This is a genomic window from Mycobacterium marseillense, assembly GCF_010731675.1.
Taxonomy (GTDB): domain Bacteria; phylum Actinomycetota; class Actinomycetes; order Mycobacteriales; family Mycobacteriaceae; genus Mycobacterium; species Mycobacterium marseillense.
On record NZ_AP022584.1, the window covers coordinates 5417946 to 5475616 of the forward strand.

Here is a 57671-nt window from a genome sequence, read left to right on the forward strand (position 1 = left end):
ACACTGCATGCCGTGGGCGCGGCGATGGCCGCCCAACGGCTGGGCGAGGATTCGGTGACGCTGGCCTTCCTCGGTGACGGCGCCACCAGCACGGGAGACGTGCACGAGGCGCTGAACTTTGCCGCCGTGTTCACCACGCCCTGTGTGTTTTTCGTGCAGAACAACCAGTGGGCGATCTCGACCCCGATCCACAAACAGACCGCCGCGCCATCGCTGGCGCACAAGGCCGTTGGCTATGGCATGCCCGGAATCCGGGTGGACGGCAATGACGTCCTGGCCTGCTACGCCGTGACGACCGAAGCCGCTGCGCGCGCCCGCGCCGGGGGCGGTCCGACGTTGATCGAGGCGATCACCTATCGCATGGGCCCGCACACCACCTCCGACGACCCCAGTCGATACCGGACGCAGGAAGAAGTCGATCACTGGGCGGCGCTGGATCCGATCCCGCGGTACCGCACCTACCTGCGGGCCCAGGGCGTGTGGTCAGAACGCTTGGAGGAACGAGTCATCGCCCGCGCGCAGCGGATGCGCACCGAACTGCGTGACGCGGTGGTCGATGCGCCCGATTTCGACATCGACGAGGTATTCACCGCGGTGTACGCCGACATCACGCCGGAACTACAGACGCAACGACAGCAGCTGCGGACCGAACTCGACCGAAGTGATTGAGAGGCGTCAATGACTCAGCTCGCTGATCGTCCCGCCGGCCACGACGAAACACTGACCGCGGCACTGGAAAACGTTGCGTTCGGTTCGCAGTCGTTGACCATGGTGCAGGCGCTCAACCGCGCCCTGCACGACGCGATGGCCGCCGACGACCGGGTGCTGGTGTTCGGCGAGGACGTCTCGGTGGCGGGCGGGGTGTTCCGTGCGACAGAGGGACTGGCCGGGGCGTTCGGCGAGAGCCGCTGCTTTGACACGCCACTGGCGGAGTCCGCCATCATCGGGATCGCGGTGGGGCTGGCGTTGCGCGGCTTCGTGCCCGTGCCCGAGATCCAGTTCGACGGATTTTCCTACGCGGCCTTCGACCAAGTGGTCAGCCACTTGGCGAAGTACCGCACCCGTACCCGCGGCGAGATCAACATGCCGGTAACCGTCCGCATCCCGTCGTTCGGGGGAATCGGTGCCGCGGAACATCATTCGGATTCGACCGAGTCGTACTGGGGGCACACCGCCGGATTGAAGGTGGTGGTGCCGTCCAACCCCGCCGATGCGTACTGGCTGCTACGCCACGCGATCGCCTGCCCGGATCCGGTCATGTACCTGGAGCCCAAGCGGCGTTACCAGGGCCGCGGCCTCGTCGACGTCACTCGGCCCGAACCGCCGATCGGGCGAGCGATGGTGCGCCGGCCGGGCACCGACGTCACCGTGGTGACCTACGGCAGCCTGGTCGGTACGGCCGTGGGTGCCGCCGAAGAGGCCCAGCGCCAACGCGGTTGGAGCCTGGAGGTCATCGACCTGCGGTCATTGGTGCCCCTGGACTTCGACACCATCGCCACGTCGATCCACCGGACCGGGCGCTGCGTGGTGATACACGAGGGGCCGCGCAGCCTGGGGTTCGGAGCTGAGCTGGCCGCCCGCATTCAAGAGGAGATGTTTTACGAGCTGGAGGCGCCGGTGTTGCGCGCGTGCGGATTTGACACTCCCTACCCGCCGGCCCGGTTGGAGAAGTGGTGGTTGCCCGGCCCCGACCGGCTGCTGGATTGCGTCGAGCGCGCATTGGAACAGCCATGACCGGCCCGGCCGCGGAAGAGCGGGTCAAGCCGTTTCGGGTCCCCGACCTCGGCGAGGGACTGGAAGAAGTGACGGTGACGCACTGGAACGTCGCGGTGGGCGACGACGTCGAACTCAACCAGGTGTTGTGCACGGTGGAGACCGCCAAGGCCGAGGTGGAGATTCCCAGCCCGCACGCCGGTCTGGTCGTCGAAATCAACGGCGCCGAGGGTGACGTGCTCGAGGTGGGAGCGGTACTGGTGCAGATCGATACGGCACCGCGCAGCGGCGCGTTGCCGGCAGCCGAGGTGCAGCCGCCCACACTCGTCGGTTATGGCGCCGATGCTGGCGTCGACAGCAGCCGGCGGGCTGGCCGTCCTCGGGCCGCCCCTCCGGTGCGCAAACTGGCCAAGGAATTGATGGTGGACCTGGCCTCGTTGCCGCACAGCGCCGGCGCCATCATCACCCGCGAGGATGTGCTGTCGGCGGCTGGCGGGACCGGAAACGGGGCCGATGTCCGATCGGTTCATGGTGTGCAGGCCCGGATGGCGGAAAGAATGATCCTGTCGCACAAGGAGATTCCCGCGGCGAAGGTCACCGTCGAGGTGAACTGCGCGGAGTTGGTGCGGCTGTCCGACCGGCTCCGCGCGACGGATCAGAATATTACGCCTTTCGTACTGACGCTGCGACTGCTGGTCATCGCGTTGCGCCACAACGAGATTCTGAACTCGACCTGGGTCGACTCCCCGCAGGGCCCGCAGCTGCGCGTCGACCACCGCGTGCACCTGGGCATCGCTGCGGCCACGGAACGGGGCCTGCTCGTCCCAGTGCTCGCCGACGCTCACACCAAAGCGTTGCGCGAACTAGCTGCTCGCGCAGGCGAATTGATCGCCGGCGCGCGTGCGGGCACCCTGACCCCGGCGGAGCTGAGGGGTTCGACGTTCACCGTGTCGAACTTCGGAGCGCTGGGGGTGGACGACGGCGTGCCGGTGATCAATCATCCCGAGGCGGCCATCCTCGGATTGGGAGCGATCAAGCCGCGGCCGGTGGTTGCCGGCGCCGAGATCGTGGTGCGCCCGACGATGTGGCTGACCTGTGTGTTCGATCACCGCATCGCCGACGGCGCACAGGCGGCCCGATTCACCTGCGAGTTAAGGGATTTGCTCGAGTCACCCGATACCGCGCTGCTGGATTTGTAACCCCGCTACTTGCGTTGCGCCGCGGCCAATCGCTGCGCGAATTCGGGTGATTGGATCGAGTGGGCTTGCGGCCCGAGCTCGGCGCGCATGGCCTGCTGGTGTTGCTCGTGATCGAGCGACCCCGGACTGATCGTGGCGCGCATGGTCGCCTTGGTCGCCAGCACCACCTCGCGCGGCGCCGCCGCGGGCCCGGCGGCCAGTTCCAGCGCCGCGGCCACCGGATCGTCGGCGACACTGAGCGCCAGGCCATGGCGCACCGCGGCGTCAGCATCGAAGCGCATGCCAAAGAGCAGGGCCGCGCGGGCGACCTGTGGGCCCACCCCGCGCTGCAGCATCCAGGTCGCGCCCCCGCCTGGGTGGAGCCCCAGCTTCTGGAACCGCGCATCGAACAGCGCGGCGGGTCCGGCGATGCGCACGTCGGCCGCCAGGGCCAGATTCAGACCAGCGCCGACGGCCGCGCCGTTGACCGCGGCGATGGTGGGGAGCCGGCAACTACCGATGGCCATGAAGCCGTCGTAAAGCTGCTGAAGGCCGGTCTCGGCAGCCCCGCCGCCCGCGGCCCCCAGGGCACTGAGGTCTGCGCCCGCGCAAAACGCCTTGCCGGCTCCCGTGACCACCACGGCGTGCACGCCGGGATCGGCTTCAACCCGCTCGACGGCCTCGCGCAGCAGCCCCGACATCTCGGCGGTCACCGCGTTGCGCCGGTCGGGATCGTTGACGGTGACGAGCGCGACGCGGTTGTCGACGTCGAGCAAGACCAGATCGGACTGGGCCATATTGGGCACCTCCGGCATTGGGTTGGGGTTGCGGGTCCGCCTGAGCCGCCGGTTCGTTCGGCGGCGGCGTGACGGGCGAGGTAAGGGTACTGCGCGGCCTGTTGTGTGGCTCGGCCGGTGTGAACGCCATTAGCGGGGGACGCAGGAAAGGGCTCCACAGACAAACATCGGCGATCGGTCGTATTGGACATCTCCGCGGCCGGCCGCCATTCACCGCCGACCTGAGTTCCCGCGGACTGAAGTGGCGCAACGCGCCAATCCTTGCGGGTGCGCGAGGGAAGTCGGAACCTACAACGAATGCTGTGTTTATCAAAACGTTATGTGCGACTTTTGGGACTCGTCGTCTAATCTGCGGAAAGACCTGCGCAAACGCGTGACCTGCCGACCCCGGCGCGGATCCGGGCAGCGTCCGTCACCGGCTCGCTCGGGACTAGCGCGGATGTGCGAAAGACTTAGGACTCCGGTTTCGCCAACTTCTTAGCCAGCTCATTGAGTTCGGCCTGACGCTCACGCACCGCACACGCCCGCTGATCGAAGCCCGCCCCCTGCAGGACGGGCCTCGGCAGCGCATTGCTACGCAACTTGATGTTCGCGTAATGAATTGCAGCATCGATCATTTCGATGTAGTGCTCCGCATCATGCTCCGAGCACGAGCCCTCGATCCGCTGGACTTCGTCCCAGCACGGATAGGAGGAGTAGCGGGCGTCAAGTTGCTGCTGCGATACCTGAGATCCGAAGTAACATCGCCAGTCTCGGCTCAGCCAGCCTCTCGTCTTCACTTCGACTTTGATTCGACTACCCACGCCGGCTATGAACCTCGGCTCTCCGACACGGACTACCGGCTGCCAGTCATTCGACGCCATATATCGCCAACCCCTCGAAGAGAAGACGCCCTAACTAATGATCTCCCCGAGGGCGTCAACTGCTCGTCACGACACGCTGTTCCCAGAATACTGAATCTGCAAACTTTGGATAGTCACTTTGGGTGATCCCGGGATCCCGACCGTATGCGGGCCAGCCGAATGGTCATTACCGCCGGTTCTAAGGGTGCGCTTTGTGGCCGTTTGATTTCGCCTCGGAATAGCGCCGTGACCTGCATCACTACGCCATTCTGCGCGCGTTGCCGGGCGCGCCGGCCCCTCGGCCGCAGCGTGCGTAGCGGGCCGCCGCGAGACGCGCGACCAAGGATCCATACAGATTCCGCCAAGGCCCACACCGCACGCTCATTTCGGCTCGCGAGAGCACCCATTCGGCATCGACGCCAGGAGCAAAACCATGAGGACTGCGGCAGACAAACGGACAGACGATCGGCGGCTCGGATACCTGCGCCTGATGCTGGTCTCCGCCACGACGGCCGGGCTTATCGGTCTGGGCGTCGGCGTTGCTCACGTCCATCGACCGGCGGGCGGCCGGCCCTGTTCCGTGCCGAGTGCGACGACGCAGGACGCGTCCGGCGTGGTGCTGTCGTGCAATCCGGCGCGGACTGGAGATGGAGAAGCGATGTGGCAGTATGTCGCGGCGCACTGAGGTCACAACGACAACTGGCGCAACAGGTTTTGATGCTCACGGTTGGTTCGACGACCGCCTGGACAACGACGAACGGGCGCCACCAACCGGCGACGCGCCGCGGCCGACCTCGGCGCCGCCGCGGATTTTCTGCTGTTTCCGCGGACACCGTCACGGGAAAAGCCGGCCGGGCTTACGCTCTCCAGCTATGACCAGGGGGAAGAAAATCGTGTTCGCGCTGGTGCTCGCGTTCGCCGTCTCGACGACGTCGGTGAGCTGCATACCTATTGACATACCGACCTGCCCGGCGGGCGGCGGTCCGGTGGGCTGCTGATCACCAGCGCAGTAGGGCGGAAACGATCCGTCCTCGGCTGCCGGCGTCATGGCGGGATTCCCACGCCGCCCGCGGATTTGGCCCTGCCGGCGCCCCCGGCAGGATTCGAACCTGCGACCTAGGGATTAGAAGGCCCTTGCTCTATCCACCTGAGCTACGGAGGCAACGTGCAGGTCAGTCTATCCAACCGCACCCGCCGGCCCGATTACCCGGCGCCACGCGCGCGAAAAGCCTTCCCGCGCCGCGTTTATCGGTTATCGTGATGGACCTCGACACACGTACAACATCGGCCGGCAATCGGCCGTTAACCGCAGCGAGGCGTGTGCCTAACGTCGAGGGGTGACGTTGTCATGAGCGTGGCCAGTGACCTGACTTCGCGCTGTTCGTGGGCCGGCGCCCAGGCATCACGCCTGGCGGCCGACGCCCGGGTCGCCTATCAGGCCGGCAGCCTGCTGCTGCGCGGCGGCCCACTCGCGCTGGGCTTTTTCACCGGCTGGCTTTCCACGGAGTTTCCGCCGCACGTCGTCACCGGTCACGCGCTGTCGCGGGTCGCGCATCCCTCGATCGGCCGGGTCGGCAAGACGTGGGCCGCCCAGCGGGCGGATCAAACCCTCACCACCGCGCTCGAGGAGTCGTTCGGCCCCGACTTCCGTGAGCAGGTATGTCACCCGACCACCGTGGGCACGGTATGCGCCCCGCGCGGTGGCCTGCTGGGCAGGCCGGGCCCGCACCGCCGGTATGCGGCACAGACTTCCGACATCTCCTACGGCCCCCGCGGCCGCGACAACCTGCTCGACATCTGGCGGCGCGACGACCTGGCGCCCGGGTGCCGGGCGCCGGTGCTGATCCAGGTGCCGGGCGGGGCGTGGGCGTTGAACGGCAGGCGCCCGCAGGCCTACACGCTGATGAGCCGCATGGTCCAACTCGGCTGGATCTGCGTGTCGATCGACTACAGCAAGAGCCCGCGCAGCGCCTTTCCCGCCCATCTCATCGACGTCAAGCGGGCGATCGCTTGGGTCCGGGAGAACATCGCCGACTACGGCGGCGACCCCGACTTCATCGCGATCACCGGCGGGTCGGCCGGCGGGCACCTGGCCTCCCTGGCGGCACTCACCCCGAACGATCCCGATTTTCAGCCCGGTTTCGAAGACGCCGACACCACTGTCCAGGCGGTCGCCCCCTACTACGGCGTCTACGACTTCACCGACTTCGAGAACATGCACGAACTGATGCTGCCGTTCCTGGAGCAGTTCGTGGTCAAGGCCTGCTACGCCGACGAGCCCGAGCGGTTCACCGCGGCGTCGCCCATTTCCTATGTGCACCGCGAAGCGCCGCCGTTCTTCGTGCTGCACGGCGAGAAAGACGAACTGGTTCCCAGTGGTCAGGCCCGCGCCTTCTGCGCGGCGCTGCGCGCGGCCGGTGCCGCCACGGTGGCGCACGCCGAACTGGCCAACGCGCATCACGCTTTCGACATCACCCCGACGGTTCGGTCGCGGCTGGCCGCCGACGCCGTCGCCGATTTCCTGGGTGTCGTCTACGGGCGGCGCGTCAGCTCGGTCCTGGATTCGCTGCCGCTGTCGGCCACTTCCGCGAGTTGAGAGCGAGTTGACGGCCGGCTGAGCGCGCGGCCGAAGTCCTCGCCGCTCCTTTCACCAGCGGGGTAACCCGGCTAGCGTTGTGGTGACCATCAGGGTTCGCGGAGCCGAGGCGGGAGGCGTGATCGACGGTGACAAGGTTGGTTCGTCGAGTTGATGACCATGACTGAGTCCGTCGAGGCGATCAGATTGTCCGACGAACTCGGCCCCGTCGACTACCTCATGCATCGGGGTGAAGCGAATCCCCGCACCCGGTCCGGGATCATGGCGCTCGAGCTGTTGGACACCACCCCGGACTGGCAGCAGTTCCGGGCCCGGTTCGAAAACGCCTCCCGGCGGGTGTTGCGTTTGCGGCAAAAGGTGGTCGTGCCGACCTTGCCGACGGCGGCGCCGCGCTGGGTGGTCGATCCCGATTTCAACCTGGATTTCCATGTGCGCCGGGTGCGCGTGTCCGAGCCCGGCACGCTGCGTGACGTCTTCGACCTCGCCGAGGTCATCCTGCAATCACCGATGGACATCTCCCGGCCGCTGTGGACGGCCACCCTGGTCGAAGGCTTGGCCGACGGGAAAGCGGCGACCCTGCTGCATGTCAGCCACGCCGTCACTGACGGCGTGGGCGGGGTCCAGATGTTCGCCGAGATCTATGACCTCGAGCGCGATCCGCCCGCCAAGCCGACGCTGCCGCTGCCCATCCCGCAGGACCTGTCGTCGAATGACCTGATGCGCCAAGGCATTAACCACCTACCGCTTGCTGTGGTCGGTGGTGTGCTGGGTGCGCTGTCCGGGGCGGTGTCGGCGGCGGGGCGAGCGGTGCTGGAACCGGCGGCCGCCGTCTCGGGGATCGTCGGGTACGCCATGTCGGGCATGCGGGTGCTCAACCGGGCTGCCGAACCGTCGCCGCTGCTGCGCCGGCGCAGCTTGACCACCCGCACCGAGGCGATCGACATTCCGCTCTCCGACTTGCACAAGGCCGCCAAAGCCGGTGGCGGATCGATCAACGACGCTTACCTCGCCGGGCTGTGTGGGGTGTTGCGCCGCTACCACGAGGCATTCGGCGTGCCGATCAGCACGCTGCCGATGGCGGTGCCGGTCAACCTTCGGGCCGAAGCGGACAACGCCGGCGGCAACCGGTTCACCGGTGTCAATCTGGCCGCGCCGATCGGTACCGCCGACCCGGTCTCCCGGATGAAGAAGATCCGCGCGCAGATGACCCAGCGTCGCGACGAGCCCGCGATGAACATCATCGGTTCGATGGCGCCGGTGCTCAGCGTCTTGCCCACCGCGGTGCTGGAAGGACTCACCGGCTCGGTGATCGGATCGGACGTGCAGGCCAGCAATCTGCCGGTGTTTCCGGGAGACACCTACCTCGCTGGCGCAAAAGTGTTGCGGCAGTACGGCATCGGCCCGCTGCCTGGGGTGGCGATGATGGTGGTGCTGATCTCGCGGGGCGGGTGGTGCACCATCACGGTGCGCTACGACAGGGCTGCGGTGCGCAACGACGCGCTGTTCGCCCAGTGCCTGCTGGACGGTTTCGACGAAATCCTGGCGCTGGCCGGCGATCCGCCCCCGCGCGCGGTGCCCGCGTCGTTCACCGAGTCGGCCGTGTCGTCTCGATCGGCGTCGGGCTCATGAGCGCCTCCGAAGAGCGGGCCGACCGCACCCCGGACAGCGGGGCGGACATGCGGCTGCCCGGCTCGGTGGCCGAGATCATGGCCAGCCCCGCCGGGGCGAAGATCGGCGCGTTTTTCGACCTGGACGGCACCTTGGTCGCCGGGTTTACCGCCGTCATCCTGACCCAGGAGCGGCTGCTGCGCCGCGACATGGGCGTGGGGGAGTTGCTCGGCATGGTCCAGGCCGGTCTGAGTCACACCCTGGGGCGCATCGAATTCGAGGCCCTCATCGGTAAGGCGGCTGCCGCGCTGACCGGCCGGCTGCTCGACGACTTGGACGAGATCGGCGAGCGGATGTTCGTCCAGCGGATCGAGTCGCGGATCTACCCGGAGATGCGCGAGCTGGTGCGCGCTCACATGGCCCGCGGACACACCGTGGTGCTCAGCTCGTCGGCGCTGACCATCCAGGTCAACCCGGTGGCGCGGTTCCTAGGGATCCCCAACACGCTCACCAACAAGTTCGAGACCAACGAAGACGGCATGCTCACCGGTGGTGTCGAGAAGCCGATCCTGTGGGGGCCGGGCAAAGCCGCTGCGGTGCAACGCTTTGCCGCCGAGCACGACATCGATCTCAAGGACAGTTACTTCTACGCCGACGGCGACGAGGACGTCGCGTTGATGTATCTGGTCGGCAATCCGCGGCCGACGAATCCCGAAGGCAAGATGGCCGCGGTGGCCAAACGTCGCGGCTGGCCGATTCTGCGGTTCAGCAGCCGTGGCCCGGTGGGTCTGAGACGGCAGGTGCGCACGCTGGCCGGACTCGGCTCGATCGTCCCCGTCGGGGCCGGCGCGGTGGCGATGGGTGTGCTGACCGGTAGCCGGCGGCGTGGCGCCAATTTCTTTACCTCCGTGTTCTCCCAAACGGTGCTCGCGACCACCGGCGTACACCTCAACGTTGTCGGGAAAGAGAATCTGACCGCGCAGCGCCCGGCCGTTTTTATCTACAACCACCGCAACCAGGTCGACCCGGTCATCGCGGGTGCGCTGGTGAATGACAACTGGGTTGCCGTGGCCAAGAAGGAACTACAGAAGAATCCGGTCATGGCCCTGCTCGGTAAGGCGCTGGACGGGGTGTTCATCGACCGAGACGACTCCGCCTCGGCACTGGAGACGATGCGCACCGTCGAAGAGAGAGCCAAGAACGGGCTTTCCATTCTGATGGCTCCGGAGGGCACCCGGCTGGACACCACCGAGGTCGGCCCCTTCAAGAAAGGCCCGTTCCGTCTCGCGATGGCCGCGGGCATCCCGATCGTCCCGATCGTGATCCGCAACGCCGAGCTCGTGGCCGCGAGGAACTCGGCGATCATCAACCCGGGCACGGTCGACGTCGCGGTCTTTCCTCCGATCTCGGTGCAGCACTGGACACTTGACACGCTGGACGAGCGCATCGCCGAGGTGCGCCAGCTGTATCTGGACACGCTCGCCAACTGGCCCGTTAAAGAGCTAGGCGAACTGCCGGAGGTCGACCTCTACGCCGAGAAGAAGGCGGCCGCCAAAGCCCGCAGCCGGAGCACCAAAACCACCGCGAAGAAGGCGGCGGCGAAAAAGACCCCGGGCAAATCGGCGGGTAAGCCCCGCGCGAAAAAGGCTGCGCCCAAGTCGAATCCGAACGAATCCGAGGTTGCTCTCAAAGACGGTGAGGTACAACAGCCCACCGCGGACGGCACCCTCGGCGCCGAAGCACCGGAGTCGCCACCCCGAGGGCATTCGTGACCGAACCGGCGGCTGATACCAGCGCCATCCTCGCCGGAACCGACTCGCTGGTCTTGGCGTCGATGGCCTCGCCGGTCGAGATGGAACTGGTCACGACGTGGCTGGATCAGCAGCGTGCCGGCCGCCCGGGCGCGAACTTCGACCTGGTCACGCTGCCCGCGCTCGACTCGCCGCCGGAAACGATGACATCCCTGGCCGAGCAACTCGAGTCCGGAGACGACCGTTCGATCGTGCCGGTGCGGGTGTTCTGGCTGCCCCCGCCCGATCGCGGGCGGCTAGCGAGGCTGGCGGGGCTGCTGCCCGGCCGAGATCCTTACCACCCCAACGAACGCCTGCAAGCGCAGATCCTGCGCGACGCCCCCCAGCGGGCACGGGTGGTGGCCGGTGAAGCGGCCACGGTCTCCGAACTCCGCCGGCAGTGGCGCGACACCACCGTCGGCGACGACAAGAGCGACTTCGCCCAATTCGTGATCCGGCGCGCCATCTTGGCGATGGAACGCGTCGAGTACCGGATCCTCGGGCCGCAGTACAAGTCTCCGCGGCTGGTGAAACCGGAGATATTGGCCTCCAACCGGTTTCGTGCCGGTCTGGCCAGGATTCCGGGCGCAACCGTCGACGAAGCCGGAAAAATGCTCGACGAACTCGCCACGGGGTGGAGCAGGGCATCGGTCGACCTCGTCTCGGTTCTCGGCAGGATGCTCAGCCGGGGGTTCGATCCCGAAATCGACTACGACGGCTATCAGGTCGCGGCGATGCGTGCCGGTCTGGAAGCCCACCCGGCGGTGCTGTTGTTCTCGCACCGGTCTTACATCGACGGTGCGGTGGTGCCGGTGGCGATGCAGGAGAACCGGTTACCGCCGGTGCACGTGTTCGCCGGTATCAACCTGTCGTTCGGGGCGATGGGCCCGCTGCTAAGGCGTTCCGGCGTCATCTTCATCCGCCGCAACATCGGCAACGATCAGCTCTACAAGTACGTGCTGCGTGAATACGTCGGCTACATCGTCGAAAAGCGGTTCAACCTGAGCTGGTCCATCGAGGGAACCCGCTCGCGCACCGGCAAGATGCTGCCCCCCAAGCTCGGCCTGCTGGCCTACGTCGCCGACGCGTACCTGGATGGCCGCAGCGAAGACATTCTGCTGCAACCGGTCTCGATCAGCTTCGATCAGCTGCACGAGACCGCCGAATACGCCGCTTACGCTCGCGGTGGTGAGAAGACTCCCGAAGGCGTCGGCTGGTTGTACAACTTCATCCGGGCGCAGGGCGAACGCAACTACGGCAAGATCTACGTCCGGTTTCCCGAAGCCGTGTCGATGCGCCAGTACCTGGAGGCACCGCACGGCCCGCTGACGCAGGATCCTGACGCCAAAAGGCTGGCGCTGCAGAAGATGTCATTCGAGGTCGCCTGGCGGATCCTGCAGGCGACGCCGGTGACGGCGACGGGTCTGGTGTGCGCATTGCTGCTGACCACGCGCGGGGCGGCGTTGACCCTGGGCCAGCTGCATCACACCCTGCAGGACTCGCTGGACTACCTGGAGCGCAAACTAAACCCCATGTCCACCAGCGCCTTACGACTACGCACGCACGACGGCGTGCGTGCGGCCGTCGACGCGCTGTCCAACGGCCACCCCATCACCCGGGTCGACGGCGGCCGGGAACCGGTGTGGCGGATCGCGCCCGAGGAGCAACACGCCGCCGCCTTCTACCGCAACTCAGTGATCCATGCCTTCCTGGAAACTTCGATCGTCGAGCTCGCTTTGGCGCACGCCCGCCACGCCGAGGGCGACCGGATGGAGGCCTTCTGGACCCAGGCAATGCGACTGCGCGATCTGCTGAAATTCGACTTCTATTTCGCGGACTCGGCAACGTTCCGGGACAACATCGCCGAAGAGATGGCGTGGCACAACAATTGGGAAGCCCACGTCGCCGCCGGCGGTGAGGAGATCGAGGCGCTGCTGTTCGCCAAGCGTCCGCTGATGGCCGACGCGATGTTGCGGGTGTTCTTCGAGGCCTACGAGATCGTCGCCGACGTGCTGCGCGACGCCCCGGCGGACATCGGGCACAAGGAACTGACCGACTTGGCGTTGGGCGTCGGGCGGCAGTATGTGGCGCAGACCCGGGTCCGCAGCAGCGAATCGGTGTCGACGTTGCTGTTCGCCACCGCGCGCCAGGTTGTCGACGATCAGGACCTGATCGCCCCCGCCCCGGACCTGGCCGAACGGCGGGGGGCATTCCTGCACGAACTGCGCGACATCCTGCAGGACTCCAACTACGTCGGACGGATCGCGCGCGACCAGTTCGTGGCCCGCGAGCTCAAGGCTCGTCAGGACCGGCTGGACAGCCAAACGCTTTAGCCGGCGCACCCGCCCATACCCTGGGTGTATGACCGTCGCCCCGCCTGCCGGCAAGGCCCCGGCCGAGACCGCCCCCCAGCGCCGCGCGTTGGTGTGGCCGGTGCTGGCCGGCGTCGCCGTGCTGGCGGGCTGCACGGCGGCCGGTATCGGGACGCTCTCGCTGGCAAGCGCGTTGACCGCGACGGGCCTGCCCGACCCGGGCCCGGTCACGACCCTGGGGTTGCCGTTCGTTCGCGCGGCGGGGGAGATCGCCGCGGTGCTCGCGGTCGGGTCTTTCCTGTTCGCCGCCTTCCTGGTGCCGCCGCAACGCAGCGGTGTCCTCGACGCCGACGGCTACCGGGCGCTGCGGTTGGGGACCGTCGCGTCGGGGGTGTGGGCGGTGTGCGCCGCCCTGCTGGTCCCGCTGACCATCTCCGACGTGTCCGGTCACGCGGTCGTCGACATCAGCCCGGCGCGGATGTGGTCGTTGGCGGGCCTGATCGCTACCGCCTCGGCCTGGCGCTGGACGGCGATCCTGGCCGCCGCGATCACGGTCGCGAGCCTGTCGGTGCTGCGCTGGTCGTGGACGCCGGTGTTGGTCGCCGCGGCGGTGCTGACGCTGATCCCGCTCGGCCTGACCGGGCATTCGTCGGCCGGCGGCTCGCACGACCTGGCCACCAACGGCCTGCTGATCCACCTGGTCGCCGCCAGCCTATGGGCAGGCGGCCTGCTCGCATTGCTCGCCCACGCCCTGCGCGGCGGCGCGCATACCGCGCTGGCGGCGCGGCGTTTCTCGTCCATCGCCCTGTGGTGCTGGGTGGCGATGGCGTTGAGCGGGCTGGTCAACGCCCTGGTGCGCGTCCAGCCGGGCGACCTGCTCACGACCGGCTATGGGCGCCTGGTGGTCGCCAAATTCGTCGCGCTGTGCCTGTTGGGTGGCGTCGGCTGGCGCCAGCGGCGCGTGAGTGTGGTTGCGCTGCAAGCAGATCCGAGCCCGCCGCGGGGCCGTGCCGCGCTGGCGAGGCTGGCGCTGATCGAGGCCGCGCTCTTCGGCCTCACGTTCGGCATCGCCGTCGGGCTGAGCCGCACCGCGCCGCCACCGCCCCCGGCCCGGCTGCCGTCGATCCCCGAAGCCGAGATCGGTTACGACTTCGACGGGCCCCCGACCGTGGCGCGCATTCTCTTCGACTGGCGCTTCGACCTGATCTTCGGCACCGCGGCCATCGTCTTCGCCGCGCTGTACGTGGCCGGCCTGGTGCGGCTGCGCCGGCGCGGCGACAGGTGGCCGCCGGGCCGGACCCTTTCCTGGCTGCTCGGCTGCCTGACCTTGCTGTTCGTGACGTCCTCGGGTGTCGGCCGCTACATGCCGGCGATGTTCAGCATGCACATGGTGGTCCACATGTGCCTGTCGATGCTGGTGCCGATCCTGTTGGCGCTCGGCGCCCCGGTCACCCTGGCGTTGCGGGCGCTGCCCGCGGCCGGGCGTGACGAACCGCCGGGCATGCGCGAGTGGCTGCTGGCCGCGCTGCACAGCCGCTTCTCGCGGTTCCTCACCAACCCGGTGGTGGCCACCGTGCTGTTCGTCGCCGGGTTCTACGGGCTATACCTGTCCAATCTCTTCGACATCACCGCGAGCAGTCACGCCGGGCACTTGGCGATGAACCTGCACTTCCTGTTGAGCGGCTACCTGTTCTATTGGGTGGTGATCGGGGTGGACCCGACGCCGCGGCCGATCCCGCCGCTGGCCAAGGTGGCGGTGGTGTTCGCCTCGTTGCCGCTGCACGCGTTCTTCGGGGTGGTGCTGATGGGCACCAAGAAGGTGCTCGGCGAAGGCTATTACCGGTCGCTGGGTCTGAGCTGGCACACCGACCTGCTGGGAGATCAGCGACTCGGCGGCGGCATCGCCTGGTCGGCGGGGGAATTCCCGCTGGTGATCGTGATGCTGGCGCTGCTCGTGCAATGGGCTCGCAGCGACCGTCGCACCGCCAAACGCCTGGACCGAGCCGCCGACCGCGACGACGACGCCGAGCTGGCGGCCTACAACGCGATGCTCAGCCGGCTGGCGCGTGGCGAGGCGCCGGGACCACGTGCGGGTAAGCGGGATGAGGAATCCGCGACCGGCTAACCGTAGTGGTAGCGGGCCTGAGAATCTGCAGGTCATCGCCGACGACGCGGTAGACGTGTCGGTGTTCCTCGGTAATCCGCCGAGACCCTGCAGGTAGTCGTCCCCGCGCCATGCGGGCGGATCAATCCACAGTCGCGGGTTCTTCCACAGGGCCTATGGGCCGGCGGCCGTTGCGCCGTCGAGCCGTCGGTGCCGCCGCGCTTACTGGCAGCCACAGCCAGAAAGCAATCGGAAGGAATCAGCCCATGTTTGAAACATCACTTACCGTCGTCGGCCACATCGTCAATAACCCCGAACGTCGGCAGGTCGGCGCCCAGGAGGTCATGAAGTTTCGCGTCGCCAGCAATTCCCGGCGGCGCACCGCCGACGGCGGCTGGGAGCCCGGCAATTCGCTGTTCATCAACGTCAACTGTTGGGGCAAGTTGGTCACCGGTGTGGGTGCCGCGTTGGGCAAAGGCGCACCGGTGATCGTGGTGGGCCACGTCTACACCAGCGAATACGAAGACCGCGACGGCAACCGCCGCTCGTCACTGGAGATGCGTGCGACCTCCGTCGGGCCCGATGTGTCCCGCGCGATCGTGCGCATCGAGCGGCCGGGCTACACCGGCCCGACCCCCGGCGACGCCAACCCGAGCCAACCGGATGCGGCCGACGCCGCGGCCGACGGCGCCGGTGCCGAGGGCAGCGTCGAGTCCGACGAGGCAGCGCCGCTGTCGCTGTCGGCTTAGCTGCGGCGCCGGGCCCGCCGGGCGATGCCTAGGATGGTCCGCGAGCACTTCGCAAACCAGAAAGGCACAACCGCGGCATGGCTGAGTTCATCTACACGATGAAAAAGGTCCGCAAGGCGCACGGCGACAAGGTGATCCTGGACGACGTCACATTGAGCTTCTATCCAGGCGCCAAGATCGGTGTCGTTGGGCCCAACGGCGCCGGCAAGTCGAGCGTCTTGCGGATCATGGCTGGCCTGGACAAGCCGAACAACGGTGACGCCTTCCTGGCCAACGACGCGACCGTCGGCATCCTGCTGCAGGAGCCGCCGCTGAACGAGGAGAAGACCGTTCGCGGCAACGTCGAAGAAGGCCTGGGCGAGATCAAGGTCAAGCTCGACCGCTTCAACGAGGTCGCCGAATTGATGGCCACCGACTACTCCGACGAGCTGATGGAAGAGATGGGCCGGCTGCAGGAGGAGCTCGACCACGCCGACGCGTGGGACCTCGACTCGCAGCTGGAGCAGGCCATGGACGCGCTGCGCTGCCCGCCGCCCGACGAGCCGGTGACCAACCTGTCCGGTGGTGAGCGCCGGCGCGTCGCGCTGTGCAAGCTGCTCCTGTACAAGCCCGACCTGCTGCTCCTCGACGAGCCCACCAACCACCTCGACGCCGAGAGCGTGCAGTGGCTCGAGCAGCACCTCGCGTCGTACGCGGGCGCGATCCTGGCGGTCACCCACGACCGGTACTTCCTGGACAACGTCGCCGAATGGATCCTGGAACTCGACCGTGGCCGCGCCTACCCGTACGAGGGCAACTACTCCACGTACCTGGAGAAGAAGGCCGAACGGCTGGCGGTGCAGGGGCGCAAGGACGCCAAGCTGCAGAAGCGGTTGACCGAGGAGTTGGCGTGGGTGCGCTCCGGGGCCAAGGCGCGCCAGGCCAAGAGCAAGGCGCGGCTGCAGCGCTACGAGGAGATGGCCGCCGAGGCCGAAAAGACGCGCAAGCTCGACTTCGAGGAGATCCAGATCCCGGTCGGTCCGCGGCTGGGCAACGTCGTGGTCGAGGTCGAGCACCTCGACAAGGGCTTCGGCGGACGCACCCTCATCAAGGACCTGTCGTTCACCCTGCCGCGCAACGGCATCGTCGGGGTCATCGGCCCCAACGGCGTCGGCAAGACCACACTGTTCAAAACCATCGTCGGTCTCGAGGAACCGGACAGCGGCACGGTCAAGGTCGGCGAGACCGTCAAGCTGAGCTACGTCGACCAGACCCGCGCGGGCATCGATCCGAAAAAGAACGTCTGGGAGGTCGTCTCCGACGGGCTGGACCACATCGTCGTCGGCCAGACCGAGGTGCCGTCGCGGGCCTACGTGTCAGCATTCGGGTTCAAGGGGCCGGACCAGCAGAAGCCAGCCGGCGTGCTCTCGGGTGGCGAGCGCAACCGGCTGAACCTCGCGCTGACGCTCAAGCAGGGCGGAAACCTCATCCTGCTCGACGAGCCCACCAACGACCTCGACGTCGAAACATTGAGCTCGCTGGAGAACGCCCTCGAGCAGTTCCCCGGCTGCGCGGTGGTGATTTCGCACGACCGGTGGTTCCTGGACCGCACCTGCACGCACATCCTCGCGTGGGAGGGTGACGCCGACAACGAGGCCAAGTGGTTCTGGTTCGAGGGCAACTTCGGGGCATACGAGGAAAACAAGATCGAACGGCTCGGCGCCGAGGCGGCGCGGCCGCACAGAGTGACCCACCGCAAGCTGACGCGCGACTAGTGTCGGCTCTGCCCCCCGCCGCGCGGGAACGGGGCGTTTGAGCGCAGTGACAACCGTCGCCAGTTGGGAGCAGTCGGCATGACGATCGATCCCGGAGCCAAACAGGATGTCAAGCCATGGACGACCTTCACGCAGCAGCAGGACATTCCCAAGTGGATCTCGACGGCCTATGTGGAGAGCTATCGCGGTCCGCATAACGACCAGTCGGGGGGCGCCGAGACCCGGCCCGTCAACCTGACGGTCCCGGCGGCGATCGTCACCCCGGCGATGCTGAGCGCGCACTACCGGCTCGGCCAGCACCGCCCGGACGGCGAAAGCCGCGTCGCCGTCTACCCCGCGGAGGACCCCGCCGGGTTCGGACCGGCGCTGCAGGTCGTCACCGACCACGGCGGCATGCTGATGGATTCGGTCACCGTGTTGCTGCACCGGCTCGGCGTTCCCTATACGGCGATCATGACCCCGGTGTTCGACGTGCACCGCGATTCCGCCGGGGACCTGCTCAGCGTCGAAGCGAAACCCGAGGGCGCATCGCAATACGCCGGTGAGGCGTGGATCCACGTGCAACTCCTGCCGTCCGTCGACAGCAAGGGGCTCACCGAGGTCGAACGGCTGCTGCCCAGGGTGCTGGCCGACGTGCAACAGGTCGCCAGCGACGCGTCCTCCTTGATTGCCGCCCTCAACGACCTGGCCGCCCAGGTCGAAACCAACGCCGACGACCGCTTCTCGGCGCCGGACCGCGACGACGTCGCGGCCCTGCTGCGCTGGCTGGGCAACGGCAACTTCCTGCTGCTCGGCTACCAGCGCTGCCACGTGCACGACGGCCGGGTCTCCGGCGACGGGACGCCGGGCCTCGGCGTGCTGCGCACCCGCACCGGCTCGCGCCCGCGCCTGACCGACGACGAGCGGCTGTTGGTCCTGGCGCAATCCGTGGTGGGCAGCTACCTGCGGTACGGTGCCTACCCGTACGCCATCGCGGTGCGCGAATACGCCGACGGCGGCGTGCTCGAACACCGCTTCGTCGGGCTGTTCACAGTCGCCGCCATGAACGCCGACGTCCTGGAGATCCCCACGATCTCGCGCCGGGTCCGCGAGGCGCTGGCGATGGCCGACAGCGACCCGATCCACCCCGGCCAGCTGCTGCTCGACGTCATCCAAACCGTACCCCGCTCGGAACTGTTCACGCTGAGCGCCGAGCGGTTGTTGGCGATGGCCAAAGCCGTGGTGGACCTGGGCCCGCGGCGAAATGCGTTGTTGTTCCTGCGTGCCGACAGCCTGCAGTACTTCGTTTCCTGCCTGGTGTATCTGCCCCGCGACCGCTACACCACGGCGGTGCGGCTGCAGATCGAGGACATCCTGGTCCAGGAATTCGGCGGCACCCGACTGGAATTCACCGCCCGGGTCAGCGAATCACCCTGGGCACTCATGCATTTCATGGTCCGCCTGCCTTCCGATGACCCCGGCGCTACGCCGGTCGACGTCTCCGAGGACAACCGGATCCGCATCCAGGGCCTGCTGAGCGAAGCGGCGCGCACCTGGACCGACCGGCTGATCGCCGCCGCCGCCGACGGGTCCGTCGGGCACGCCGATGCGGAGTACTACGCGGACGCCTTTCCCGAGGTCTACAAGCAGGCCGTCACGCCGGCGGATGCCATTGATCACATCGCGATCATCAAAGCGCTGCAGGACAATTCGGTCAAGCTGGTGTTCCTGGAAGGCGAGGACGGCTCCGCCCAGCTGACCTGGTTCATGGGTGGGCGGACCGCCTCGCTGAGCCAGCTGCTGCCGATGCTGCAGAGCATGGGCGTCGTGGTGCTCGAGGAGCGGCCCTTCACGGTCACCCGCTCCGACGGGCTGCCGGTGTGGATCTATCAGTTCAAGATATCCCCGCACCCGACCATCGAGTCGGCGTCAACGCAGGCCGAGCGCGACGAGATGGCCGAACGATTCGCCGACGCCGTGACCGCCATCTGGCACGGGCGCCTCGAGATCGACCGATTCAACGAGCTGGTGATGCGCGCGGGGCTGCGCTGGCAACAGGTCGTGCTGTTGCGCGCCTACGCAAAGTACTTGCGGCAGGCCAACTTCCCCTACAGTCAGTCCTATATCGAATCGGTGCTCAACGAGCACCCCTCGACCGCGCGGTCGCTGGTCGCGCTGTTCGAGGCGCTGTTCGACCCCGACCCGTCGAGTTCCTCGACAGGCCGCGACGCGCAGGCGGCCGCCGCCGCGGTCGCGGCCGACATTGACGCCCTGGTGGGGCTGGATACCGACCGCATCCTGCGCGCCTTCGCGTCGCTGGTGCAGGCCACGCTGCGGACCAATTACTTTGTGACACGCGAGGGTTCGGCAAGAGCCCGCAACGTGCTCGCCATCAAGCTGGACGCGCAGCTGGTCGACGAGCTGCCGCTGCCGCGCCCCAAGTACGAGATCTTCGTCTACTCACCGCGGGTCGAGGGCGTGCACCTGCGGTTCGGCCCGGTGGCCCGCGGCGGCCTGCGCTGGTCGGACCGTCGCGACGACTTCCGCACCGAAATCCTGGGGCTGGTCAAGGCGCAAGCGGTCAAGAACGCCGTCATCGTGCCGGTCGGGGCCAAGGGAGGGTTCGTCGTCAAGCGGCCACCGCTGCCCACCGGGGACGCCGCGGCCGATAGGGACGCCACCCGCGCCGAGGGCGTCGCCTGCTATCAGCTGTTCATCTCCGGCCTGCTCGACGTCACCGACAACGTCGACCACGCCACCGGAAACGTCAGTCCGCCACCGGAAGTGATACGGCGCGACGGCGACGACGCCTACCTGGTGGTGGCGGCCGACAAGGGCACCGCCACGTTCTCCGACATCGCCAACGACGTCGCCAAGTCCTACGGCTTCTGGCTGGGCGACGCGTTCGCATCCGGCGGGTCGGTCGGCTACGACCACAAGGCCATGGGCATCACCGCCAAGGGCGCGTGGGAGGCCGTCAAACGGCACTTCCGGGAGATGGACGTTGACACCCAGACCGAGGACTTCACCGTGGTCGGCATCGGTGACATGAGCGGCGACGTCTTCGGCAACGGCATGCTGCTGAGCAAGCACATCCGGCTGCTCGCCGCCTTCGACCACCGGCACATCTTCCTCGACCCCGACCCTGACGCCGCGGCGTCGTGGGACGAACGCCAACGGATGTTCGAGCTGCCGCGGTCCAGCTGGGACGACTACGACACGTCGCTGATCAGCGAGGGCGGCGGGGTGTACAGCCGGGAGCACAAGTCCATTCCGGTCAGCCCCCAGGTCCGCGACGTGCTGGGCATCGGGGGTGAGGTCACGGAAATGACCCCGCCCAACCTGATCAAGGCCATCCTGCAGGCGCCGGTGGACCTGCTGTTCAACGGCGGGATCGGCACCTACATCAAGGCCGAGTCCGAATCCGACTCCGACGTCGGCGACCGCGCCAACGATCCGGTACGGGTCAATGGTTCGGCGGTGCGCGCCAAGGTGATTGGTGAGGGCGGCAACCTCGGGGTGACCGCGTTGGGCCGCGTCGAATTCGATCTGGCCGGCGGGCGGATCAACACCGACGCGATGGACAACTCCGCGGGCGTGGACTGCTCCGATCACGAGGTCAACATCAAGATCTTGATCGACTCCCTGGTCACCGCCGGCAAGGTCAAGCCGGACGAACGCAAACCGCTGCTGGAGTCGATGACCGACGAGGTCGCCCAGCTGGTGCTCACCGACAACGAGGACCAGAACGACCTGATCGGCACCAGCCGCGCCAACGCGGCCAGCCTGCTGCCGGTGCACGCCAGGCTGATCCAGTACCTGGTGGACGAGCGCGGCGTCAACCGGGAGCTGGAGGCGCTGCCGTCGGAAAAGGAGATCCAACGGCGGTCCGACGCCGGCATCGGGCTCACCTCACCGGAGATGTGCACCCTGATGGCGCACGTGAAGCTGGGGCTCAAAGAGGAGATGCTCGAAACCGAACTGACCGAGCAGGACGTGTTCGCGTCCCGGCTGCCGCTGTACTTTCCGAAACCGTTGCGGGAACGGTTCACTCCGGAGATTCGCACGCACCAGCTGCGCCGCGAGATCGTCACCACCATGCTGATCAACGACCTGGTGGACGCCGCCGGCATCAGCTACGCCTTCCGGATCGCCGAGGACGTCGGGGTCGGGTCGGTCGACGCGGTGCGCACCTACGTCGCCACCGACGCCATCTTCGGCGTGGGAGGGATCTGGCGCCGCATTCGCGAAGCGAATCTGCCGGTCGCCCTGTCGGATCGGCTCACGCTGGACACGCGGCGGCTGATCGACCGCGCCGGACGCTGGCTGCTCAACTACCGTCCGCAGCCGTTGGCAGTGGGCGCCGAGATCAACCGGTTCGCCGCCAAAGTGAAGGCGCTGACGCCGCGCATGTCGGAATGGCTGCGCGGTGACGACAAGGCCATCGTGGAAAAGGAAGCCGCGGAATTCGCCTCCCAGGGCGCGCCCAAAGACCTGGCCTACACGGTGGCGGCCGGCCTCTACCACTTCAGCCTGCTCGACATCATCGACATCGGCGATATCAACGACATCGACGCCGCCGAGGTCGCGGACACCTATTTCGCCCTGATGGACCGGCTCGGCACCGACGGACTGCTGACGGCGGTGTCCGAGTTGCCCCGGCGGGACCGCTGGCACTCGTTGGCGCGCTTGGCAATCCGTGACGACATCTACGCCTCGCTGCGGTCGCTGTGCTTCGACGTGCTCGCCGTGGGCGAGCCCGACGAAAGCGGTGAAGAAAAGATCGCCGAGTGGGAGCACCTGTCCGCGTCCAGGGTCGAGCGGGCCCGCCGGACACTTATGGAGATCCAGGAAAGCGGGGACAAGGATCTGGCGACGCTGTCCGTCGCCGCGCGACAAATCCGACGCATGACCCGCACGAGCGGAAGAGGTTCATCGAGTTGAGCATCGGCTTCGTTGCGCCCGTGCTGGTGCGCTGGTCGGACATCGACATGTACCAGCACATCAACCACGCCACCATGGTCACGATCCTCGAAGAGGCACGGGTCCAGTTCCTGCGCGAGGCGTTCGAGGTGGACATCTTGACGATCGGGTTGCTCATCGCCGAAGTCAAGGTGACCTACAAGGGTCAGCTTCGACTGGTCGATTCTCCGCTGCAGGTGACGATGTGGACCAAGCGGTTGCGGGCGGTCGACTTCACGCTGGGCTACGAAGTGCGTTCGGTCAGCGCGGATCCGGAGTCCAAGCCCGCCGTCATCGCCGAGTCGCAACTGGCCGCCGTGCATATCGAGGAGGAGCGGCTGGTGCGGCTTTCGCCACAGCATCGGGAGTACCTACAGCGGTGGATCAGGTAGCCGACCGCGGCCTGTGGCTGGGCGCGCAATCCAGGGCTGAGCACCGCAGGGATTTGGCCGCGTTCCTCGATCGCGCGCTCCGACTCGACGAGTCGGCGATCATCCGCTTGCGGGCCCGATCCGAGGGCCTCCTGACCGCCTGGGTCGCAACGGGATTCGATGTGCTGGCCAGCAGGGTGGTGTCGGGCGAGGTGCGGCCCTCGGATCTGTCCGTGGGTGCGGACGCGCTGGCGCGTGGCCTGGCCTCGATGGACGACTCGGGCTACGTCGATCCCGGCTTCGCGATGGACTCGGCATGGCGGGGAGCACTGCCGCCGGAATCCGGCTTCACCCACCTCGATGACATCCCGGCCAAGGTGGTGCTCGGCCTGGCGCAAAGCGGCGCACGACTCGCCAAGGAGCACAGCAGTTCTCACGGTCCGCCGGTTTCGCTGCTCGACCAGGAGGTCATTCAGGTGAGTGCGGGCGACGTCGAGGTGGGCCTGCCTATGCGCTGCGTGTTCGCGCTGACCGCGATGGGTTTCCTGCCGCAGTCACCCGATGCGGTCGACGCCGACGAATTGATCCGGGTCCGCACCACGCCGACATGGCTGCGCCTGGACGCCCGGTTCGGTTCGGTGTATCGCCGCCGCGGCGACCCGGCGCTGCTGCTGGGCTGATTCGGGTGCTCGCCTCGCCCGACGAACGAAATCAGGCTGAGTTTAAAGCGGCGTCGGCGATCCGGCGGTCGCCGAGATCAGGGCCCGTAATGCAGCCATAGCGGCAGAACGCCATCGAGGTAGTCCATGAATTTCTTCAGCCCCACGCGGAATTGGCCGTACCCGTAGGGGTCTTGCGCATACTGAGGAAACGCGATGCCCACCCCGAACAGACCGGGAGCCAGGATTCCGTTGGTGCGGTTGTAGTCCAGCGGGCCCCACTGCGGTGTCTCGGGCAATCGTCTGCGTTCGAACCCGACGGTATAGACCACCCGGTCACACCGGGCCAGCTGCTCGGCGAACTCCGGGCTCGCTACCCAGCATCGCTCCAGTCGTTCCGGAAGCACTCCGTCGATGTTTTCCCGCGCCCACACCGCCGCCTGGCCCTTCAGCCCGGTGTCGTCGAACAGTATCCAATCATCAAAGTACACAGCATATTTCAGTGGGCTTCGGTAGAAATTGATCACCCGCTCGACGGGATGGCGCAGCAGATTCGGCAGCACGATCATCGACGAGTGCGATGAGCCGAACACGCCGATCGTCGCGCCCCGCAGCGGCTCCCGTGCCAGCTTCTCGGGATCGAGGGCGACGTCCACCGGAATCTCGTCGAGCTCGGGGTGGCGAAGTCTCTTGGCGACTGCGCCGACGGCCAGGATGACGTTGGTGGAGATGACGTCGTCGTCTTCGGTCTCGATGCGCCACCGCCGGTTTTCCAGGTACAGCGCGGTCGCGGTCGTCGTGAAGGTGGTGACCTGCTCGCGAAGATGCCCGGTGATCCACACCAGCGGCTCGGCGACCAGGCCCAGCGCGCAGGTTTCCTGGGGGTCGATTTCCCGCAGCGGCATGGGTGGGGCTTCGTCGAAGCGAAATGACTTGGAGCCGTTGAAGTATTCGAGGAACAGGCCCACGTGGGTATTGCTCGACACCGACCGCCACTTTTGGCCGATGTCGCCGCCCGCGAAGGCGGGGTCGATCCAGGCGATCTGTTCGGCCGCGACCCCGTGATCCAGCAGCCTCCCCACCGCGGCGACGCCCGCCGGCCCGGCACCGATCACTGCCCACGCGTAGGAAGTCATGCACAACATATAGAGCAGTCGGCGGCGAAACGCCCACCGGGACCCGGGCCGTAAGACCCGGCTACGCGAGCCAGGCCGCGGAGTCCGGGGGGAGTTTCCCGTCGAGCAGCGGCGCGCTTGCCAGGATGAGTTCCCCCGGCGGCAGCGGCACCGGTTGCGCGCCGGTGTTCAGCGCGCACACCAGGCCACCGGGACGCCGGAAGATCACCACATCGCCGCAGGCTTCCAGCCACTCGACATCGTCGCCGTCGAACTCGACGCGGCGCTTGCGCAATTCGAGCGCGCGCCGGAAAAACGACAGCGTCGAGTCGGGATCGGCGTCCTGCTTCTCGACGGTCAGCGCGGCCCACTCCGTCGGCATCGGCAACCAGGTGTCGGCAGCCGACGAGAACCCGAACGGGGGGTCGTCGCCGGACCAGGGGATCGGCACCCGGCATTTGTCGCGGCCGCGCTCGGTATGTCCCGACCGTTCCCACGTCGGGTCCTGCAGCACCTCGTCGGGCAGCTCGACGTCGGGCAGGCCCAGTTCCTCGCCGTTGTAGATGAACACCGCGCCCGGCAGGGCGAGCATCACCATCGCCATCGCGCGGGCCCGGCGCAGCCCGACGTCGCCGCCGCCGTAGCGGGTGACCTCCCGGCCGACGTCGTGGTTGGACAGCGTCCAGGTCGGGACGGCGTCCTGCAGGGCGGTGGCGGCCAGCGAGTTCTGGATCGCGTCACGAATCTCGGCGCCGTCGAAGTCGATCCTCGTCAGCCGGAAATTGAATCCGAGGTGCAGTTCGTCGGGGCGCAGGTATTCGGCCCAGCGGGCGTTGTCGGTCACCCAGACCTCGCCGACGGTCACCGCCCCGGGGTAGTCGTTGATCACCCTGCGGATGTCGCGGTGGATGTCGTGCACGCTCGGGTTGTTGAAGCGCGGGTCGTCGTCGGTGTGGTGCAACACCTTGGACTCGACGTCGGGCGAATCCGGCAGACCGGCAGGCTTGGCCATGCCGTGGGCCACGTCGATGCGGAAGCCATCCACGCCGCGTTCCAGCCAGAAGCGCAGCGTCTTCTCGAAATCGTCGAAGATGTCCGGGTGCTCCCAGTTCAGGTCGGGCTGCTCGGTGTCGAACAGGTGCAGGTACCACTGGCCGGGGTGGCCGTCGGGCTCGACCACCCGGGTCCACGCCGGGCCGCCGAACACCGAGGTCCAGTTGTTGGGCGGCAGCTCCCCGTCGGCGCCGCGGCCGTCGCGGAAGAAATACCGCTCCCGGGCGTCGGTGCCCGGCCCGGCGGCCAGCGCCGCCTGGAACCACGGATGGGCCGAGCTGGAGTGGTTGGGCACCACGTCCATGGTGATCTTCATGCCCCGCCGGTGCGCCGCGGCGATCAGGCGTTCGATGGCGGCCATCCCGCCGAACAACGGGTCGATGTCGCGCGGATCGGCGACGTCGTAGCCGTGGTCGGCCATCGGGGAGACCGTGACCGGGTTGAGCCAGATCGCGTCCACGCCGAGTCGCTCGAGGTGATCCAGGCGGGCGGCCACGCCGTCCAGGTCGCCGACTCCGTCGCCGTCGCTGTCGGCGAACGAGCGCGGATACACCTGATAGAACACCGCGCTCGACCACCACGCTGCCGGGCTCATGCTGCTCCGTTCGGTTCGCTGGGCATCAAAACGACGAGTTCACCAGGGAGTCGGCGGCCATCTCCAGATAGCTGAGCAACTCGCGGCGGTGCTCGTCGTCGAGGGTCGCCGAATCGATGGAGGCGACGGCCGTGTGCATGCAGCGCAGCCACGCGTCGCGGGCCAGGGGAGTGATCCGGAACGGGACGTGACGCATCCGCAGCCGGGGGTGTCCGCGGCGGTCGGAGTAGGTGCGCGGGCCGCCCCAATACTGCTCGAGGAACATCCGCAACCGCTCTTCGGCGCCCTCGAGGTCGTCGAGCGGATACAGCTCGCGCAGAATCTCGTCCTCGGGGACCTGAGCGTAAAAGCGCGCCACGATCGCGTGGAAAGTCTCGGCACCGCCGACAGCGTCGTAGAAGGACTGTCCTACCTCATCCATCGCCGTCCATTGTGGGGCATCGCCGCGACCGCGAGCCCAGGCGGCCCGCCGCCCCTCCCGCTGTTCACCGGTTGGACACGGCGTTTCACCTGCAATAGGGGTGCGATCGGCGACGAATCATGGTGGACTGTTCGCGGAGGATCTATGGCGCAGGGCAAAAGACGCCGCAGCCACCGCAGTCAGGTAGCCGCGGCAGGGTTAACCGGGCCCACAACCGTGTCGTCGCTGCACAGTGTTGAGATCCATCCGCCCGCCCGCCCGGAGAGCGCGTCCATCTGGAGCCGCCGACGGGTGCTGCTGCTGAATTCCACCTACGAGCCGCTGACCGCGCTGCCGATGCGGCGCGCGATCGTGATGGTGATCTGCGGCAAGGCCGACGTGGTGCACCACGACCCGGCCGGCCCGGTCATCCACTCCGCGACCAGCTCGATCGTGGTGCCCTCGGTGATCCAGCTGCGGTCCTATGTCCGCGTCCCGTACCGGGCGCGCGTTCCGATGACCCGCGCCGCGCTGATGCACCGCGACCGGTTCTGCTGCGCCTATTGCGGGGCGAAGGCGGACACCGTCGACCACGTGGTGCCACGCAGCCGTGGCGGCGACCATTCCTGGGAGAACTGCGTCGCCTGCTGCTCGACCTGCAACCACCGCAAGGGCGACAAGCTACTCAGCGAGCTCGGCTGGGCGCTGCGCCGGGCGCCGATGCCGCCGACCGGGCAGCACTGGCGGCTGTTGTCGACGGTCAAGGAGCTGGACCCGGCCTGGGCCCGATACCTCGGTGAAGGCGCGGCCTGAGCAACGATCTGGTGTCCGGGCGCGCCGGTAGATCCCTTGGTGGGATACGGTTTGCGTCGTGAGTCCTATGCATCTCCACCTGATCATCGTCGGAATACCGCTGTTGCTGGTGGTCGCCCTGTCGGTGCTGATCTGGTCCCGCAAGGGGCCGCATCCGGCGACCTACAAGCTGGGCGAGAAGTGGACGCATCCGCCGATCCTGTGGGCCGCGGTCGGTGAAGAGGTCGGCCACAGCCATGGGCACGGGGGGCACGGCACGTCGGAATTCTCAGTGGGAGGTGGCGCCAGTGGCACGTGGTGAGGTAGCGACGAAGGAACCCGCCGAACTGCCCTACGGCTCGGTGATCACCACCAGCGGACGGATCTCCGGGGTCACCGAGCCCGGCGAACTGTCGGTGCATTACCCGTTTCCGACCAAAGACCTCGTCGCCGTGGACGACGCGCTGAAATTCGGGTCACGGGCCTCCAAGACGCGGTTCGCGATCTACCTGGGCGACCTCGGCAGCGACACCGCCGCGCGGGCCCGCGAAATCCTGGCCGACGTGCCGACACCGGATAACGCGGTGCTGCTGGCGGTCTCGCCCGACCAGAAGGTCATCGAGGTGGTCTACGGTTCCGCGGTCCGCGGGCGCGGCGCCGAGTCGGCCGCACCGCTGGGTGTGGCCGCCGCGTCCTCGGCATTCGAGCGCGGCGATCTGGTGGACGGGCTGGTCAGCGCGATCCGGGTGCTGAGCGCGGGCATTTCGCCGGCCTGATTTCGTGGCGATCGCAAGCGCGGCGTAGCCGGGTGCAGTGGGTCGCCACCATCGACTTCGTGGCGATCGCAAGCGCGGCGTAGCCGGGTGCAGTGGGTCGCCACGTCACCCCCCGCCTCGAGCGTCCGCAGTTGTACGTCAGCTGTGGCGTGTCGGAGCACAAACACGCACGCTCGCCCTACTCGGCGGCGTCGAAACGGCGCGCCCGCAACGAACGCTTCACCCCGGCCTGGCCCTCGAGCACCAGCCGACGCAACGCGGCGGGCACCTCGGGGTCGGACAGGAACCGATCGGCAGCCGCGATGCCGTCGTCGCTGATGTCCCAGTGCGGGTACAGGCCGATCACCACCGTCTGCGCCACTTCGCTGGAGCGGCGCGCCCACACACCCGAGATCGCCTCGAAGTACCGCGTGGTGAACGGCTTGAGCAGCTCATGCTGCGCCGGCGGGGCGATGCCCGCGATGATCGCGCGGGCGGTGATGTTGGCCAGGGTGTCGTCCTCGACCACCGTCGTCCACGCCGCCTCCTTGACCTGCAGCTGGGGCCGGGCCGTCGCGGCCTGGGCGCCGTGCCGCTTGCCGGCCGCGGTCGGGTCGCGCTGAACTTCGGCGTCGATGAACGGGGTGGCAGGCCCGTCGGCGTCGATGTCGCCGGCGGTGGCCAGCGCGGTGACGATCCGCCACCGCAGGTCCGTGTCGATCTCGAGGCCCGGCAATCCCAGGTCGGCGGGGGAGCGGTCGAGCAGGTCGGCCAACGTCGCGACGTGGCCGGCCGACAGCACCGACGAGCACAGCGTGTTGACGAAGGCGAGCTGGTGGTCCGATCCGGCCTGCGCGGCGCGCGCCAATTCCAGCAACCGGTCGGCGAACTGCGGCCAACCCTGCTCGCGCGCCCAGCCGGGCTCGGCGTAGGAGGCCAGCGCCGTCTGCGCCTGCAGCAGCAGCCGCTGGGCCACCCCGACCTCGGTTTCGGCGTGCACGCCGCCCGCCACCAGGGCCACGAAATCGCGGGCCCGCAGTTCGGCCTCACGCGTCATCTCCCACGCCGCCGACCAGACCAGTGAGCGCGGCAACGGCTCGGCGATATCGGCGATGCGCCGCAGGGCGGTCCGCAGCGACTCGGCGTCCAGGCGCAACGAGCAATACGTCAGGTCGTCGTCATTGACCAGAACCAGCTGGCCCCGCGAAACCCCAACCAGCGCAGGCACTTCCGTTACCGGCCCCTCGACGTCGAGTTCTTCGCGTCGCACCCGGACCAACTTCCCCGACCCGTCATCGTCGTAAATGCCGATGGCCAGCCGGTGCACCCGGGTCTCGCCGGCGCCCGGGGCGGCCCCACTCTGGGTCACCGCGAACCGGGTGAACGTGCCGTTCGAGTCGACGTCGAAATCGGGCCGCAGCGTGTTGAGTCCGGTCGTCTTCAGCCACTGCTGACCCCAGTCGGACAGGTCGCGCCCCGACGCCTTCTCCAACGCGGCGACCAGATCGTCGAACGTGGCATTGCCGAACGCATGGGTGCGGAAATAGTCGCGTAGCCCGGCCAGGAAGTGCTCGAGCCCGACGTAGGCGACGAGCTGCTTAAGCACCGAGGCGCCCTTGGCGTAGGTGATGCCGTCGAAGTTGACCTCGACGGCGGCCAGGTCCGGGATGTCGGCGGCGATCGGATGGGTCGAGGGCAATTGGTCCTGGCGGTAGGCCCACGACTTTTCGACCGTCGCGAACGTCGTCCAGGCCTCGGTGAATTCGGTTGCCTCGCTTTGGCACAACACCGACGCGAACGTTGCGAAAGACTCGTTGAGCCACAGGTCGTCCCACCAGGCCATGGTGACCAGATCCCCGAACCACATGTGGGCCATCTCGTGCAGCACGGTCTCGGCGCGACGTTCGTAGGACGCCCGGGTGACCTTGCTGCGGAAGACGTAGTCCTCCAGGAAGGTCACCGCGCCGGCGTTTTCCATCGCCCCGGCGTTGAACTCGGGGACGAACAGCTGATCGTACTTCCCGAAGGCGTAGGGCAAGCCAAAGTTCTTGTGGTAGAAGCCAAATCCCTGCTTGGTCTGGGTGAAAAGCCGCTCGGCGTCCATGTACGGCGCCAGCGACGCCCGGCAATAGATGCCCAGCGGGATTTCGCCGTGTTCGTCGGTGTAGGCGTCCTTCCACTCGGCATACGGGCCCGCGATGAGGGCGACCAGATAGGTGCTCATCCGCGGGGTGGTGGCAAAGGTGTGCAGGCCGTCGTTCACCGACACGGTCGCGCCGTTGGAGATCACCTTCCAGTGCCGGGGTGCGGTCACCCGCACGTCGAAGGTCGCCTTGAGGTCGGGCTGGTCGAAGCAGGCGAACATGCGCTTGGCGTCGGCGGTCTCGAATTGCGAGTACAGGTAGGTCTCGTTGTCGACGGGGTCGACGAACCGGTGCAGGCCCTCGCCGGTGTTGGAGTAGCGGCAGTCCGCGTCGACCACGACGACGTTGCGGTCGGCCAGCCCGCGCAGGGGGATGCCCGTCGACTCGTCGTATCCGGAGACGTCCAGTTCGCGGCCGTTGAGCGTGGCGCTGCGGATGGTGTCGGCGGCGATGTCGATGACGGAGTCGGCGCCGGCGAGGGCGTCGAACACCACCGTGGTGACCGAGCGGAAGGTCCGTTCGCCGGGGCCGCCGTGGGAGTCGGTGAGATCGAGGTCGATCTGGTAGCTGGCGACGGTGATCAGGGAGGCCCGCTCGACGGCCTGGTCGCGGGTCAGGTTGGGGAGTGCCACGTGTCCAACTTACGGGTCGGGCCAACCGGGAACAGGAGCGAGAGGCCTACGGTTGTGCAGATCAGACTTTCAGCCGAAGAGAGGACCGGACATGCCTGACAACGCGCCCGCGAAGAACAAAGCCGATTTCTGGTTCGACCCGCTGTGCCCGTGGGCGTGGATCACCTCGCGCTGGATCCTCGAGGTGGAAAAGGTTCGCGACATCGAGGTGAACTTTCACGTGATGAGCCTGGCGGTGCTCAACGAAAACCGGGAAGACCTGCCGGAGAACTATCGCGAGAACATGAAGCGGGCCTGGGGTCCGGTGCGGGTGGCGATCGCGGCCGAGCAGGCCCACGGCGCCGAGGTACTGGGTCCGCTGTACACCGCGATGGGAACCCGGATCCACAACGAGGGCAACAAAGAACTCGAGGACGTGATCAAGCTCGCGCTGGAGGACGCCGGGCTGCCGGCGGGCCTGGCCGCGGCCGCCGAGAGCGACGCCTACGACGAAGCCGTGCGCAAGAGTCACCACGCCGGGATGGACGCGGTCGGCGACGACGTCGGCACGCCCACCATCCACGTCAACAATGTGGCGTTCTTCGGCCCGGTGCTCTCCAAGATTCCGCGCGGTGAGGAAGCGGGCAAGCTGTGGGACGCCTCGGTGGCCTTCGCTTCCTACCCGCACTTCTTCGAGCTCAAGCGCAGCCGCACCGAGAAGCCCGACTTCTCGTAGAGCGGTTGGGCGGCCGGGCGCGTCGTGCGGCTGTGTAAGGATTGCGGGCATGCGCGTCTACCTCGGCTCTGACCACGCCGGATTCGAGCTCAAGCAGCAGATCATCGAGCACCTCGCCAAGTCGGGCCACCAGCCGATCGACTGCGGCGCCTTCACCTACGACGCCGACGACGACTACCCGGCCTTCTGCATCGCGACCGCGACACGAACGGTCGCGGACCCGGACAGCTTGGGCATCGTGCTGGGCGGGTCGGGCAACGGCGAGCAGATCGCGGCCAACAAGGTTCCCGGGGCCCGGTGCGCGCTGGCCTGGAGCGTCGAAACCGCCACGCTGGCCCGCGAACACAACAACGCCCAGCTGATCGGCATCGGCGGTCGCATGCACACCGTGGCCGACGCGCTCGCCATCGTCGACGCCTTCCTGACCACGCCCTGGTCGAAAGCCGAACGCCACCAACGGCGTATCGACATCCTCGACGAATACGAACGCACTCACCAAGCCCCGCCGGTACCCGGCGCGGCGGGCTGACGCCGAAAGGTCCGCGCGTGCCCGAAGGGCATACCCTGCACCGGCTGGCCCGGCTGCACCAACGCCGTTACGCCGGCGCGCCCGTGTCGGTGTCCAGCCCGCAGGGCCGCTTCGCCGATGCGGCCGCGGCGGTCGACGGCCGGGTGTTGCAACGCACCAGCGCCTGGGGCAAGCATCTTTTCCACCACTACGCCGGCGGCCCGATTGTGCATGTGCATCTCGGGTTGTACGGCGCCTTCACCGAGTGGGAACGCCCGGACGACGGGTCGTTTCCCGAGGCGGTCGGCCAGGTGCGGATGCGCATGATCGGCGCCGACTACGGCACGGACCTGCGCGGCCCGACGGTGTGCGAAGTGATCGACGAAGGACAGGTCAGCGACGTACTGGCCCGGCTGGGTCCCGACCCGCTGCGCGGCGACGCCGATCCAGCGTGGGCCTGGAAGCGAATCGCCAAGTCGCGCAGGCCTATTGGCGCGCTGCTGATGGATCAGACCGTCATGGCCGGCGTCGGCAACGTCTACCGCAGCGAGTTGCTGTACCGCCACGGCATCGACCCGTTCCGCGCGGGCCGCGACGTCGGCGAGGACGAGTTCGTGGCCGCCTGGAGCGATCTGGTGGCACTGATGAAGGTGGGGTTGCGGCGCGGCAAGATCGTCGTGGTGCGGCCCGAACACGATCACGGCGCGCCGTCCTATCGCCCCGACCGCCCCCGCACCTACGTCTACCGGCGGTCCGGCGAACCGTGCCGGGTGTGCCAAGAGCCGATCCGCACGACCGTGCTGGAGGGCCGCAACGTGTTCTGGTGCCCGAAGTGCCAGAAGTGACGGCGAAAGCGTCGACTTTCCTGGTTTGAATTCAATCGGCGCGGGCATTGCAGTGTCCATGAACACTCTCGCTCGATCAGCTGCAACGATTTCCGCCATAGCAGGTCTCGGGCTGGCGGGGCTGGGCGTCGCGAGCGACGCGTACGCGCAGCCCGGACCGTTCCCGCAATGGTGCCCTGGGGATTTCTGGGACCCCGGCTGGGGCGACAACTGGGACAACGGGCATTGCCACGACAACTGGCGCGGGCCCGGACCTAACCCGTATATCGGCCCGGGGGGACCCGGTGGCCCGGGTGGGCCTGCCGGACCGGGCGGTCCCGGGGGGCTCGGCGGACCCGGCGGTCCCGGTGGACCCGGCGGTCCCGGTGGACCTGGCGGGGGCGGACACGGCGGCGGAGGCGGCGGCCACTGACGCCTGTCGCTAGATGACACCCAGCACGGAGTAGACCTCGTTCGACAGGACCAGGCTGCGCGGATCCGCGTTGGCCTTGGTGGGGTCGAAGTGGTTCGCCACGTAGGCATAGCCGATGCGGTGCTCGAGATCGACGAAGCCGAACGAGCCGCCCAGCCCGCCGTGGCCGAAGATCCGCGGGTTGGGTCCGTTGACGCAGCGCTGGTTGAGCATGTACCCCAGACCCCAGCCGTGGTCGGCGACCCGCGGGCCCAGCACCAAGTCGATGTCCAGCCCGCCCTGACAGACCCGCACCAGGTCCATGTGCTCGCGGCTGAGCACCTTCTCCTGGGCGAGCGCGTTGTAGAACGTCGCCAACCCCAGCGCCGACACCTGCCCGTTGGTGCCGGGGAACTCGAGTTCGCGCCACAGGCTCAGATCGTGGGAGCCGAGTTCGTCGTCGGGGGCGAATCCCATCGAGATCGACAGGCCCGCCTTGGGGTGCTCGGCCAGGCTGGTCGGATAGCCGGGGGCCTTCGCGTCGGCCAGCAGGTCCCGGGCGTGCGGCTTGTTGATCCGCTCGGCGCAGCGGTGCTGTTCGGCGAGCGGCAACCCGATGTGGACGTCGGCGCCGAACGGCTCGGCGATCTCGGTCCGCAGATAGTGGCCGATCGTGCGGCCGGTGACCCGGCGGAAGACTTCGCCCATGATGAAACCGAAGGTGGTCATGTGGTAGCCCTGGGCGGTGCCCGGCTCCCACCAGGGTTCGGCGGCGGCCAGCTGCTCGCAGACGTAGCCCCAGTCAGCCACCTGTTCCCAACGCATCCGGGTGCGCGGCCCGATCACGCCGGAGCGATGGCTCATCACCATCGCCAGCGTGATGTCTTGTTTGCCCGCCTGGGCGAACTCGGGCCAGTAGTGGGCCACCGGCGCCTGCAGGTCCAGCTCGCCGCGGTCGGCCAGTTGGTGCACGCAGGTGGCCGACAGGCCCTTCGTGCCGGACAACACCGTGGTCAGAGTGTTCTGTTGCCAGGGTCGGGTATGGGCGGCGTCGGCCCAGCCACCCCACAGGTTGACGACGAGAGACCCGTCCACCCATACCGCGACGGCCGCGCCGACCTCGTCGCCCTGAGTGAAATTGCGCTCGAACGCGTCGCGGACCCCGACGAAATCCGACGCGCATGAGCCATGGATCGACGCGTCCGTCGTCAGGTCGCTCATGGCGCCTCTCTATCGAGCAGATAGTTAGCCCGAGCGGGCGACGGGAATCGAACCCGCGTAGCTAGTTTGGAAGACTAGGGCTCTACCATTGAGCTACGCCCGCATGTAATTAGTCGAGCGTGACTGTAGCTGGCGACGAAGATCAAATCTAATCGACGCGGCTTTGTGATCACTCCGTGAGGTCCGCGAGGTCGCTGCCCAAGCCTGTGACGGACCCGGCGGTGCGGGGCCTTAGGATCATCGAGGTCAGCGCGGGGTGTAGCGCAGCTTGGTAGCGCATCCGCTTTGGGAGCGGAAGGCCGCAGGTTCAAATCCTGTCACCCCGACCAGCACGACCGGCCCGCGCGCAACGCGGCCCACCGACCACCAGGAACGAGCACCGAGGAGCACACCCGTGAAGAGCACCGTCGAGCAGTTGAGCCCCACCCGGGTGCGCATCAATGTGGAGGTCCCCTTCTCCGAACTCGAGCCGGACTTCCAGCGGGCCTACAAGGAGTTGGCCAGGCAGGTGCGCCTGCCCGGCTTCCGGCCGGGCAAGGCGCCGGCGAAGTTGCTGGAGGCCCGCTTCGGCCGCGAGGCGATGCTCGATCAGGTCGTCAACGAGGCGCTGCCCGCGCGGTACGGACAGGCGGTCGCCGAGTCCGAGGTGCACCCGCTGGGCCAGCCCGAGATCGAGGTCACCAAGAAGGAGTACGGCGAGGAGCTGGCGTTCACCGCCGAGGTCGACATCCGTCCCAAGCTCACCCTGCCGGACCCGGGTTCGGTGACCATCTCGGTGGACCCGATCGAGGTCAGCGACGACGACGTCGACGCCGAGCTGCAGTCGCTGCGCGCCCGATTCGGCACCCTGACCGGGGTGGAGCGCCCGGTGGCCGACGGCGACTTCGTCTCCATCGACTTGTCGGCGACCATCGACGGCGAAGAGGTGCCGGGCGCCGCCGCGCAGGGGCTGTCGCACGAGGTCGGCTCCGGCCGGCTCATCGCGGGCCTCGACGAGGCGCTGGTCGGTCTGTCCGTTGACGAGTCCAAAGAGTTCACCGCGCAGTTGGCCACCGGCGAGCACGCGGGCAAAGACGCGCAGGTGACCGTCACGGTCAAGTCGGTCAAGCAGCGCGAGCTGCCCGAGCCCGACGACGAGTTCGCCCAGCTGGCAAGCGAGTTCGACACCATCGAGGATCTGCGGTCGAACCTGCGCGAGCAGGTCGGCCAGACCAAGCGCGCGCAGCAGGCCGAAAACATCCGTGACGCCGCGATCGACACGCTGCTCGAGCAGGTCGACATCCCGCTGCCCGAAGCCATCGTGAAGGCCCAGGTCGACAGCGCGCTGCACAACGCCCTGCACAGCCTCAACCACGACGAATCCAAGCTCGACGAGGTGCTCGCCCAGCAAGGCAAATCGCGCGAGGAGTTCGAGACCGAGACGCGCACCGCCGCCGAGACGGACGTCAAACGGCAGCTGCTGCTCGACGCGCTCGCCGACGAGCTGGAGGTCCAGGTCGGCCAGAACGACCTGACTGAGCGGCTGGTGGCCACGTCGCGCCAGTACGGCATCGAGCCCCAGCAGCTGCTGGCTTACCTTCAGGAGAACAACCAGCTGCCCGCGATGTTCGCCGACGTGCGCCGCGCGCTGGCCATCGCCGAGGTGATCCGCGCGGCGACGGTCACCGACACCGCCGGAAACGCCGTCGACACCGACGAGTTCTTCGGCAAGCGCGGGGAGGCGGACGAGGACGCCGGTGACGTCGACGAATCCACGGAGACCGACGCCGAGGAGTGACCGTGCGATGACGCTGTGAGCGAACGCGCCCGTTTCAGGGGTGCGTGGCCGCGAAACGGCGGGCCCGGTTGGTTAGTGTCGGTGAAGACAGATCTGACAGAAAGCAGGTACCCCGGTCGTGACTGACATGCGTTCAAACTCGCAGGGTCTCAACCTCACGGACTCCGTCTATGAGCGCTTGCTGTCCGAGCGCATCATCTTCCTGGGTTCGGAGGTGAGCGACGAAATCGCCAATCGGCTGTGCGCGCAGATTCTGCTGCTCGCGGCCGAGGACTCCACCAAAGACATTTCGCTCTACATCAACTCGCCCGGCGGATCGATCAGTGCCGGCATGGCGATCTACGACACCATGGTGCTGGCGCCGTGCGACATCGCCACCTACGCGATGGGCATGGCCGCCTCGATGGGTGAGTTCCTGTTGGCGGCGGGCACCAAGGGCAAGCGTTACGCGTTGCCGCACGCCCGCATCCTGATGCACCAGCCGCTGGGCGGGGTGACCGGAAGCGCGGCCGACATCGCCATCCAGGCCGAGCAGTTCCACGTCATCAAAAAGGAGATGTTCCGGCTCAACGCAGAATTCACCGGGCAGTCGATCGAGCGCATCGAGGCCGACTCCGACCGCGACCGCTGGTTCACCGCGCAGGAAGCCCTCGAATACGGCTTCGTCGACCACATCATCACCCGCGCCGCCCACATCACCAATGGAGAAGCCCGATGAACCCCGAAACCCAACCCCAGGCGCGCTACATCCTGCCGTCGTTCATCGAGCACTCCAGCTTTGGGATCAAAGAGTCCAATCCGTACAACAAGCTGTTCGAGGAACGCATCATCTTCCTCGGCGTGCAGGTGGACGACGCGTCGGCGAACGACATCATGGCGCAGCTGCTGGTGCTCGAGTCGCTGGACCCCGATCGCGACATCACCATGTACATCAACTCGCCCGGTGGCGGATTCACCTCGCTGATGGCGATTTACGACACCATGCAGTACGTCCGCGCCGACATCCAGACGGTCTGCCTCGGTCAGGCCGCGTCGGCCGCGGCGGTGCTGCTGGCCGCCGGGACGCCGGGCAAGCGGATGGCACTGCCCAACGCCCGGGTGCTCATCCACCAGCCGTCGCTGCAGGGTGTCATCCAGGGGCAGTTCTCCGATCTGGAGATCCAGGCCGCCGAGATCGAGCGGATGCGCACCCTGATGGAGACCACGCTGGCCCGCCACACCGGCAAGGACGCCGCGACGGTTCGCAAGGACACCGACCGGGACAAGATCCTGACCGCCGAAGAGGCCAAGGACTACGGGATCATCGACACCGTGCTGGAGTACCGGAAGCTTTCCGCCCAGTCCGCATAGGCGATGCCGTCCGCGAGCGTAACCACACTGCGAAAACCTGGGCCGGAAATCGCAGCCCAGTTACGCTCGCGGGTTTGAAGCCGCCAGCTCTGCAATCTCGGCCGGGCCGACGCGGCAGCAGCCGCCGACGATGCGGGCCCCGGCCGCGATCCAGCGTGAGGCGAGGTCCGCGCTGAAACGAGAACGACCGATCCACTTGTGCCGCAAGGCATCCCAGCGTTCACCGCTGTTCGGGTAGACGATGACGGGCTTGCCGACGGCCGATGCCGCCGCGATCGCGGGCAACACATCGTCGGGTGCGCAGCAGTTGACTCCCACGGCCACGATCTCGTCGACACCGGCGGCCACCGCGAAGGCGTCGGTCAGCGGTTGGCCGGCACGGGTCCGGGCCCCATCGATGGTGTAGCTCAGCCACGCCGGCATCCCGACCGAGCGCACCAGGCCGACCAACGCCTCGGCCTCGTCGGCGTCGGGCACGGTCTCGCAGGCGAGGACGTCGGCCCCGGCGTCCGCCAGGGTCTCCAGCCGGGGACGATGCCAGCGCGCCAATTCCGCGACCGACAGGCCGTAGCGTCCGCGGTACTCCGAGCCGTCCGCCAGTGCCGCGCCGTACGGTCCGACCGAGGCGGCGACGAGCAGGCCCTCGAGTTCGCCGGGGCCGGCCTCGTCCCGCGCGGCCTTCGCGAGTTCTACGCTGCGGCGCAACAGCACGTCGGTTTCGCGCCGGTCCAGTCCGCGCGCCGCAAAACCCTCGAAGGACGCCTGGTAACTGGCCGTCGTCGCGATCGTGGCCCCAGCGCGAAAGTAGGCGGCGTGGACGGCGACGATCTCGCGCGGGGCGTCCGCGAGCAGCCTGGCCGACCACAACCGGTCGGACAGGTCATGACCGCGCGCTTCGAGCTCGGTGGCCAAGCCTCCATCGAGCAGCACGGTTTCGCTGGGCCAGGTGAAGGCCACGGCCAACCCCACGTCGCCACTGTAGGGTGATTTCGTGGGGGTTCGCCCAGGCTCCGGGTGATCGTTCGGGTTGGGTCGGCACCTCCGCCGGAGGCGGGATCGGGCGGCCGCCAGACTCAGTCGCATTACAACCGCGACACGCCAAAGACACGCAAAGCGCGTCTTTCGCGAGCGACGGGCACCGTCTGGCTATATCTTTCCTCCATACGGAAGCGGCATGAACTCCCGCAAATACCATCGGCGCGATTCGGCGTTTATGGTCGCGGCGGGCCCGATCAAGCGGGTAGCGTCGGTGAATACATGCGGGGACAGGGAAGACCAACGGCGAAGAGGAAGTAGGCGCTGAAGCACCATGGCACGCATCGGAGACGGCGGGGACCTGCTGAAGTGCTCGTTCTGCGGGAAGAGCCAGAAGCAGGTAAAGAAACTCATTGCTGGCCCCGGTGTCTACATCTGCGATGAGTGCATCGACCTCTGCAACGAGATCATCGAAGAGGAACTCGCCGACGCCGACGACGTGAAGCTCGATGAGCTTCCCAAGCCGATCGAGATCCGGGAATTCCTCGAGGGCTACGTCATCGGTCAGGACACCGCCAAGCGGACGCTCGCGGTCGCGGTCTACAACCACTACAAGCGGATCCAGGCCGGCGAGAAGGGCCGCGACTCGCGGCACGAGCCGGTCGAGCTGACCAAGTCCAACATCTTGATGCTCGGGCCGACCGGGTGCGGTAAGACCTACCTGGCGCAGACGCTCGCCAAGATGCTCAACGTCCCGTTCGCCATCGCCGACGCCACCGCCCTGACCGAAGCCGGCTACGTCGGTGAGGACGTCGAAAACATCCTGCTCAAGCTCATCCAGGCCGCCGACTACGACGTCAAGCGCGCGGAGACGGGCATCATCTACATCGACGAGGTCGACAAGATCGCCCGCAAGAGCGAGAACCCGTCGATCACCCGCGACGTCTCCGGGGAGGGCGTGCAGCAGGCCCTGCTGAAGATCCTGGAGGGCACCCAGGCGTCGGTGCCCCCGCAGGGCGGCCGCAAGCACCCGCACCAAGAGTTCATCCAGATCGACACCACCAACGTGCTGTTCATCGTCGCGGGGGCGTTCGCCGGCCTGGAGAAGATCATCTACGAGCGCGTCGGCAAGCGGGGCCTGGGCTTCGGCGCCGAGGTCCGCTCGAAGGCCGAGATCGACACCACCGACCACTTCGCCGAGGTCATGCCCGAGGACTTGATCAAGTTCGGCTTGATCCCCGAGTTCATCGGCCGGCTGCCGGTGGTCGCCTCGGTCACCAACCTGGACCGCGAGTCGCTGGTCAAGATCCTGTCCGAGCCGAAGAACGCGCTGGTCAAGCAGTACCTGCGGCTCTTCGAGATGGACGGCGTGGAACTCGAGTTCACCGACGACGCGTTGGAAGCGATCGCGGATCAGGCGATCCACCGCGGCACCGGCGCGCGTGGCCTGCGCGCCATCATGGAAGAGGTCCTGCTGCCGGTGATGTACGACATCCCGAGCCGCGACGACGTCGCCAAGGTCGTGGTGACCAAGGAGACCGTGCAGGACAACGTGTTGCCGACGATCGTGCCGCGCAAGCCGTCGCGCACCGAGCGTCGCGACAAGAGCGCCTAACTAGATCCTGGCGCGCCCCACCACGTCCCGGGACAGCAGTGACGTCGCCCCTCGGCGTCTTGTGCACGCCTGGACCTGCTGAACTTCCTCCTCGCCGACGCTCGTGACGGGCTCGGGTGGGCCGCTCTGGCGGGCGCCGGGTTCGTGTTGTATCTGGTGGCGATGCCGGAGACGGCGGCCAAACCCGGCGCCGAAAAGCGCGGCATCCGGAGACCGACACGGTAAGAACGACGGTTGATAACGCGCAAGACGTGACCAACGCCACAGTTTGCTGAGCTACTCATCAGTAGACAGGGCTGACGTCGTCTTTTGGCTGTGAACGCGGCCGAGATGACGCCGCAGAGACGGCCATGGCGATCGAAAATCAGTGCCATAATTGGTACCGCCAGTGACATAAAACCGTGATGGCCGGAGACTCCCTTCGCCGACGCGTAATCTGAAGCTGCGCGAACTGTCTGTCCGGTGAACAAAGTGGAGGGCAAGAACGTGGATCCGAACGGCAGCGGAGCCGGATCAGACTCACAGAACGGGGCTGCCCAGAACGGATCTGCCCGTCAGCGCCTCGAACAGGTCGTCATTCGCTTCGCCGGTGACTCCGGAGACGGCATGCAGCTCACCGGGGACCGGTTCACTTCCGAGGCAGCGCTTTTCGGGAACGACCTGGCGACCCAGCCGAACTATCCCGCCGAGATCCGCGCCCCCGCAGGCACGCTGCCCGGCGTCTCGTCCTTCCAGATTCAGATCGCCGACTACGACATCTTGACCGCCGGCGACCGGCCCGACGTGCTCGTCGCGATGAATCCGGCTGCACTCAAGGCCAATATCGGCGACCTGCCCCGCGGCGGCATGGTGATCGCGAACTCCGACGAGTTCACCAAGCGCAACCTGACCAAGGTGGGTTACGTCACCAACCCGCTCGAGACCGACGAGTTGTCCGACTACGTCGTGCATTCCGTCGCGATGACCACGCTGACGCTCGGTGCCGTCGAGACCATCGGCGCGACGAAGAAGGATGGCCAGCGCGCCAAGAACATGTTCGCGCTGGGCCTGCTGTCGTGGATGTACGGGCGGCCGATCGAAACCAGCGAAAAGTTCATTCGGGAGAAGTTCGCCCGCAAGCCCGAGGTCGCCGAGACCAACGTGCTGGCGCTGAAAGCCGGCTGGAACTACGGCGAGACGACCGAGGCGTTCGGCACCACCTACGAGGTGTCCCGGGCGACCCTGCCGACCGGCGAATACCGCCAGATCTCGGGAAACACCGCACTGGCGTACGGCATCGTCGCCGCTGGCCAGCTCGCGGACATCCCGGTCCTGCTCGGCAGCTACCCGATCACGCCGGCCTCCGACATCCTGCACGAGCTGTCCAAGCACAAGAACTTCAACGTCCTGACCTTCCAGGCCGAGGATGAAATCGGCGGCATCTGCGCGGCGATCGGCGCCTCCTACGGCGGCGCGCTGGGCGTGACCACCACGTCGGGGCCGGGCATTTCGCTCAAATCCGAGGCGCTCGGGCTGGCGGTGATGACCGAACTGCCGTTGCTCGTCGTCGACGTGCAGCGCGGCGGGCCCTCGACCGGGCTGCCCACCAAGACCGAACAGGCCGACCTGCTGCAGGCGTTGTACGGCCGCAACGGCGAGTCGCCGGTTGCGATCCTCGCGCCGCGGTCGCCGTCGGACTGCTTCGAAACCGCGCTCGAGGCGGCGCGCATCGCGGTCTCGTACCACACGCCGGTGATCGTGTTGTCCGACGGCGCGATCGCCAACGGCTCGGAGCCGTGGCGCATTCCGGATGTCAGCACGCTGCCGCGCATCACGCACGCCTTCGCCAAGCCGGACGAACCGTTCCAGCCCTACGCCCGCGACCCCGAGACGCTGGCCCGGCAGTTCGCGGTGCCCGGCACCCCGGGACTCGAGCACCGCATCGGCGGTCTGGAAGCGGCGAACGGCTCGGGCAACATCTCCTACGAGCCGGTCAACCACGACCTCATGGTCCGGTTGCGCCAGGCCAAGATCGACGGCATCTCCGTTCCCGATCTGGAGGTCGACGACCCGACCGGCGACGCCGAGCTGCTGCTGATCGGATGGGGCAGCTCGTATGGCCCGATCGGCGAGGCCTGCCGGCGGGCCCGGCGCAAGGGCATCAAGGTGGCGCACGCGCACTTGCGCTACCTCAACCCCTTCCCGGCCAACCTCGGCGAGGTGCTGCGGCGCTACCCGCAGGTGGTGGCGCCCGAAATGAACCTGGGCCAACTGGCATTCGTGCTGCGCGGCAAGTACCTGGTGGACGTGCAGTCGGTCAGCAAGGTGCAGGGTGTCGCGTTCCTGGCCGACGAGATCGGCCGCGTCATCCGCGCCGCGCTGGGCGGGACGTTGGCCGAAGTCGAGAACGACAAGACGATGGTCGCCAAGATGGCGGCGGCAACGGTTGGGGCCGGGGCATGATTCGCGCCGGCGCCAACGCAGAGCGAAGCGATGAGGAGGAGCGGCGCTCGTGACTGACCTGATCGGCAATTTGGCGGGCAAAGACCTCGGTGTGACCCCGAAGTTGACCAAGAACGACGGGGTCCCCACGTTGTCTGCCGAGGACCAGCCCCAGAAGTCCAAGGATTTCACCAGCGACCAGGAGGTGCGTTGGTGCCCGGGTTGCGGTGACTACGTCATCCTCAACACCATCCGCAACTTCCTGCCGGACCTGGGGTTGCGGCGCGAGAACATCGTGTTCATCAGCGGCATCGGCTGCTCGAGCCGCTTCCCCTATTACCTCGAGACCTACGGATTCCACTCGATCCACGGCCGCGCGCCGGCCATCGCCACCGGTTTGGCGCTGGCCCGTGAGGACCTGTCGGTATGGGTGGTCACGGGTGACGGCGACGCCCTGTCGATCGGGGGTAACCACCTGATCCACGCGCTGCGCCGTAATGTCAACATCACCATCCTGCTGTTCAACAACCGGATCTACGGGCTGACAAAGGGGCAGTACTCGCCCACCTCGGAGGTCGGCAAGGTCACGAAGTCGACCCCGATGGGGTCGCTGGACCACCCGTTCAACCCGGTGTCGTTGGCTCTGGGCGCCGAGGCGACCTTCGTCGGCCGCGCGCTGGACTCCGACCGCAACGGCCTGACCGAGGTGCTGCGCGCCGCCGCCGGGCACCGGGGCGCCGCCGTCGTCGAAATCCTGCAGGACTGCCCGATCTTCAACGACGGCTCGTTCGACGCGCTCCGCAAGGAGGGCGCCGAGGAGCGGGTCATCAACGTCCGTCACGGCGAACCAATTGTGTTCGGCGCCAACGGCGAATATTGCGTGGTGAAGTCCGGTTTCGGCCTGGAGGTGGCCAAGACCGCCGACGTGGCCGTCGACGAGATCGTGGTGCACGACGCGCACAGCGACAACTCGGCCTACGCCTTCGCCCTGTCGCGGCTGTCGGATCAGAACCTCGAGCACACGGTGCTGGGCATCTTCCGCAACATCAACCGGCCCACCTACGACGACGCGGCACGCTCGCAGATTCAGGCGGCCCAGTCGGCGAAGCCGTTCGACTCCGCGGCGCTGCAATCGCTGTTGCGCGGCCGCGACACCTGGACCGTCGACTGACGTGGCCGAGCAGGCGCCCGACCCCACAGTGTCACTGGCTGGAGTAGTGCTCGCCGGTGGCGAATCGCGGCGAATGGGCCGCGACAAGGCGACCTTGCCGGGTCCCGGCGGGGCCGCCACGCTGCTCGAGCACGTCGTCGGGGTGGTCTCCCAGCGCTGCGACCCGGTCTTCGTGATGGCCGCCCCGGGCCAACCGTTGCCCGAGGTGACGGCGAGTGTGCTGCGCGACGAGGTGCGCGGCCAGGGGCCACTGCCCGCGACCGGACGCGGCCTGCGTGCCGCGGCGGAAACCGGCGCCCGGTTCGCCTTCGTCTGCGCGGTCGACATGCCGCTGCTGTCAGCGGGTTTGATCGACGACCTGATTGGGCTGGCCACCGAGACCAACGCCGAAATCGTGCTGCCGTGGGACGGCCGCAGCCACTACCTCGCCGCGGTGTACCGCACCGATCTGGCTGAGCGGATCGACGGCCTGGTCGCCGCCGGTGCCCGTTCGATGCGCGCCCTGATCGACGCCTCCGACGCGCAACAGATCGTGCTGCCGGAATCGCGCTTCCTGGCCAACGTCAACTCCGAGAGCGACCTTCGCGCACTGGCGCAGCTTCAGGCCTGACGCCTACCGCCGCGCCAGCCCGGCGGTCCGCAGTAATCTGTTGGGGCACAGGCTATTTGAATTCCTCGTAGAGGATCCCTGGATGATGTGAATCCGTCCGGTGTGAACCCGTATCGAGGAAGTCGCGACCTGTCCGGCGAACTGCGCTTGCCCGACTGTTGGTGAAAAGTCTTGTCGCCGTGCGTGGTTTCGCTAAACACATTGCCGCAAAACGGAATACGCGACCATTTTACGTTGTGATGATGAATAGTATGGTAGGACAAGGCAATTCGGCACGGAACGATCGTTTCTTCCCATTCCGCATGGCGAACCGGGAAAGCGGATCGACTTGCGGTACCCTGCGCGCCCTCCGGCGCAGCGGCAGATCCGTTGTCACGGTGGCAAATCGGTAGCAATTCGTCCGAATAAACGTGCGCCAGCTCACAAAATGCGCGTGATTAGGCTCACCATTTGTTTGCGGACGCGCCCGGCGAGCCCGTGCCGAAAACTCGGCTGCGACCTGCATAAATAGCGTTGCTATCGCGGCGTGATCCGGTCGTTACCGAAACGAGATATCCGATTTCTGAAGATGACGAACGCTGCGGCGTTCTCTACGGTCCCTGGTAGCCCGCAACGGGTTACGGAAATGTAATCAACAAAATTGAATCCACGGACCCGCGTGTGAGCGGCGCCACGGACGGCGAGAGCCCGACCGTGGGCGGCGGGGACAACCCGCCGGGCATACCGGCCCGCCGCTGTCGTGCCTGACCCAGACGGCACGTTTCAAAGCAGGCACTCAACCAGAACCTTCAGCCCACCTTCGTGGGCTTGCTTTGGCGCGCGCGCACCGCGAAAGGAAAGATATTGAAGAACGTCCGTACGACGCTCGTTCTTGCCGCGGTCACGGGCACGCTTGTGACCATCCCGTCGGCCACCGCCCACGCAGACGAAGCGGTGGGCTTTGACCCGAACATCCCGGCTGCTGGCCCCGACGTCCCCGCTCCGGACGCGCCTCCGGCGCCGGACGCTCCGGACGCCCCGCCGGCCCCGGATGCCCCGCTGCCGCCGGCTCCGGACGCGCCTCCGCCGCCCGCCCCGGACGCTCCGCCGGCTCCGGATGCCCCGCCGGCACCCGTGGGCTTCGACCCCAACGTTCCGCCGCCTCCTGGCCCGGACGTCCCGCCGCCTGCGCCCGTCAGGGCGTACAGCGTCAACTGGGACGCCATCGCGCAGTGCGAGTCGGGCGGTAACTGGAGCATCAGCACCGGTAACGGCTTCTCCGGTGGTCTGCAGTTCACGCCGAGCACCTGGCGTTCCAACGGCGGCAGTGGCTCCCCGTCCGGCGCGAGCCGCGAGGAGCAGATCCGCGTCGCCGAGAACGTGCTGCACTCGCAGGGCATCGGTGCATGGCCGGTGTGCGGACGCCGCGGCTGATCGACGGCTTCTGGCATACATATAAGCCATACGTATAAGGAGTGCCGGGCCGCGTGCCCGGCACTCCTTGCTCCAGCCGTCGTCGCCCCCTGCGTCGGGTAGCGTCGGGCCCGTGACCGAAACGCCGCGCGAATTCGACATCGTGCTGTACGGGGCGACCGGCTTCGTCGGGAAGCTCACCGCCGAATACCTGGCCAGCTCGGCGCCGGACAAACGGATCGCCCTGGCCGGCCGGTCGCCAGATCGGCTGCGCGCCGTCCGTGACACCCTGGGCGACACCGCGCGGTCGTGGCCGGTCCTGAACGCGGATGCTTCGTCGCCCTCGACGCTGAACGAGATGGCGGCGCGCACCCAGGTCGTGATCACCACGGTCGGCCCCTACACCCGCTACGGGTTGCCGCTGGTGGCCGCCTGCGCCGCGGCGGGCACCGACTACGCCGACCTGACCGGGGAGGCGATGTTCGTCCGCGACAGCATCGACCAATTCCACAAGCAGGCCGCCGATACCGGCGCCCGCATTGTGCACGCGTGCGGATTCGATTCCGTCCCTTCGGACCTCAGCGTGTACGCGCTGTACCGCGCGGCCCGCGACGACGGCGCCGGCGACCTCGTTGACACCGACCTCGTGGTCCGCTCCTTCTCCGGTGGGGTCTCCGGCGGCACCGTCGCGTCGATGCTGGAGGTGCTGGACACCGCCTCGCGCGACCCCGAGGCCCGCCGCCAACTCGCCGACCCGTACACGCTCAGCAGCGACCGCGGCGCCGAACCCGACATCGGCCCGCAGCCCGATCTGCCCTTGCGACGGGGCCGTCGGATCGCGCCGGAACTGAGCGGGCTGTGGACCGCGGGCTTCCTGATGGCGCCCTACAACACCCGGATCGTGCGGCGCAGCAACGCATTGCTGGACTGGGCCTACGGCCGCCGGCTGCGCTACAGCGAAAGCATGAGCCTGGGCTCGTCGCCGATCGCGCCGGTGGCCTCCGCCGTCGTGGGCGGGGTGGGCGCCGCGACCTTCGGGCTGGGCAGCCGCTATTTCCGGCTGCTGCCGCGCGGGCTGGTGGAGCGCATCGTGCCCAAACCCGGCACCGGCCCGAGCCAGGCCGCCCGCGAACGCGGCTACTACCGGATTGAGACGTTCACCACCACAACCACCGGGGCGCGGTACGTGGCGCGCATGGAGCAGCGCGGCGACCCCGGCTACAAGGCGACCTCGGTGCTGTTGGGGGAGTGCGGGATGGCCCTGGCGTTCGACCGCGACAAGCTTCCCGACCTGCACGGCGTCCTGACACCCGCGGCCGCGATGGGCGACGCGCTGCTCGACCGGTTCCCCGCCGCGGGTGTGTCCTTGCAGGTTGACCGGCTCGCGGGGTGACCCGGCTCACGGTTCGGGCACTTACACGAGGGTAAACGGCGCTCCCTAGAATTGACGGGTGACCGCCAGCCGCAGCCCCGCCACCGACCTGCCCAAGTCGTGGGATCCCGCTGCGGCCGAAAGCGCGATCTACGAGAAGTGGGTCGACGCCGGATACTTCGCGGCGGACCCGACCAGCGCCAAGCCCGGCTATTCGATCGTGCTGCCGCCGCCAAACGTGACCGGCAGCCTGCACATGGGTCACGCGCTCGAACACACCATGATGGACGCCCTGACCCGCCGCAAGCGGATGCAGGGGTACGAGGTGTTGTGGCAGCCGGGCATGGACCACGCCGGCATCGCCACGCAGAGCGTGGTGGAAAAGCAGCTCGCGCTCGACGGCAAGACCAAAGAGGACTTCGGCCGGGAGTTGTTCGTCGAGAAGGTCTGGGACTGGAAGCGCGAGTCCGGCGGCGCCATCGGCGGTCAGATGCGCCGGCTCGGCGACGGGGTCGACTGGAGCCGCGACCGCTTCACCATGGACGAGGGCCTGTCGCGGGCGGTCCGCACGATCTTCAAACGGCTCTACGACGCCGGGCTGATCTATCAGGCCGAGCGGCTGGTCAACTGGTCGCCGGTGCTGCAGACCGCCATTTCGGACATCGAGGTCGACTATCTCGACGTCGAGGGCGAGCTGGTGTCGTTCCGGTACGGCTCGCTCGACGACGCGCAGCCGCACATCGTGGTCGCCACCACCCGGGTCGAGACGATGCTGGGCGACACCGCGATCGCCGTGCACCCGGACGACGCGCGTTACCGCCACCTGGTCGGCACCACGCTGCCGCATCCCTTCGTCGACCGCGAACTGGTCGTCGTCGCCGACGAACACGTCGACCCCGAATTCGGCACCGGCGCAGTCAAAGTCACGCCCGCGCACGACCCCAACGACTTCGAGATCGGGCTGCGGCACGGGTTGCCGATGATCTCGATCCTGGACACCAAGGGCCGAATCGTCGACACCGGAACGCAATTCGACGGGATGGACCGCTTCGAGGCCCGCGTCGCGGTGCGCGAGGCGCTGGCCGCCGAGGGCCGTGTCGTCGAGGAGAAGCGGCCGTACCTGCACAGCGTCGGGCACTCCGAGCGCAGCGGCGAACCGATCGAGCCGCGGCTGTCGCTGCAGTGGTTTGTCCGGGTTGAGTCGCTGGCCAAGGCGGCCGGTGATGCGGTGCGCAACGGCGACACCGTGATTCACCCGGCCAGCCTGGAGCCGCGGTGGTTCGCCTGGGTCGACGACATGCGCGACTGGACGATCTCGCGGCAGCTGTGGTGGGGTCACCGCATCCCGATCTGGTACGGCCCCAACGGCGAACAGGTGTGCGTGGGTCCCGACGAGACGCCGCCGGAGGGCTGGGAGCAGGACCCCGACGTGCTGGACACCTGGTTCTCCTCGGCGCTGTGGCCGTTTTCCACCCTAGGCTGGCCGGACAAGACCCCCGAGCTCGAAAAGTTCTATCCGACAAGCGTTCTGGTCACCGGCTACGACATCTTGTTCTTCTGGGTGGCCCGGATGATGATGTTCGGCACCTTCGTGGGTGACGACGACGCCATCACCCTGGACGGCCGCCGCGGCCCGCAGGTGCCGTTCACCGACGTCTTCCTGCACGGCCTGATCCGCGACGAGTCCGGCCGCAAGATGAGCAAGTCCAAAGGCAACGTCATCGACCCGCTGGACTGGGTGGAGCTCTTCGGCGCCGACGCCCTGCGGTTCACGCTCGCCCGCGGCGCCAGCCCCGGCGGCGACCTGGCAATCGGCGAGGACCACGTCCGGGCGTCGCGCAATTTCTGCACCAAGCTGTTCAACGCCACCCGCTACGCGTTGCTCAACGGCGCGCAACTGGCGCCCCTGCCCCCGACGACCGAACTCACCGATGCCGACCGCTGGATCCTCGGACGACTCGAAGAGGTTCGCGCGGAAGTCGATTCGGCGTTCGATAACTACGAGTTCAGCCGCGCCTGCGAAGCGCTCTACCACTTCGCCTGGGACGAATTCTGCGACTGGTACGTCGAATTGGCCAAGACGCAACTGGCCGAGGGGGTCGCCCACACCACGGCCGTGCTGGCCGCGACGCTGGACACCCTGCTGCGCCTGCTGCACCCGGTGATCCCCTTCATCACCGAGGCGCTGTGGCAGGCGCTGACCGACAACGAGACCCTGGTGCTGGCCGAGTGGCCGCAGCCGTCCGGGATAGAGCTGGATCAGGTTGCCGCGCAACGGGTTACCGACATGCAGAAGCTGGTTACCGAGGTGCGCCGGTTCCGCAGCGACCAGGGGCTGGCCGACCGGCAGAAGGTGCCCGCCCGGATGGCCGGTGTGGAGGAATCCGATCTGGGCACCCAGGTGAGCGCGGTGACGTCGCTGGCGTGGCTCACCGTCGCCGGGCCGGAGTTCCGCCCGTCGGCGTCGGTGGAAGTCAGGCTGAGCGGCGGCACCGTCGTCGTCGAACTGGACACCTCGGGCACCATCGACGTCGCCGCCGAGCGTCGCCGGCTGGAAAAAGATCTGGCCGCGGCACACAAGGAGCTGGCATCGACCACCGCCAAATTGGCCAACGAGGACTTCTTGGGCAAGGCCCCGCCAAACGTCGTCGACAAGATCCGGGACCGTCAACGCCTGGCCCAGGAGGAGACCGAGCGGATCAACGCGCGGCTAGCCGGGCTGGCATGACGGAGCCACCCGAGTGGGCTGAGGACCCCGACGTTCCCGGCGCGCTTCCCGCCCCCGACCCCACCCCCGACGAGATCGCAGCCCTGCTGCAGGTCGAGCACCTGCTCGACCAGCGCTGGCCCGAAACCAAGATCGAGCCGAGCCTGACCCGGATCAGCGCCCTGATGGATCTGCTGGGCTCACCGCAGCTGGCCTACCCGTCGATCCATGTCGCGGGCACCAACGGCAAGACCTCGGTGGCCCGGATGATCGACGCGCTGATCACCGCGCTGCACCGGCGCACCGGGCGCACCACCAGCCCGCATCTGCAATCGGCGGTCGAGCGCATCTCGATCGATGCCAAGCCGATCAGCCCGGCGCAGTACGTCGCGACCTACCGCGAGATCGAGCCGTTCGTGCAGATGGTCGACGCCCAATCACAGGCCGCCGCCGGGCCCGCCATGAGCAAGTTCGAGGTGCTGACCGCAATGGCCTTCGCCGCGTTCGCCGACGCCCCCGTCGACGTCGCCGTGGTCGAAGTGGGGATGGGCGGACGCTGGGACGCTACCAACGTGATCAACGCCCCGGTGGCGGCCATCACCCCGATCGCCATCGACCACGTCGACTACCTCGGCGACGACCTCGCCGGCATCGCCGGGGAAAAGGCCGGCATCATTACCAGGGCCCCCGACGGCGCACCCGACACCGTCGCGGTCATCGCCCGCCAGGCACCCGAGGCGATGGAAGTGTTGTTGGCCCAAACCGTGCAAGCCGACGCCGCGGTGGCCCGCGAGGATTCGGAGTTCGCCGTGTTGGGCCGCCAGGTCGCGATCGGCGGACAGATGCTGCAGCTGCAGGGTCTCGGCGGAGTGTATTCCGACGTCTACCTCCCGCTGCACGGAGAACACCAGGCGCACAACGCGGCGCTGGCGCTGGCCGCCGTCGAGGCGTTCTTCGGCGCCGGCGCGCAGCGTCAGCTCGACGTCGAGGCGGTTCGCGCGGGTTTCGCCGCCGTCGCCAGCCCCGGCCGGCTGGAGCGGATGCGCAACGCGCCCACGGTGTTCATCGACGCCGCGCACAATCCGGCCGGCGCGGCCGCGCTGGCCCAGACGCTGGCCGGCGAATTCGACTTCCGCTACCTGGTCGGGGTGCTCAGCGTACTCACGGACAAGGACGTCGACGGCATCCTCGCCGCCCTGCAACCGGTGTTCGACGCCGTCGTGGTGACCCACAACGGGTCGCCGCGGGCGCTCGACGTCGACTCGCTGGCCCTGGCGGCGCGCGAGACGTTCGGGCCTGACCGGGTGAGCACCGCCGAGACCCTGCGCGACGCCATCGACGTCGCGACCGCGCTGGTCGACGACGCCGCGCTCGACGGGGACGCCGAGGACTTCTCGGGGACCGGGATCGTCATCACCGGCTCGGTCGTCACGGCCGGCGCGGCGCGGACCCTGTTCGGGCGTGATCCGCAGTGACCGACCAGGACCGGCCCGACCCCTGGCGCAGCTTCGGCGCGGTGATGGCCCTGACGCTGTTTCTGGAAGCGATCGTGGTGCTGCTGGCGATCCCGGTGGTGGGTGCGGTCGGTGGCGGCCTGACGACGGCGTCGCTGACCTACCTGATCGGCTTGGCCGTGCTGCTGATCCTGATGGGCGGGGTGCAGCGCAAACCGTGGGCCATCTGGGCCAACCTCGGCGTTCAGGTGATCCTCCTCGCGGGCTTCGCGGTCTATCCCGGTGTGGGGTTCATCGGCGTGCTGTTCACCGGGCTGTGGGGTTTGATCGCCTACTTCCGGGCTGAGGTTCGGCGCCGTCAGCAGTGAGGACGGCGGCGCTCACCCGCCGCGTTCGCACCTGGTTATGTACGCTGTCCGCCGTGACCGAACGGACATTGGTACTGATCAAGCCGGACGGCGTCCAGCGACAGCTGGTGGGGGAGATCATCGCCCGCATTGAGCGAAAAGGCCTCACCATCGCCGCGCTGGAACTCCGGCACGTCAGCCAAGATCTCGCCGCCCAGCATTACGCGGAACATGAGGGCAAGCCCTTCTTCGAGTCGTTGCTGGAATTCATCACCTCGGGGCCCGTGGTCGCGGCCATCGTCGAGGGACCGCGGGCGATCGCGGCGTTTCGGCAGCTCGCAGGCGGTACCGACCCGGTCGAGAAGGCGATCCCGGGCACGATCCGCGGCGATCTCGGGCTGGAGACGCAGTTCAATCTCGTGCACGGCTCGGATTCGATCGAGTCGGCCAAGCGGGAAATCGCGCTCTGGTTTCCCGGCGCCTGAGCTGCGACGATCGGTCGCACGCCGCGGCGCTGACCGGATCCGCCCCAGCCGGGCTTCCTCAGGTGTGGGTTGGCCGCCTACGTGATGTGGGATACTGATCTCGGGTGAACGTCGCCGGACCGGCGTCAGACACCCGAATGAAGACTTAGACAAGCGCGACCATAGCCCCGTCGCCTTGGTTCGCTGCATGTCAGGCCGTCATTCAGCACGGCGCCGAGTGGGTTCTAACCTGAGCCGCTCGGGGCGAGACCATCACAAGCCCGGGAGAAGTGACCCGGGCCCATAGCGAAGCCCTCGCGTGGCCGCGTCGAAAAGACGCGCCCGGGGGCTTGAGGAGAATACGTGGTAGACGGTGCACCAACTGCAGACCCATCAGAAGAATCGACCCGGCCCGAGGAGTTGCCCGACCGGTTGAGGGTCCATTCGCTGGCCCGAACGCTGGGAACCACCAGCAAGCGGGTGCTGGACGCGCTCAGCGAACTGGACGGGCGGATCCGCAGCGCACATTCCACCGTGGACCGCGCCGAGGCGGTGCGGGTGCGTGACCTGCTGGCCGCCCAACCCCAGGAACCCCCGGAAAATGCCGGCGATACGGCCGCCGAGGTCGTCGCCGCCGAAAACGCTGGCGAACCCGAATCCCGGCTGATGCTGGAAACCCCCGACAGTGCCGCCGAGCGGCCGCATTACATGCCGCTCTTCGTCGCGCCCCAGCCGCTCGACAGCGACGACGACAGCGGCAACGACGACGAGGGCGCTGACTCCGACGATTCCGACAGCGACAGCGACGACGACGAGGACCAGGCCGATCGGTCGCCGAACCGGCGCCGCCGTCGCGGTCGTCGGGGCCGCGGCCGCGGGCGCGGCGAGCAGGGCGGACCAGAGGGCAACGACGGCGACGACGACGAGGCGCCGGGCCGGGGCAAGAAGGGCGCCCAGTCCGACTCCGGTGATTCCGATGACGCCGACGACGAGGACTCCGACGACGGCGACGACTCCGATGGCGGTGACGACGGTTCGGCCGATGGCGGCAACCGCCGCCGCCGCAGGCGCCGGCGGCGCAAATCCGGATCGGGCGACGACAACGACGAGACGTCATCGCCCGACGATCCGCCGAACACGGTGGTGCACGAGCGGCCGCCCCGTAGCGGCAAGAGCGGCGGCGCAGATGACTCCGCCAGCTCGAACAACGAGATCAAAGGCATCAACGGCTCGACGCGCCTGGAGGCCAAGCGGCAACGGCGCCGGGATGGCCGCGACGCCGGACGCCGCCGCCCGCCGGTGCTGACCGAGGCGGAATTCCTGGCCCGCCGCGAGGCCGTCGAGCGCGTCATGGTCGTCCGCGACCGCGTCCGCAGCGAGCCGCCGCACCAGGGCTCGCGGTATACCCAGATCGCGGTTCTCGAGGACGGCATCGTCGTCGAGCACTTCGTCACCTCGGCCGCGTCGGCCTCCCTGGTGGGCAACATCTACCTCGGCATCGTGCAGAACGTGCTGCCCTCGATGGAGGCGGCCTTCGTCGACATCGGCCGCGGCCGCAACGGCGTGCTCTACGCCGGCGAGGTCAACTGGGAAGCCGCCGGACTGGGCGGATCCGACCGCAAGATCGAACAGGCGCTCAAGCCCGGCGACTATGTCGTCGTCCAGGTCAGCAAGGACCCGGTCGGGCACAAGGGCGCGCGGCTCACCACCCAGGTGTCATTGGCGGGCCGCTACCTGGTCTACGTGCCGGGGGCGTCGTCGACAGGGATCAGCCGCAAGCTGCCCGACACCGAACGCCAGCGGCTCAAGGAGATCCTGCGCGAGGTGGTGCCGTCCGACGCGGGGGTGATCATCCGGACCGCGTCCGAGGGCGTCAAGGAAGACGACATCCGCAACGACGTCACCCGCCTGCAGGAGCGCTGGAAGCAAATCGAGGCCAAGGCCATCGAGATCAAGGAGAAGGCCGCCGGCGCCGCCGTGGCCCTCTACGAAGAGCCCGACGTGCTGGTCAAGGTCATCCGTGACCTGTTCAACGAGGACTTCGCCGGCTTGGTGGTCTCCGGTGACGAGGCCTGGAACACCATCAACGAATACGTGAATTCCGTTGCGCCCGACCTGGTTTCGAAGCTGAGCAAGTACGAGCCGCCCGCCGGGCCGGACGGCTCGGGCGGACCGGACGTGTTCGCCGTGCACCGGATCGACGAGCAGCTGGCCAAGGCGATGGACCGCAAGGTCTGGCTGCCCTCGGGCGGCACCCTGGTGATCGACCGGACCGAGGCGATGACCGTGGTCGACGTCAACACCGGCAAGTTCACCGGCTCCGGGGGCAACCTCGAGCAGACCGTCACCAAGAACAACCTCGAGGCGGCCGAGGAGATCGTGCGCCAACTGCGGCTGCGCGACATCGGCGGCATCGTCGTCATCGACTTCATCGACATGGTGCTGGAATCCAACCGCGATCTGGTGCTGCGCCGGCTCACCGAGGCGCTGGCCCGCGACCGCACCCGCCATCAGGTGTCGGAGGTGACGTCGCTCGGTTTGGTGCAGCTGACCCGCAAGCGGTTGGGCACCGGGCTGGTCGAGGCCTTCTCGACGTCGTGCCCGAACTGCGGAGGCCGCGGCATCTTGCTGCACACCGACCCGGTGGATTCGGCCCCGTCGAACGGCCGCAAGTCCGAGTCCGGGGGCCGCCGGGGCCGGCGCAAGAAGAACAAGGCCGAGGAGCCGGCGGTGGCCAAGGTGCCCGCCCACTCGCCCGGCGAGCACCCGATGTTCAAGGCGATGGCGGCCGGTTCGTCGACGCAGGCCGCATCCGACGACGACGAATCCGACGAGGCCACCGAGGACGCCACCGACGAGTTCGACCGGAAGAAGCGGGCGCGCGACGAGGACGTCGCCGACACCGACCAAGAGGACTTCGACGACACCGACGAGGATGCGGACGACGACGACTCGGACGACGACTCGGACGACTCGGATGACGACGACTCGGACGACGACGACTCGGACGACGACGACTCGGACGACTCGGATGACGACGACGACCTCGATGACGAGGAAGACCTGGGTGACGACGACGAGGATCTCGAGCTAGACGACGACGACCTGGACACCGAGGACTCCGACGATTCGGACGACTCGGACGGCGGGCAGGGTTCGGCTGCCGCGGGCCAGGGCGCTTCGGCCCCGTCTCGCCCCCGGCGCCGACGTGCGGCGGGCAGGCCCGCCGGACCGCCGATCCACGCGGACTGAGCGCTGACAGCCAGGTCGTGTCCGGTTTGACCCTGTAGCCGCTGGTCACGTACCCTTGGACAGTTGTCGTCAGGCCGGGCGACTAAGCTTTGGCCGGCGGCAGCGGGACTCCCGGGGAATCGGCGCAGACCCGCAACCCAGACCCACCACGTGCACCGCGGCTGGTTCGCGCGCGACGCGCCGAGCAGCGGCTAGAAGAAGGAGCAGAGCAACGATGGCGACCTACGCAATCGTCAAGACGGGCGGCAAGCAGTACAAGGTCGCCGTCGGGGACGTGGTCAAGGTCGAGAAGCTCGAGTCTGAGCCAGGTTCCAACGTGTCGCTGCCGGTCGCACTGGTGGTGGACGGCGCCAAGGTGACCACCGACGCGGCCGCGCTGGCCAAGGTCGCGGTCACCGGCGAGGTGCTCGAGCACACCAAGGGCCCCAAGATCCGCATCCACAAGTTCAAGAACAAGACCGGCTACCACAAGCGTCAGGGCCACCGTCAGCAGCTGACGGTCCTGAAGGTCACCGGCATCAAGTAGTAAAGGCGAAGACATGGCACACAAGAAGGGCGCTTCCAGCTCGCGCAACGGTCGCGATTCCGCCGCACAGCGGCTGGGTGTGAAGCGATTCGGCGGCCAGGTCGTCAAGGCCGGCGAGATCATCGTTCGCCAGCGCGGCACCAAGTTCCACCCGGGCGTCGGTGTCGGGCGCGGCGGCGACGACACGTTGTTCGCCAAGGAAGCCGGCGCCGTCGAATTCGGAATCAAGCGCGGCCGCAAGACCGTCAACATCGTCGCGGCCGGGCAAAGCACCGACTGAGCGCCCCGAGCGTGCACCCACTGCGATAATTCGAGGCAATTCTCGCAGTAGCCGCATGCTCGGCGAGCGAGACGGGTGAGAGGACCCACGATGCCTCGGTTCGTCGACCGCGTCGTCATCCATGCGCGCGCCGGTTCCGGGGGCAATGGTTGCGCCTCGGTCCATCGCGAGAAGTTCAAGCCGTTGGGCGGTCCCGACGGCGGCAACGGCGGACGCGGCGGCAGCATCGTCTTCGTCGTCGATCCCCAGGTTCACACCCTGCTGGACTTCCATTTCCATCCGCACGTCACCGCGCCGTCCGGCAAGCAGGGGATGGGCAGCAACCGCGACGGCGCCGCCGGTGCCGACCTGGAAGTCAAGGTCCCCGACGGCACCGTCGTCCTCGATGAGGACGGCAGGCTGCTGGCCGACCTGGTCGGCGCGGGCACCCGCTTCGAAGCCGCCGCCGGTGGTCGCGGCGGGCTGGGCAACGCCGCGCTCGCCTCGCGCGCACGCAAGGCTCCCGGGTTTGCGCTGCTGGGCGAACAGGGCCAGACCCGTGACCTGACGCTGGAGCTCAAGACCGTCGCCGATGCCGGCCTGATCGGCTTCCCGTCGGCCGGCAAGTCGTCGCTGGTGTCCACCATCTCGGCGGCCAAACCCAAGATCGCCGACTACCCGTTCACCACGCTGGTGCCCAACCTCGGCGTGGTGTCGGCGGGCGAGCACACCTTCACCGTCGCCGACGTGCCCGGTCTGATCCCCGGCGCCTCGCAGGGCCGCGGCCTGGGCCTGGACTTCCTGCGGCACATCGAGCGATGCGCCGTGCTGGTGCATGTCGTCGACTGCGCCACCGCCGAGCCCGGCCGGGACCCGATCTCCGATATCGACGCATTGGAGGCCGAGCTCGCCGCGTATACGCCCACGCTGCAAGGGGATGCCACGCTGGGTGATCTCGCCGAGCGGCCCCGCGCGGTGGTGCTCAACAAGATCGACGTCCCCGAGGCGCGCGAACTCGCCGAGTTCGTCCTCGACGAGATCGCCGAGCGCGGTTGGCCGGTGTTCCTCGTGTCGACGGTCGCGCGTGAAGGTTTGCAGGCATTGATCTTTGGGCTGTGGAAGATGATCGCGGAATACAAGGCCGCCCAGCCGGAGATCGTGCCGCGCCGCCCGGTGATCCGGCCGGTCCCCATCGACGACAGCGGTTTTCGCGTTGAGCCGGACCCGGAGCAGCCGGGTGCCTTCGTGGTCAGCGGTGCGCGGCCCGAACGCTGGGTGCGCCAGACCAACTTCGACAACGACGAGGCGGTGGGGTATCTCGGCGACCGCCTGGCGCGCCTCGGGGTTGAGGAGGAATTGCTGCGGCTGGGTGCCCGCCCGGGATGCGAAGTGACCATCG

General features: G+C 67.8%; 46 protein-coding genes and 3 tRNA genes (2 of these 49 cut by a window edge). 38 read left to right on the forward strand and 11 right to left on the reverse strand.

What is annotated here, in order from left to right; translation table 11 throughout:
- The 3 genes in view from pdhA to G6N26_RS25300 are tightly spaced (at most 9 nt apart) and all read left to right on the forward strand, a layout consistent with a single transcriptional unit that may run on beyond the window.
- Positions 1-669, forward strand: partial view of a pyruvate dehydrogenase (acetyl-transferring) E1 component subunit alpha gene (gene pdhA / locus G6N26_RS25290; RefSeq protein ID WP_232067631.1) — the 3' portion only. It extends 405 nt beyond the left edge of the window; the window shows 669 of its 1074 coding nt (coding positions 406-1074); the start codon falls outside the window, past its left edge; it ends in the stop codon at positions 667-669.
- A 9-nt stretch (positions 670-678) separates the two neighbouring features.
- Positions 679-1734 carry a 3-methyl-2-oxobutanoate dehydrogenase subunit beta gene (bkdB, locus tag G6N26_RS25295; RefSeq protein WP_083015442.1) on the forward strand — a complete coding sequence of 352 codons (1056 nt, stop codon included), beginning with the start codon at positions 679-681 and terminating at the stop codon, positions 1732-1734.
- Entirely contained in the window at positions 1731-2912 is a 1182-nt protein-coding gene (locus G6N26_RS25300) for a dihydrolipoamide acetyltransferase family protein (RefSeq protein ID WP_083015445.1), read from the forward strand. The genes bkdB and G6N26_RS25300 overlap by 4 nt, the downstream gene beginning before the upstream one ends.
- A gap of 5 nt (positions 2913-2917) precedes the next feature.
- Here the strand turns inward: G6N26_RS25300 and G6N26_RS25305 are convergent, their stop codons facing one another.
- Positions 2918-3688, reverse strand: coding sequence for an enoyl-CoA hydratase (locus tag G6N26_RS25305; protein WP_067171251.1), 771 nt, complete (start codon positions 3686-3688; stop codon positions 2918-2920).
- Between the two features lie 452 nt (positions 3689-4140).
- Positions 4141-4551 (reverse strand): hypothetical protein, encoded by a 411-nt coding sequence (locus G6N26_RS25310; protein WP_067171113.1) that lies wholly within the window; start codon positions 4549-4551, stop codon positions 4141-4143.
- A 412-nt stretch (positions 4552-4963) separates the two neighbouring features.
- Between G6N26_RS25310 and G6N26_RS25315 the strand changes: the two genes are divergently transcribed.
- On the forward strand, positions 4964-5215 hold the full coding sequence (locus G6N26_RS25315; protein ID WP_139799086.1) for a hypothetical protein: 252 nt from the start codon (positions 4964-4966) through the stop codon (positions 5213-5215).
- A gap of 150 nt (positions 5216-5365) precedes the next feature.
- On the opposite strand, the gene G6N26_RS25320 is transcribed toward G6N26_RS25315, so the two are convergent.
- Together G6N26_RS25320 and G6N26_RS25325 are read right to left on the reverse strand one after the other, a co-directional pair.
- On the reverse strand, positions 5366-5578 hold the full coding sequence (locus tag G6N26_RS25320; RefSeq protein ID WP_139799087.1) for a hypothetical protein: 213 nt from the start codon (positions 5576-5578) through the stop codon (positions 5366-5368).
- A 40-nt stretch (positions 5579-5618) separates the two neighbouring features.
- Positions 5619-5692, reverse strand: a tRNA-Arg gene (locus G6N26_RS25325).
- A gap of 186 nt (positions 5693-5878) precedes the next feature.
- On the opposite strand from G6N26_RS25325, the gene lipQ reads away from it, so the two are divergent.
- The 10 genes from lipQ to G6N26_RS25380 all read left to right on the forward strand — a co-directional run bounded on the left by lipQ (position 5879) and on the right by G6N26_RS25380 (position 23435).
- Complete coding sequence (lipQ, locus tag G6N26_RS25330) at positions 5879-7126, forward strand: esterase LipQ (RefSeq protein WP_083015448.1); 1248 nt, start codon at positions 5879-5881, stop codon at positions 7124-7126.
- 159 nt (positions 7127-7285) lie between these two features.
- Positions 7286-8755 (forward strand): WS/DGAT/MGAT family O-acyltransferase, encoded by a 1470-nt coding sequence (locus tag G6N26_RS25335; protein WP_139799088.1) that lies wholly within the window; start codon positions 7286-7288, stop codon positions 8753-8755.
- A complete protein-coding gene (locus G6N26_RS25340) occupies positions 8752-10506 on the forward strand; it encodes an HAD-IB family hydrolase/lysophospholipid acyltransferase family protein (protein WP_083015456.1) in 1755 nt (584 codons plus the stop codon). The genes G6N26_RS25335 and G6N26_RS25340 overlap by 4 nt, the downstream gene beginning before the upstream one ends.
- Positions 10503-12857 carry a glycerol-3-phosphate 1-O-acyltransferase gene (locus tag G6N26_RS25345; RefSeq protein WP_083015459.1) on the forward strand — a complete coding sequence of 785 codons (2355 nt, stop codon included), beginning with the start codon at positions 10503-10505 and terminating at the stop codon, positions 12855-12857. The genes G6N26_RS25340 and G6N26_RS25345 overlap by 4 nt, the downstream gene beginning before the upstream one ends.
- A gap of 28 nt (positions 12858-12885) precedes the next feature.
- Entirely contained in the window at positions 12886-14961 is a 2076-nt protein-coding gene (locus G6N26_RS25350) for a cytochrome c oxidase assembly protein (RefSeq protein ID WP_083015463.1), read from the forward strand.
- 245 nt (positions 14962-15206) lie between these two features.
- Entirely contained in the window at positions 15207-15689 is a 483-nt protein-coding gene (locus tag G6N26_RS25360) for a single-stranded DNA-binding protein (RefSeq protein ID WP_067171130.1), read from the forward strand.
- 77 nt (positions 15690-15766) lie between these two features.
- A complete protein-coding gene (gene ettA / locus G6N26_RS25365) occupies positions 15767-17443 on the forward strand; it encodes an energy-dependent translational throttle protein EttA (RefSeq protein ID WP_083015473.1) in 1677 nt (558 codons plus the stop codon).
- 78 nt (positions 17444-17521) lie between these two features.
- Entirely contained in the window at positions 17522-22366 is a 4845-nt protein-coding gene (locus G6N26_RS25370) for an NAD-glutamate dehydrogenase (protein WP_083015477.1), read from the forward strand.
- Entirely contained in the window at positions 22363-22776 is a 414-nt protein-coding gene (locus tag G6N26_RS25375; RefSeq protein WP_067171140.1) for an acyl-CoA thioesterase, read from the forward strand. The genes G6N26_RS25370 and G6N26_RS25375 overlap by 4 nt, the downstream gene beginning before the upstream one ends.
- A complete protein-coding gene (locus G6N26_RS25380) occupies positions 22764-23435 on the forward strand; it encodes a hypothetical protein (protein WP_083015480.1) in 672 nt (223 codons plus the stop codon). Before G6N26_RS25375 ends, G6N26_RS25380 begins: the two co-directional genes overlap by 13 nt.
- Before the next feature lie 77 nt (positions 23436-23512).
- On the opposite strand, the gene G6N26_RS25385 is transcribed toward G6N26_RS25380, so the two are convergent.
- The 3 genes from G6N26_RS25385 to G6N26_RS25395 form a co-directional block, all read right to left on the reverse strand.
- Positions 23513-24529 carry a pyridine nucleotide-disulfide oxidoreductase gene (locus G6N26_RS25385; protein WP_067171254.1) on the reverse strand — a complete coding sequence of 339 codons (1017 nt, stop codon included), beginning with the start codon at positions 24527-24529 and terminating at the stop codon, positions 23513-23515.
- Positions 24530-24611: 82 nt separating this feature from the next.
- Entirely contained in the window at positions 24612-26177 is a 1566-nt protein-coding gene (locus tag G6N26_RS25390) for a glycoside hydrolase family 13 protein (RefSeq protein WP_083015483.1), read from the reverse strand.
- Positions 26178-26202: 25 nt separating this feature from the next.
- Complete coding sequence (locus G6N26_RS25395; RefSeq protein WP_067171148.1) at positions 26203-26598, reverse strand: globin; 396 nt, start codon at positions 26596-26598, stop codon at positions 26203-26205.
- A 144-nt stretch (positions 26599-26742) separates the two neighbouring features.
- Between G6N26_RS25395 and G6N26_RS25400 the strand changes: the two genes are divergently transcribed.
- The 3 genes from G6N26_RS25400 to G6N26_RS25410 all read left to right on the forward strand — a co-directional run bounded on the left by G6N26_RS25400 (position 26743) and on the right by G6N26_RS25410 (position 28145).
- Positions 26743-27390, forward strand: coding sequence for an HNH endonuclease (locus tag G6N26_RS25400; protein ID WP_067171151.1), 648 nt, complete (start codon positions 26743-26745; stop codon positions 27388-27390).
- 67 nt (positions 27391-27457) lie between these two features.
- Positions 27458-27691 (forward strand): aa3-type cytochrome oxidase subunit CtaJ, encoded by a 234-nt coding sequence (gene ctaJ / locus G6N26_RS25405; protein ID WP_067171154.1) that lies wholly within the window; start codon positions 27458-27460, stop codon positions 27689-27691.
- Entirely contained in the window at positions 27678-28145 is a 468-nt protein-coding gene (locus tag G6N26_RS25410) for a DUF5130 domain-containing protein (protein WP_067171157.1), read from the forward strand. Before ctaJ ends, G6N26_RS25410 begins: the two co-directional genes overlap by 14 nt.
- Before the next feature lie 178 nt (positions 28146-28323).
- Here the strand turns inward: G6N26_RS25410 and pepN are convergent, their stop codons facing one another.
- The gene (gene pepN, locus G6N26_RS25415; protein WP_083015487.1) at positions 28324-30900 is read right to left on the reverse strand and encodes an aminopeptidase N; all 2577 of its coding nucleotides are present in this window, start codon (positions 30898-30900) and stop codon (positions 28324-28326) included.
- A gap of 91 nt (positions 30901-30991) precedes the next feature.
- Here pepN and G6N26_RS25420 point away from each other — a divergent pair, with 91 nt between their 5' ends.
- From G6N26_RS25420 to G6N26_RS25430, 3 genes are read left to right on the forward strand one after another with little or no spacing between them, the layout of a single operon-like run.
- Positions 30992-31615: a mycothiol-dependent nitroreductase Rv2466c family protein gene (locus G6N26_RS25420; protein WP_083015490.1), complete on the forward strand. Its 624-nt coding sequence runs from the start codon at positions 30992-30994 to the stop codon at positions 31613-31615.
- A gap of 49 nt (positions 31616-31664) precedes the next feature.
- Complete coding sequence (locus G6N26_RS25425) at positions 31665-32144, forward strand: ribose-5-phosphate isomerase (RefSeq protein ID WP_083015493.1); 480 nt, start codon at positions 31665-31667, stop codon at positions 32142-32144.
- A 17-nt stretch (positions 32145-32161) separates the two neighbouring features.
- Complete coding sequence (locus tag G6N26_RS25430; protein WP_083015497.1) at positions 32162-32968, forward strand: Fpg/Nei family DNA glycosylase; 807 nt, start codon at positions 32162-32164, stop codon at positions 32966-32968.
- 421 nt (positions 32969-33389) lie between these two features.
- On the opposite strand, the gene G6N26_RS25440 is transcribed toward G6N26_RS25430, so the two are convergent.
- Entirely contained in the window at positions 33390-34580 is a 1191-nt protein-coding gene (locus G6N26_RS25440; RefSeq protein WP_067171172.1) for a serine hydrolase domain-containing protein, read from the reverse strand.
- A gap of 32 nt (positions 34581-34612) precedes the next feature.
- Positions 34613-34683 (reverse strand) — tRNA-Gly (locus G6N26_RS25445).
- 149 nt (positions 34684-34832) lie between these two features.
- Here G6N26_RS25445 and G6N26_RS25450 point away from each other — a divergent pair.
- The 4 genes from G6N26_RS25450 (at position 34833) to clpP2 (ending at position 37707) form a co-directional block, all read left to right on the forward strand.
- Positions 34833-34909 (forward strand) — tRNA-Pro (locus tag G6N26_RS25450).
- A gap of 65 nt (positions 34910-34974) precedes the next feature.
- Entirely contained in the window at positions 34975-36357 is a 1383-nt protein-coding gene (gene tig, locus G6N26_RS25455; protein ID WP_083015501.1) for a trigger factor, read from the forward strand.
- Positions 36358-36484: 127 nt separating this feature from the next.
- Positions 36485-37075 carry an ATP-dependent CLP protease proteolytic subunit ClpP1 gene (gene clpP1, locus G6N26_RS25460; protein WP_067171178.1) on the forward strand — a complete coding sequence of 197 codons (591 nt, stop codon included), beginning with the start codon at positions 36485-36487 and terminating at the stop codon, positions 37073-37075.
- A complete protein-coding gene (gene clpP2 / locus G6N26_RS25465) occupies positions 37072-37707 on the forward strand; it encodes an ATP-dependent CLP protease proteolytic subunit ClpP2 (protein ID WP_067171181.1) in 636 nt (211 codons plus the stop codon). Before clpP1 ends, clpP2 begins: the two co-directional genes overlap by 4 nt.
- A gap of 60 nt (positions 37708-37767) precedes the next feature.
- Here the strand turns inward: clpP2 and mmuM are convergent, their stop codons facing one another.
- The gene (mmuM, locus tag G6N26_RS25470) at positions 37768-38676 is read right to left on the reverse strand and encodes a homocysteine S-methyltransferase (protein WP_232067507.1); all 909 of its coding nucleotides are present in this window, start codon (positions 38674-38676) and stop codon (positions 37768-37770) included.
- 340 nt (positions 38677-39016) lie between these two features.
- Here mmuM and clpX point away from each other — a divergent pair, with 340 nt between their 5' ends.
- From clpX to obgE, 14 genes are all read left to right on the forward strand, one after another.
- Positions 39017-40297: an ATP-dependent Clp protease ATP-binding subunit ClpX gene (gene clpX / locus G6N26_RS25475; RefSeq protein ID WP_008255183.1), complete on the forward strand. Its 1281-nt coding sequence runs from the start codon at positions 39017-39019 to the stop codon at positions 40295-40297.
- A gap of 486 nt (positions 40298-40783) precedes the next feature.
- Positions 40784-42739 carry a 2-oxoacid:acceptor oxidoreductase subunit alpha gene (locus G6N26_RS25480; protein WP_139799092.1) on the forward strand — a complete coding sequence of 652 codons (1956 nt, stop codon included), beginning with the start codon at positions 40784-40786 and terminating at the stop codon, positions 42737-42739.
- A 49-nt stretch (positions 42740-42788) separates the two neighbouring features.
- A complete protein-coding gene (locus G6N26_RS25485) occupies positions 42789-43889 on the forward strand; it encodes a 2-oxoacid:ferredoxin oxidoreductase subunit beta (protein ID WP_067171184.1) in 1101 nt (366 codons plus the stop codon).
- A gap of 1 nt (position 43890) precedes the next feature.
- Positions 43891-44499, forward strand: a complete 609-nt coding sequence (gene mobA, locus G6N26_RS25490) for a molybdenum cofactor guanylyltransferase (RefSeq protein ID WP_082991440.1) — start codon at positions 43891-43893, stop codon at positions 44497-44499.
- Between the two features lie 843 nt (positions 44500-45342).
- Positions 45343-45912, forward strand: coding sequence for a transglycosylase family protein (locus tag G6N26_RS25495; protein ID WP_082991441.1), 570 nt, complete (start codon positions 45343-45345; stop codon positions 45910-45912).
- A 112-nt stretch (positions 45913-46024) separates the two neighbouring features.
- Positions 46025-47284, forward strand: coding sequence for a saccharopine dehydrogenase family protein (locus tag G6N26_RS25500; RefSeq protein WP_083015505.1), 1260 nt, complete (start codon positions 46025-46027; stop codon positions 47282-47284).
- 58 nt (positions 47285-47342) lie between these two features.
- Positions 47343-49991 (forward strand): valine--tRNA ligase, encoded by a 2649-nt coding sequence (locus G6N26_RS25505; protein WP_083015508.1) that lies wholly within the window; start codon positions 47343-47345, stop codon positions 49989-49991.
- A complete protein-coding gene (gene folC, locus G6N26_RS25510; RefSeq protein WP_083015512.1) occupies positions 49988-51445 on the forward strand; it encodes a bifunctional tetrahydrofolate synthase/dihydrofolate synthase in 1458 nt (485 codons plus the stop codon). Before G6N26_RS25505 ends, folC begins: the two co-directional genes overlap by 4 nt.
- Positions 51446-51489: 44 nt before the next feature.
- Entirely contained in the window at positions 51490-51792 is a 303-nt protein-coding gene (locus G6N26_RS25515; RefSeq protein ID WP_263643876.1) for a DUF4233 domain-containing protein, read from the forward strand.
- A 53-nt stretch (positions 51793-51845) separates the two neighbouring features.
- Positions 51846-52256, forward strand: a complete 411-nt coding sequence (gene ndk, locus G6N26_RS25520) for a nucleoside-diphosphate kinase (RefSeq protein ID WP_067171268.1) — start codon at positions 51846-51848, stop codon at positions 52254-52256.
- A 342-nt stretch (positions 52257-52598) separates the two neighbouring features.
- Complete coding sequence (rne, locus tag G6N26_RS25525) at positions 52599-55487, forward strand: ribonuclease E (RefSeq protein WP_083015515.1); 2889 nt, start codon at positions 52599-52601, stop codon at positions 55485-55487.
- A gap of 214 nt (positions 55488-55701) precedes the next feature.
- Entirely contained in the window at positions 55702-56013 is a 312-nt protein-coding gene (gene rplU / locus G6N26_RS25530; RefSeq protein ID WP_067171206.1) for a 50S ribosomal protein L21, read from the forward strand.
- 13 nt (positions 56014-56026) lie between these two features.
- Positions 56027-56293 (forward strand): 50S ribosomal protein L27, encoded by a 267-nt coding sequence (rpmA, locus tag G6N26_RS25535; protein WP_067171209.1) that lies wholly within the window; start codon positions 56027-56029, stop codon positions 56291-56293.
- Positions 56294-56383: 90 nt separating this feature from the next.
- Positions 56384-57671: the 5' portion of a GTPase ObgE gene (gene obgE, locus G6N26_RS25540; protein WP_067171212.1), read on the forward strand. Its footprint extends 212 nt past the window's final position; only the first 1288 of its 1500 coding nucleotides appear in the window; its start codon is at positions 56384-56386; its stop codon lies off the right edge, out of view.

What these genes read in the sequence shown, in the direction of transcription:
- bkdB (WP_083015442.1), top strand. Translation starts at nt 679, where the DNA reads ATGACTCAGCTCGCTGATCGTCCCGCCGGCCACGACGAAACACTGACC.
- G6N26_RS25300 (WP_083015445.1), top strand. Translation starts at nt 1,731, where the DNA reads ATGACCGGCCCGGCCGCGGAAGAGCGGGTCAAGCCGTTTCGGGTCCCC.
- G6N26_RS25305 (WP_067171251.1), bottom strand. Translation starts at nt 3,688, where the DNA reads ATGGCCCAGTCCGATCTGGTCTTGCTCGACGTCGACAACCGCGTCGCG.
- G6N26_RS25310 (WP_067171113.1), bottom strand. Translation starts at nt 4,551, where the DNA reads ATGGCGTCGAATGACTGGCAGCCGGTAGTCCGTGTCGGAGAGCCGAGG.
- G6N26_RS25315 (WP_139799086.1), top strand. Translation starts at nt 4,964, where the DNA reads ATGAGGACTGCGGCAGACAAACGGACAGACGATCGGCGGCTCGGATAC.
- G6N26_RS25320 (WP_139799087.1), bottom strand. Translation starts at nt 5,578, where the DNA reads ATGACGCCGGCAGCCGAGGACGGATCGTTTCCGCCCTACTGCGCTGGT.
- lipQ (WP_083015448.1), top strand. Translation starts at nt 5,879, where the DNA reads ATGAGCGTGGCCAGTGACCTGACTTCGCGCTGTTCGTGGGCCGGCGCC.
- G6N26_RS25335 (WP_139799088.1), top strand. Translation starts at nt 7,286, where the DNA reads ATGACTGAGTCCGTCGAGGCGATCAGATTGTCCGACGAACTCGGCCCC.
- G6N26_RS25340 (WP_083015456.1), top strand. Translation starts at nt 8,752, where the DNA reads ATGAGCGCCTCCGAAGAGCGGGCCGACCGCACCCCGGACAGCGGGGCG.
- G6N26_RS25350 (WP_083015463.1), top strand. Translation starts at nt 12,886, where the DNA reads ATGACCGTCGCCCCGCCTGCCGGCAAGGCCCCGGCCGAGACCGCCCCC.
- G6N26_RS25360 (WP_067171130.1), top strand. Translation starts at nt 15,207, where the DNA reads ATGTTTGAAACATCACTTACCGTCGTCGGCCACATCGTCAATAACCCC.
- ettA (WP_083015473.1), top strand. Translation starts at nt 15,767, where the DNA reads ATGGCTGAGTTCATCTACACGATGAAAAAGGTCCGCAAGGCGCACGGC.
- G6N26_RS25370 (WP_083015477.1), top strand. Translation starts at nt 17,522, where the DNA reads ATGACGATCGATCCCGGAGCCAAACAGGATGTCAAGCCATGGACGACC.
- G6N26_RS25390 (WP_083015483.1), bottom strand. Translation starts at nt 26,177, where the DNA reads ATGAGCCCGGCAGCGTGGTGGTCGAGCGCGGTGTTCTATCAGGTGTAT.
- G6N26_RS25395 (WP_067171148.1), bottom strand. Translation starts at nt 26,598, where the DNA reads ATGGATGAGGTAGGACAGTCCTTCTACGACGCTGTCGGCGGTGCCGAG.
- G6N26_RS25400 (WP_067171151.1), top strand. Translation starts at nt 26,743, where the DNA reads ATGGCGCAGGGCAAAAGACGCCGCAGCCACCGCAGTCAGGTAGCCGCG.
- ctaJ (WP_067171154.1), top strand. Translation starts at nt 27,458, where the DNA reads ATGCATCTCCACCTGATCATCGTCGGAATACCGCTGTTGCTGGTGGTC.
- G6N26_RS25420 (WP_083015490.1), top strand. Translation starts at nt 30,992, where the DNA reads ATGCCTGACAACGCGCCCGCGAAGAACAAAGCCGATTTCTGGTTCGAC.
- G6N26_RS25425 (WP_083015493.1), top strand. Translation starts at nt 31,665, where the DNA reads ATGCGCGTCTACCTCGGCTCTGACCACGCCGGATTCGAGCTCAAGCAG.
- G6N26_RS25440 (WP_067171172.1), bottom strand. Translation starts at nt 34,580, where the DNA reads ATGAGCGACCTGACGACGGACGCGTCGATCCATGGCTCATGCGCGTCG.
- clpP1 (WP_067171178.1), top strand. Translation starts at nt 36,485, where the DNA reads ATGCGTTCAAACTCGCAGGGTCTCAACCTCACGGACTCCGTCTATGAG.
- clpP2 (WP_067171181.1), top strand. Translation starts at nt 37,072, where the DNA reads ATGAACCCCGAAACCCAACCCCAGGCGCGCTACATCCTGCCGTCGTTC.
- clpX (WP_008255183.1), top strand. Translation starts at nt 39,017, where the DNA reads ATGGCACGCATCGGAGACGGCGGGGACCTGCTGAAGTGCTCGTTCTGC.
- folC (WP_083015512.1), top strand. Translation starts at nt 49,988, where the DNA reads ATGACGGAGCCACCCGAGTGGGCTGAGGACCCCGACGTTCCCGGCGCG.
- G6N26_RS25515 (WP_263643876.1), top strand. Translation starts at nt 51,490, where the DNA reads ATGGCCCTGACGCTGTTTCTGGAAGCGATCGTGGTGCTGCTGGCGATC.
- rplU (WP_067171206.1), top strand. Translation starts at nt 55,702, where the DNA reads ATGGCGACCTACGCAATCGTCAAGACGGGCGGCAAGCAGTACAAGGTC.
- rpmA (WP_067171209.1), top strand. Translation starts at nt 56,027, where the DNA reads ATGGCACACAAGAAGGGCGCTTCCAGCTCGCGCAACGGTCGCGATTCC.